62 protein-coding genes and 1 pseudogene are annotated in these 54185 nt (G+C 73.0%); 30 read left to right on the forward strand and 33 right to left on the reverse strand.

Translation table 11 applies throughout. From position 1 onward, the window contains the following. Positions 1 to 103: 103 nt before the first annotated feature. Positions 104 to 1003 carry a class A beta-lactamase gene (gene bla / locus ON36_RS10520; RefSeq protein WP_052313844.1) on the reverse strand — a complete coding sequence of 300 codons (900 nt, stop codon included), beginning with the start codon at positions 1001 to 1003 and terminating at the stop codon, positions 104 to 106. 135 nt (positions 1004 to 1138) lie between these two features. On the opposite strand from bla, the gene ON36_RS10525 reads away from it, so the two are divergent. Next, complete coding sequence (locus ON36_RS10525; protein ID WP_174377558.1) at positions 1139 to 2020, forward strand: LysR family transcriptional regulator; 882 nt, start codon at positions 1139 to 1141, stop codon at positions 2018 to 2020. Continuing rightward, on the forward strand, positions 2017 to 2913 hold the full coding sequence (locus ON36_RS10530) for a serine hydrolase (RefSeq protein WP_043650803.1): 897 nt from the start codon (positions 2017 to 2019) through the stop codon (positions 2911 to 2913). The genes ON36_RS10525 and ON36_RS10530 overlap by 4 nt, the downstream gene beginning before the upstream one ends. 3 nt (positions 2914 to 2916) lie before the next feature. Here the strand turns inward: ON36_RS10530 and ON36_RS10535 are convergent, their stop codons facing one another. Further along, entirely contained in the window at positions 2917 to 4056 is a 1140-nt protein-coding gene (locus ON36_RS10535) for an AI-2E family transporter (RefSeq protein ID WP_245558028.1), read from the reverse strand. A 123-nt stretch (positions 4057 to 4179) separates the two neighbouring features. Here ON36_RS10535 and ON36_RS10540 point away from each other — a divergent pair, with 123 nt between their 5' ends. Together ON36_RS10540 and ON36_RS10545 are read left to right on the forward strand one after the other, a co-directional pair. Next, the gene (locus ON36_RS10540) at positions 4180 to 4515 is read left to right on the forward strand and encodes a hypothetical protein (RefSeq protein WP_052313846.1); all 336 of its coding nucleotides are present in this window, start codon (positions 4180 to 4182) and stop codon (positions 4513 to 4515) included. Between the two features lie 141 nt (positions 4516 to 4656). Next, a complete protein-coding gene (locus ON36_RS10545; RefSeq protein ID WP_043650986.1) occupies positions 4657 to 6510 on the forward strand; it encodes a protein kinase domain-containing protein in 1854 nt (617 codons plus the stop codon). Positions 6511 to 6575: 65 nt separating this feature from the next. Here the strand turns inward: ON36_RS10545 and ON36_RS10550 are convergent, their stop codons facing one another. Beyond that, entirely contained in the window at positions 6576 to 6956 is a 381-nt protein-coding gene (locus ON36_RS10550) for a hypothetical protein (RefSeq protein WP_052313848.1), read from the reverse strand. 93 nt (positions 6957 to 7049) lie between these two features. Continuing rightward, entirely contained in the window at positions 7050 to 7673 is a 624-nt protein-coding gene (gene yczE / locus ON36_RS10555; protein ID WP_043650804.1) for a membrane protein YczE, read from the reverse strand. 141 nt (positions 7674 to 7814) lie between these two features. Between yczE and ON36_RS10560 the strand changes: the two genes are divergently transcribed. Then, a complete protein-coding gene (locus ON36_RS10560; protein WP_043650807.1) occupies positions 7815 to 9185 on the forward strand; it encodes an MFS transporter in 1371 nt (456 codons plus the stop codon). Between the two features lie 2 nt (positions 9186 to 9187). On the opposite strand, the gene ON36_RS10565 is transcribed toward ON36_RS10560, so the two are convergent. The 7 genes from ON36_RS10565 to ON36_RS10595 form a co-directional block, all read right to left on the reverse strand. Next, entirely contained in the window at positions 9188 to 9658 is a 471-nt protein-coding gene (locus ON36_RS10565; protein ID WP_157224836.1) for a hypothetical protein, read from the reverse strand. Positions 9659 to 9797: 139 nt separating this feature from the next. Next, positions 9798 to 10274: a deaminase gene (locus tag ON36_RS10570; protein WP_043650811.1), complete on the reverse strand. Its 477-nt coding sequence runs from the start codon at positions 10272 to 10274 to the stop codon at positions 9798 to 9800. After that, a complete protein-coding gene (locus ON36_RS10575; RefSeq protein ID WP_043650813.1) occupies positions 10271 to 11251 on the reverse strand; it encodes an ornithine cyclodeaminase family protein in 981 nt (326 codons plus the stop codon). The genes ON36_RS10570 and ON36_RS10575 overlap by 4 nt, the downstream gene beginning before the upstream one ends. A 24-nt stretch (positions 11252 to 11275) precedes the next feature. Continuing rightward, a complete protein-coding gene (locus tag ON36_RS10580; RefSeq protein WP_043650815.1) occupies positions 11276 to 12202 on the reverse strand; it encodes an ABC transporter permease in 927 nt (308 codons plus the stop codon). Next, complete coding sequence (locus tag ON36_RS10585; RefSeq protein WP_052313849.1) at positions 12202 to 13290, reverse strand: ABC transporter permease; 1089 nt, start codon at positions 13288 to 13290, stop codon at positions 12202 to 12204. Before ON36_RS10585 ends, ON36_RS10580 begins: the two co-directional genes overlap by 1 nt. After that, positions 13287 to 14882, reverse strand: a complete 1596-nt coding sequence (locus ON36_RS10590; RefSeq protein ID WP_043650817.1) for an ABC transporter ATP-binding protein — start codon at positions 14880 to 14882, stop codon at positions 13287 to 13289. Before ON36_RS10590 ends, ON36_RS10585 begins: the two co-directional genes overlap by 4 nt. A gap of 6 nt (positions 14883 to 14888) precedes the next feature. Further along, a complete protein-coding gene (locus ON36_RS10595) occupies positions 14889 to 15881 on the reverse strand; it encodes a BMP family ABC transporter substrate-binding protein (protein ID WP_043650818.1) in 993 nt (330 codons plus the stop codon). A 137-nt stretch (positions 15882 to 16018) separates the two neighbouring features. On the opposite strand from ON36_RS10595, the gene ON36_RS10600 reads away from it, so the two are divergent. After that, positions 16019 to 16759, forward strand: a complete 741-nt coding sequence (locus ON36_RS10600; protein WP_085999602.1) for a GntR family transcriptional regulator — start codon at positions 16019 to 16021, stop codon at positions 16757 to 16759. A 23-nt stretch (positions 16760 to 16782) separates the two neighbouring features. On the opposite strand, the gene ON36_RS10605 is transcribed toward ON36_RS10600, so the two are convergent. Continuing rightward, positions 16783 to 17022: a hypothetical protein gene (locus ON36_RS10605; protein WP_043650820.1), complete on the reverse strand. Its 240-nt coding sequence runs from the start codon at positions 17020 to 17022 to the stop codon at positions 16783 to 16785. A 224-nt stretch (positions 17023 to 17246) separates the two neighbouring features. Here ON36_RS10605 and ON36_RS10610 point away from each other — a divergent pair, with 224 nt between their 5' ends. Both ON36_RS10610 and ON36_RS10615 read left to right on the forward strand, forming a co-directional pair. Then, positions 17247 to 17735, forward strand: coding sequence for an SLOG cluster 4 domain-containing protein (locus ON36_RS10610; RefSeq protein WP_043650822.1), 489 nt, complete (start codon positions 17247 to 17249; stop codon positions 17733 to 17735). 115 nt (positions 17736 to 17850) lie between these two features. Continuing rightward, positions 17851 to 18468 (forward strand): LysE family translocator, encoded by a 618-nt coding sequence (locus ON36_RS10615; protein WP_043650823.1) that lies wholly within the window; start codon positions 17851 to 17853, stop codon positions 18466 to 18468. A 188-nt stretch (positions 18469 to 18656) separates the two neighbouring features. Here the strand turns inward: ON36_RS10615 and ON36_RS10620 are convergent, their stop codons facing one another. After that, positions 18657 to 18980 (reverse strand): hypothetical protein, encoded by a 324-nt coding sequence (locus ON36_RS10620; protein WP_157224837.1) that lies wholly within the window; start codon positions 18978 to 18980, stop codon positions 18657 to 18659. A gap of 282 nt (positions 18981 to 19262) precedes the next feature. Between ON36_RS10620 and ON36_RS10625 the strand changes: the two genes are divergently transcribed. The 5 genes from ON36_RS10625 (at position 19263) to ON36_RS10645 (ending at position 23277) form a co-directional block, all read left to right on the forward strand. Continuing rightward, positions 19263 to 19679, forward strand: coding sequence for a hypothetical protein (locus tag ON36_RS10625; protein WP_043650827.1), 417 nt, complete (start codon positions 19263 to 19265; stop codon positions 19677 to 19679). A gap of 972 nt (positions 19680 to 20651) precedes the next feature. Continuing rightward, positions 20652 to 21539 carry a hypothetical protein gene (locus ON36_RS10630; RefSeq protein WP_245558029.1) on the forward strand — a complete coding sequence of 296 codons (888 nt, stop codon included), beginning with the start codon at positions 20652 to 20654 and terminating at the stop codon, positions 21537 to 21539. Positions 21540 to 21612: 73 nt separating this feature from the next. Then, positions 21613 to 22236, forward strand: a complete 624-nt coding sequence (locus tag ON36_RS10635; protein WP_052313851.1) for a TetR/AcrR family transcriptional regulator — start codon at positions 21613 to 21615, stop codon at positions 22234 to 22236. A gap of 38 nt (positions 22237 to 22274) precedes the next feature. Continuing rightward, a complete protein-coding gene (locus tag ON36_RS10640; RefSeq protein ID WP_043650829.1) occupies positions 22275 to 22838 on the forward strand; it encodes a dihydrofolate reductase family protein in 564 nt (187 codons plus the stop codon). A gap of 121 nt (positions 22839 to 22959) precedes the next feature. Beyond that, complete coding sequence (locus ON36_RS10645; RefSeq protein WP_043651001.1) at positions 22960 to 23277, forward strand: GYD domain-containing protein; 318 nt, start codon at positions 22960 to 22962, stop codon at positions 23275 to 23277. A 121-nt stretch (positions 23278 to 23398) separates the two neighbouring features. Here the strand turns inward: ON36_RS10645 and ON36_RS10650 are convergent, their stop codons facing one another. From ON36_RS10650 to ON36_RS10670, 5 genes are all read right to left on the reverse strand, one after another. After that, entirely contained in the window at positions 23399 to 24418 is a 1020-nt protein-coding gene (locus ON36_RS10650; protein WP_043651004.1) for an ABC transporter substrate-binding protein, read from the reverse strand. Positions 24419 to 24563: 145 nt separating this feature from the next. Continuing rightward, on the reverse strand, positions 24564 to 25346 hold the full coding sequence (locus ON36_RS10655) for an ABC transporter ATP-binding protein (RefSeq protein ID WP_043650831.1): 783 nt from the start codon (positions 25344 to 25346) through the stop codon (positions 24564 to 24566). Further along, positions 25343 to 26338 carry a FecCD family ABC transporter permease gene (locus tag ON36_RS10660; RefSeq protein WP_245558035.1) on the reverse strand — a complete coding sequence of 332 codons (996 nt, stop codon included), beginning with the start codon at positions 26336 to 26338 and terminating at the stop codon, positions 25343 to 25345. The genes ON36_RS10655 and ON36_RS10660 overlap by 4 nt, the downstream gene beginning before the upstream one ends. Before the next feature lie 38 nt (positions 26339 to 26376). After that, the gene (locus ON36_RS10665; protein WP_043650835.1) at positions 26377 to 27420 is read right to left on the reverse strand and encodes an ABC transporter substrate-binding protein; all 1044 of its coding nucleotides are present in this window, start codon (positions 27418 to 27420) and stop codon (positions 26377 to 26379) included. Positions 27421 to 27601: 181 nt separating this feature from the next. Beyond that, positions 27602 to 29368, reverse strand: coding sequence for a GNAT family N-acetyltransferase (locus tag ON36_RS10670; RefSeq protein WP_043650837.1), 1767 nt, complete (start codon positions 29366 to 29368; stop codon positions 27602 to 27604). Positions 29369 to 29423: 55 nt separating this feature from the next. Here ON36_RS10670 and ON36_RS10675 point away from each other — a divergent pair, with 55 nt between their 5' ends. Together ON36_RS10675 and ON36_RS10680 are read left to right on the forward strand one after the other, a co-directional pair. Beyond that, the gene (locus ON36_RS10675) at positions 29424 to 30203 is read left to right on the forward strand and encodes an alpha/beta fold hydrolase (protein WP_043650839.1); all 780 of its coding nucleotides are present in this window, start codon (positions 29424 to 29426) and stop codon (positions 30201 to 30203) included. 148 nt (positions 30204 to 30351) lie between these two features. Further along, positions 30352 to 30942, forward strand: coding sequence for a PadR family transcriptional regulator (locus ON36_RS10680; RefSeq protein WP_043650841.1), 591 nt, complete (start codon positions 30352 to 30354; stop codon positions 30940 to 30942). Positions 30943 to 30964: 22 nt separating this feature from the next. Here ON36_RS10680 and ON36_RS10685 read toward each other — a convergent pair whose 3' ends face one another. Next, positions 30965 to 31999, reverse strand: a complete 1035-nt coding sequence (locus ON36_RS10685; RefSeq protein WP_043650843.1) for an isopenicillin N synthase family dioxygenase — start codon at positions 31997 to 31999, stop codon at positions 30965 to 30967. A gap of 214 nt (positions 32000 to 32213) precedes the next feature. Between ON36_RS10685 and ON36_RS10690 the strand changes: the two genes are divergently transcribed. Further along, positions 32214 to 33392 (forward strand): hypothetical protein, encoded by a 1179-nt coding sequence (locus ON36_RS10690; protein ID WP_043650845.1) that lies wholly within the window; start codon positions 32214 to 32216, stop codon positions 33390 to 33392. Here the strand turns inward: ON36_RS10690 and ON36_RS10695 are convergent. Then, positions 33373 to 33744 (reverse strand): winged helix-turn-helix transcriptional regulator, encoded by a 372-nt coding sequence (locus ON36_RS10695; RefSeq protein ID WP_052313859.1) that lies wholly within the window; start codon positions 33742 to 33744, stop codon positions 33373 to 33375. The two genes, ON36_RS10690 and ON36_RS10695, sit on opposite strands and share 20 nt — an antisense overlap. Between ON36_RS10695 and ON36_RS10700 the strand changes: the two genes are divergently transcribed. Then, positions 33682 to 34272, forward strand: coding sequence for a nitroreductase family protein (locus ON36_RS10700; RefSeq protein WP_052313860.1), 591 nt, complete (start codon positions 33682 to 33684; stop codon positions 34270 to 34272). The two genes, ON36_RS10695 and ON36_RS10700, sit on opposite strands and share 63 nt — an antisense overlap. A gap of 61 nt (positions 34273 to 34333) precedes the next feature. Here ON36_RS10700 and ON36_RS10705 read toward each other — a convergent pair whose 3' ends face one another. Both ON36_RS10705 and ON36_RS10710 read right to left on the reverse strand, forming a co-directional pair. Beyond that, complete coding sequence (locus ON36_RS10705; RefSeq protein WP_043650847.1) at positions 34334 to 34519, reverse strand: DUF2795 domain-containing protein; 186 nt, start codon at positions 34517 to 34519, stop codon at positions 34334 to 34336. Between the two features lie 66 nt (positions 34520 to 34585). Continuing rightward, on the reverse strand, positions 34586 to 35353 hold the full coding sequence (locus ON36_RS10710; RefSeq protein ID WP_245558030.1) for a catalase family protein: 768 nt from the start codon (positions 35351 to 35353) through the stop codon (positions 34586 to 34588). Between the two features lie 113 nt (positions 35354 to 35466). On the opposite strand from ON36_RS10710, the gene ON36_RS37045 reads away from it, so the two are divergent. The 3 genes from ON36_RS37045 (at position 35467) to ON36_RS10720 (ending at position 37841) form a co-directional block, all read left to right on the forward strand. Further along, on the forward strand, positions 35467 to 36303 hold the full coding sequence (locus ON36_RS37045) for an APC family permease (protein WP_281004846.1): 837 nt from the start codon (positions 35467 to 35469) through the stop codon (positions 36301 to 36303). Then, positions 36300 to 36860: an amino acid permease gene (locus ON36_RS37050; protein ID WP_281004847.1), complete on the forward strand. Its 561-nt coding sequence runs from the start codon at positions 36300 to 36302 to the stop codon at positions 36858 to 36860. The genes ON36_RS37045 and ON36_RS37050 overlap by 4 nt, the downstream gene beginning before the upstream one ends. Positions 36861 to 37013: 153 nt before the next feature. Further along, entirely contained in the window at positions 37014 to 37841 is an 828-nt protein-coding gene (locus tag ON36_RS10720; protein WP_043650849.1) for a SigB/SigF/SigG family RNA polymerase sigma factor, read from the forward strand. A gap of 55 nt (positions 37842 to 37896) precedes the next feature. On the opposite strand, the gene ON36_RS10725 is transcribed toward ON36_RS10720, so the two are convergent. From ON36_RS10725 to ON36_RS10745, 5 genes are all read right to left on the reverse strand, one after another. Then, entirely contained in the window at positions 37897 to 38097 is a 201-nt protein-coding gene (locus ON36_RS10725) for a hypothetical protein (protein ID WP_043651013.1), read from the reverse strand. A gap of 220 nt (positions 38098 to 38317) precedes the next feature. Then, positions 38318 to 39037 (reverse strand): 2OG-Fe(II) oxygenase, encoded by a 720-nt coding sequence (locus tag ON36_RS10730; protein ID WP_043650851.1) that lies wholly within the window; start codon positions 39035 to 39037, stop codon positions 38318 to 38320. Then, complete coding sequence (locus ON36_RS10735; protein WP_083885050.1) at positions 39034 to 39651, reverse strand: methylated-DNA--[protein]-cysteine S-methyltransferase; 618 nt, start codon at positions 39649 to 39651, stop codon at positions 39034 to 39036. The genes ON36_RS10730 and ON36_RS10735 overlap by 4 nt, the downstream gene beginning before the upstream one ends. Beyond that, the gene (locus ON36_RS10740; RefSeq protein WP_043650853.1) at positions 39648 to 40139 is read right to left on the reverse strand and encodes an RNA polymerase sigma factor; all 492 of its coding nucleotides are present in this window, start codon (positions 40137 to 40139) and stop codon (positions 39648 to 39650) included. The genes ON36_RS10735 and ON36_RS10740 overlap by 4 nt, the downstream gene beginning before the upstream one ends. Before the next feature lie 134 nt (positions 40140 to 40273). Continuing rightward, the gene (locus ON36_RS10745) at positions 40274 to 40966 is read right to left on the reverse strand and encodes a DNA-3-methyladenine glycosylase I (protein ID WP_083885051.1); all 693 of its coding nucleotides are present in this window, start codon (positions 40964 to 40966) and stop codon (positions 40274 to 40276) included. A 226-nt stretch (positions 40967 to 41192) separates the two neighbouring features. Here ON36_RS10745 and ON36_RS10750 point away from each other — a divergent pair, with 226 nt between their 5' ends. Together ON36_RS10750 and ON36_RS10755 are read left to right on the forward strand one after the other, a co-directional pair. Continuing rightward, on the forward strand, positions 41193 to 42065 hold the full coding sequence (locus tag ON36_RS10750; RefSeq protein ID WP_043650855.1) for a 3-hydroxyacyl-CoA dehydrogenase family protein: 873 nt from the start codon (positions 41193 to 41195) through the stop codon (positions 42063 to 42065). A gap of 6 nt (positions 42066 to 42071) precedes the next feature. Continuing rightward, complete coding sequence (locus tag ON36_RS10755) at positions 42072 to 42968, forward strand: hypothetical protein (protein ID WP_043650857.1); 897 nt, start codon at positions 42072 to 42074, stop codon at positions 42966 to 42968. 18 nt (positions 42969 to 42986) lie between these two features. Here the strand turns inward: ON36_RS10755 and ON36_RS10760 are convergent, their stop codons facing one another. Beyond that, positions 42987 to 43307, reverse strand: coding sequence for a MerR family transcriptional regulator (locus ON36_RS10760; RefSeq protein ID WP_043650859.1), 321 nt, complete (start codon positions 43305 to 43307; stop codon positions 42987 to 42989). Between the two features lie 156 nt (positions 43308 to 43463). On the opposite strand from ON36_RS10760, the gene ON36_RS10765 reads away from it, so the two are divergent. The 5 genes and pseudogenes from ON36_RS10765 to ON36_RS10780 all read left to right on the forward strand — a co-directional run bounded on the left by ON36_RS10765 (position 43464) and on the right by ON36_RS10780 (position 45349). After that, the gene (locus ON36_RS10765; protein WP_043651021.1) at positions 43464 to 43883 is read left to right on the forward strand and encodes an Hsp20/alpha crystallin family protein; all 420 of its coding nucleotides are present in this window, start codon (positions 43464 to 43466) and stop codon (positions 43881 to 43883) included. Between the two features lie 265 nt (positions 43884 to 44148). Next, positions 44149 to 44361, forward strand: a complete 213-nt coding sequence (locus ON36_RS10770; RefSeq protein ID WP_043650862.1) for an Rv3202a family protein — start codon at positions 44149 to 44151, stop codon at positions 44359 to 44361. Between the two features lie 64 nt (positions 44362 to 44425). Then, a pseudogene (locus ON36_RS36080) lies at positions 44426 to 44608 on the forward strand (cold-shock protein); the annotation flags it as partial. A 128-nt stretch (positions 44609 to 44736) separates the two neighbouring features. Next, entirely contained in the window at positions 44737 to 44910 is a 174-nt protein-coding gene (locus tag ON36_RS34675) for a hypothetical protein (protein WP_157224838.1), read from the forward strand. Between the two features lie 10 nt (positions 44911 to 44920). Next, positions 44921 to 45349 (forward strand): VOC family protein, encoded by a 429-nt coding sequence (locus ON36_RS10780; protein WP_043650865.1) that lies wholly within the window; start codon positions 44921 to 44923, stop codon positions 45347 to 45349. 31 nt (positions 45350 to 45380) lie between these two features. Here ON36_RS10780 and ON36_RS10785 read toward each other — a convergent pair whose 3' ends face one another. Further along, positions 45381 to 46520 carry a response regulator transcription factor gene (locus tag ON36_RS10785; protein WP_043650867.1) on the reverse strand — a complete coding sequence of 380 codons (1140 nt, stop codon included), beginning with the start codon at positions 46518 to 46520 and terminating at the stop codon, positions 45381 to 45383. 167 nt (positions 46521 to 46687) lie between these two features. Here ON36_RS10785 and ON36_RS10790 point away from each other — a divergent pair, with 167 nt between their 5' ends. Then, the gene (locus tag ON36_RS10790) at positions 46688 to 48058 is read left to right on the forward strand and encodes an FAD-binding protein (protein WP_052313852.1); all 1371 of its coding nucleotides are present in this window, start codon (positions 46688 to 46690) and stop codon (positions 48056 to 48058) included. Between the two features lie 49 nt (positions 48059 to 48107). Here the strand turns inward: ON36_RS10790 and ON36_RS10795 are convergent, their stop codons facing one another. Together ON36_RS10795 and ON36_RS10800 are read right to left on the reverse strand one after the other, a co-directional pair. Continuing rightward, positions 48108 to 49082, reverse strand: a complete 975-nt coding sequence (locus tag ON36_RS10795) for a TIGR00341 family protein (protein WP_043650869.1) — start codon at positions 49080 to 49082, stop codon at positions 48108 to 48110. 156 nt (positions 49083 to 49238) lie between these two features. Then, a complete protein-coding gene (locus ON36_RS10800) occupies positions 49239 to 49844 on the reverse strand; it encodes a hypothetical protein (RefSeq protein WP_157224839.1) in 606 nt (201 codons plus the stop codon). A gap of 841 nt (positions 49845 to 50685) precedes the next feature. Here ON36_RS10800 and ON36_RS10805 point away from each other — a divergent pair. After that, positions 50686 to 50889 carry a cold-shock protein gene (locus ON36_RS10805; protein WP_043650873.1) on the forward strand — a complete coding sequence of 68 codons (204 nt, stop codon included), beginning with the start codon at positions 50686 to 50688 and terminating at the stop codon, positions 50887 to 50889. Between the two features lie 622 nt (positions 50890 to 51511). Here ON36_RS10805 and ON36_RS10810 read toward each other — a convergent pair. Together ON36_RS10810 and ON36_RS10815 are read right to left on the reverse strand one after the other, a co-directional pair. Beyond that, complete coding sequence (locus ON36_RS10810; RefSeq protein ID WP_043650875.1) at positions 51512 to 52012, reverse strand: nuclear transport factor 2 family protein; 501 nt, start codon at positions 52010 to 52012, stop codon at positions 51512 to 51514. A 27-nt stretch (positions 52013 to 52039) separates the two neighbouring features. Beyond that, complete coding sequence (locus ON36_RS10815) at positions 52040 to 52894, reverse strand: SDR family NAD(P)-dependent oxidoreductase (RefSeq protein WP_043650877.1); 855 nt, start codon at positions 52892 to 52894, stop codon at positions 52040 to 52042. A 139-nt stretch (positions 52895 to 53033) separates the two neighbouring features. Here ON36_RS10815 and ON36_RS10820 point away from each other — a divergent pair, with 139 nt between their 5' ends. Further along, positions 53034 to 53912 carry a helix-turn-helix domain-containing protein gene (locus ON36_RS10820; RefSeq protein WP_245558031.1) on the forward strand — a complete coding sequence of 293 codons (879 nt, stop codon included), beginning with the start codon at positions 53034 to 53036 and terminating at the stop codon, positions 53910 to 53912. Positions 53913 to 54185: the final 273 nt, after the last annotated feature.

The raw sequence follows: 54185 nt of genomic DNA on the forward strand, positions 1-54185 counted from the left end.
GATGGCGGGCACATGGATGCACGCGCTCGCCGTCGAGTCCGGGCGGCTGGTGCCCGCCGAGCCCGGTGCGGCGGACACCCCGCGCTGGGTGCGGGCCTGACCCTCAGCGCAGCGCGGCCTCGGCCTCGCGGGCGGCGGCCGCGACCAGGGCGTTGTCCGGTTCGGCGTCGGCCTGCGGTTTCGTGGTGAGCACCGCGATCACCAGGGGCGCACGCCCGGGCGGCCAGGCCACCGCGACGTCGAGCGCCGAGCCGTAGGCCGGGGTTCCGGTCTTGTCCCCGACCCGCCAATCCGCGGGCAGCCCGGCCTTGATGCGGGCGGCGCCGGTGGTGCTGGCGAGCAGCCACGAGTTCAATTGCGCGCGTTCGGGTTCGGCCAGGGCGTCGCCGACGGCCAGGGCGCGGTAGTCCGCGGCGAGGGCGGCCGCGGTGGTGGTGTCCCGGTCGTCGCCGGGGATCGCGGTGTTGAGCTCGGTCTCCCAGCGGTCCAGCCGTGTCACCTGATCGCCCAGCGTCCGCAGGCGGGCGGTGAAACCGGCCGGGCCGCCGAGCAATTCGAGGATCTGATTGCCCGCGGTGTTGTCCGAGGCGGTGATCGCGGCGTGGCAGAGTTCGGCGACGGTCATGCCGGTGTCGACGTGCTGGGCGGTGACGGGGGAGTTGGCGACGAGCTCGTCCGCGCCGTAGGTGATCCGCTGGTCGAACCAGCCCGAGGACAGGGGGTGCTCGTCCAGCAGGGCGCCGCAGGCCAGGCCCTTGAACGTCGAGGCGATGGGGAAGCGTTCGTCGGGGCGGTAGGCGACGGTGCGGCCGCTGCCGGTGTCCACGGCGAAGACGCCGAGCCGGGCGCCGTGTTCGGTCTCGAGGCGGGCGAAACCGGGCGTGCCCGCCGCCGGGGCGGCGGTGTCGGGGGCGGCGGGCGCGGCCGGTTCGGCGCAGGCGGTCAGGGCGGCGGCCAGGACGACAACCGGGAGCAGGCGGGCGGGCAGGGGTAGTGAGGTCATCGGCACAGCAGAGCATCCGGGGCGGCGGCGGGGCCAATATGCGGGCGAGGCGTGTCCGGGTCGCATCCGCTATCGCCGCTGGCCGGATCGGGTCGCGATCGCGCGCGACCGGCCGCCGGTCGCCGCGCTGGTTGAATGGCGCGCATGGATCTGCTGCGCCATCTCCGGTTCTTCGTCGCGGTCGCCGAGGAGGGACATTTCGGGCGGGCGGCGTCGGCGCTGCACATGACCCAGCCGCCGCTGTCGCAGGGACTGCGCCGCCTCGAGCAGGACCTCGGCGTCGACCTGGTGCACCGCACGCGTCAGGGCGCGGTCCTCACCGCCGCGGGCGCGCGGCTGCTGCCCCGGGCCCGGCTGCTCGTCGACGACGCCGACCGCTTCCACGCCGAGGCGCGGCGGATCGCGGGCGCCCGCGGCGCCGTCCGCTGGGGCGCCACCACCGCGCTGCCCGACACCCTGGTCGCCGGCTGCGCGGCCGCGCTCGCCGCGAGCGAGCCCGGCACGCGGGTGACCACCCGCTCGGGCGGCACCGCCGAGCTGATCGCCGATGTCCGTGCGGGCCTGTGCGATCTGGCCGTGGTCGAGCATCCCGCGTTGCTCGAGGGGGTCACCGCGGGTCCGGTGATCGCCCTGCCGCGGCGGCTGGTCGTCCCCGCGGGACACCGCATCGCCTCCGCCGAGCAGCCCGCGTTCCGTATGCTGGCCGGGCTGACCCTGGCCACGGCGCCGCGCACCGCCAATCCGCCCGGTCACGACACCCTGATCGACCTGTTGCGGGCCCGTGGCCTCGAGGTCGACACGGTCGCCGCCCCCGACGAGCGGGCCGTGCTGGCCGCCGTCGCCGCGGGCACCAGCTTCGGCTGGAGCGCGAGCCCGCCGACCCCCGTGCCGGGCGTCGCCTGGGTGAGCATCGCGCCCCGCGAGACGGCGCTGCGGGTCCGGATCGTGGCCGGGCCCGGCGCCGAGAGCGAGGCGGCCGTGCTCGACCGGGCCCTGTTGCGCGAGCGCCTGCGATGACCGGCCTCGTCACCGAGCGCATCCGCGCGGTGTTCGCCGACGCGGGCTGCACCGGATGGCTGCACGCGCGCCGCTGCGGCGGGCCGGACGGGGAGGTCGACCTCGGCGGCCGCGAGCGGGTCGTCACGGCCTCGGTCTACAAGCTGCTGGTCTTCACCGCCTACTGCCGCCTGGTCGACCAGGGCGCGCTGGACCCGAGAGCCCGGCTCACCGTCGACCCCGCCCGCTGCACGCCGGGCCCGACCGGCCTCGCGGCCCTGCGCGACCCGGTCACCCTGAGCCTGCGCGACCTGGCCGCCTCGATGATGACCGTCTCCGACAACGCCGCCGCCGACATCCTGCTCGACCTCGTCGGACCCGCCGCCGTCGCGGCGCTGGCCGCCGAACAGGGCCTCACCGCGACCCGCGTGGTCGGCGGGATGGCCCAGGTCCACGAGAGCCTGGTCCGCGACACCGACAGTCACACCACCGCCGAGGCGTTCGCCGCGCTGGCGGGCAACGAGGAGGCGCACACCGTCTCGGCCTACGACCCGGCCTACGCCAGCGCCACCACGCCCGAGGAGATGACCCGCTTCCTGCGCGCCCTCTGGACCGGCGCGGTGCTGTCCCCGGCGGGCACCGCGACCGTGCGCGAGGTGATGGGCGCGCAGGTGTGGCCGCACCGGATCGCGGCGGGGTTCCCGTATCCGGGGGTGCGGGTGGCGGGCAAGACCGGCACCATCGGCGCCATCCGCAACGAGGTCGCGGTGGTGGAGTTCCCGGGCGAGCACCCGGTCGCGGTCGCGGTGTTCACCCGCGCCGCCCGCGCCGAACCGCAGCTGGCGGTGGTGGACGCGGCGATCGCCGAGACCGCCCGGCTCGCGGTCACCGAGTTGCGCAGGCCGAAGGACTGAGGTTCACTCCCGTTCGTCCGTGCGGCCCTTGCGCGGCGCCGTCTGGTCGATGCGCGGATCCTCGGTCACCGCATAGCGTTTCACGTACTCGGAGACGAAGGCCTGCACCGTCGCGGTGGCCGGAATGGCCAGCAGCGCGCCCACCGCGCCGAGCAGCGCGCCGCCGGCCAGCACCGCGAGCAGGGCGATGGCGGCGTTGACGTCCACGGTGCGCGCGGTGATCCGCGGTTGCAGCACATAGTCCTGGAACCACTGGTAGACCACCGCGAACAGGATGATCCACACCGCGTCGAGCGGATCGACCGTCAGCGCCACGAACACCGGCAGGATCGCGGCCAGATAGGTGCCCACCGTCGGGATGAACGAGGCGATCACGCCGAACCAGATGCCGAGGGCGATCGCGTCCGGGATGCCGAGCAGCGCCAGGAACACCCCGTGCGCGACCGCCGACACCACCGCGAGCAGCAGCCGCGAGTAGAGATAGCCGCCGGTCTTGTCGATGGCCAGATCCCAGGCGTGCAGGAAGGTCCGCTGACGCGGGGGTGGCAGCAGCGAGCACACCGTGCGCCGCACCTTCGGCCCACCCGCGGTGAGGTAGATGCTGAAGATGGCGATGGTCAGCACCTGCGCCAGCCCGCCGAGCACGGTCGTCGACACGCCCCAGGCGTTGTCGGCGGCGGTGCGCGCGTACCCCTCGAGCACGCTGGACTCCTGCAGCAGCCGCTGGTTCAGGTCGCGCAGGGTGAAGTGCTGGCCGAAGCTGCGATTGACCCAGCCGATGCCCTCGTCGAGCAGCCGGGGCGTCTCGTGCACCAGATTGGTGGCGGTCTCCACCAGCAGGGTCACCAGCGCGGCCAGGAACGCCAGCACGCACAGGAAGGTCACCAGGAACACCAGGGCCGTGGCCAGGCCGCGCGGCACCCCGCGCCGGGCCAGCGCCGCCACCGCGGGCTCCATGGCCAGGGCGACGAAGAACGCGACGAGCAGCATCGTCGCGATGCCGGTCAACCGGTCGAAGGCCCAGTCCGCCAGCAGGAACAACCCGAAGAACACCAGGGCGAGCGCCATCGCCCTCGGCAGCCACTCCGGCATCCGCGATCGCGCACCCGGCACCGGTGCGGGATCGGGGGATTCGGTGTCCACGCGTCCAGTGTGGACCGCACCCGGCACCGCGCCCGGTAGCGACGCGGCGCCGGCGTCAGACCGTCTCGGCGATCCACGGCGCACACGGAAACCCGCTGTGCCTGCGAGACCGGCGCCGACAGTGTGTTCGCCGAAGCGGTCCTGGCGGCGGGTGGCCGGCTCGAGGTGGTGCTGCCGTCACGGGACTACCGCGAGGCGAAGGTGAAGCCCGAGCACGTCGCTCAGTTCGACGCGCTGATCGCGCGGGCCGCGAAGGTGCGGGTGATGGGCTTCGACAGCGCCGGGCACGAGGCGTACGAGGCCGCCAACGCCGTGCTGGTCGGGGACGTCGATCGGATGATCGCGGTCTGGGACGGGCAGGCCGCCCGGCGCGCGGGCACCGGGACCGTGGTGGAGCTGGCGCGCGCGACCGGCGTTCCGGTGGACATCGTCTGGCCGGAGGGCGCAGCGCGCGGCTGACGGGCCGTCGAACGGCCGGTGGTGGCAGGTCGAGGTCTCGGCCGGCTGCGGGATGAAAGGTCGCGCGGGGCCGGGTAACGTGCCAGTGCGTCCCGGCCACGCGCGGTGGCCGGTAACGGCGCGGGGAACGAGGTGCTCGACATGCGGCCGCTGGGAGTCGGCGACCCGCCGGGCATCGGACCGTACCGGTTGCTCGGCGTGCTGGGCGCCGGGGGCATGGGCAAGGTGTATCTGGGCCGCAGTGCGGGCGGCCGGACGGTCGCGGTGAAGGTGGTGCGGCCCGAGCTGGCCGACGACACCGGGTTCCGGCGGCGTTTCGCGCGCGAGGTCGCCGCGGCGCGCCGTGTCGGTGGGGACCACACCGTGCCGCTGCTCGATGCCGAGACCGAGGGCGAGTTCCCCTGGCTGGCCACGGCCTACGTCGCCGGCCCGTCGCTGCGCGACGCGGTCGACGAGCACGGCCCGCTGCCCGAACCGGCGCTGCGCGTGCTCACCGCCGGGCTGGCGCGTGCCCTGGTCGCGGTCCACGCCGCCGGGGTCGTGCATCGCGACCTCAAGCCCTCGAACGTGCTGCTGACCGTGGACGGTCCGCGCGTCATCGACTTCGGTATCGCCCGCGCCACCGACGACAGCGTGCTCACCGAGACCGGCAACATCATCGGCACGCCCGGTTTCATGAGTCCCGAACAGGTCACCGGCGACGGCCCCGTCGGACCGCCAGGGGACGTGTTCGCCCTGGCGGCGGTCGTCGTCTACGCCGCGACCGGCACCGGCCCCTACGGCGACGGCCCGATGGCGGCCAAGCTGTTCCGTGTCCTGCATCAGCCCGCCGACGTCTCCGGCGTCCCGGAAGCCCTGCGCCCCTTGCTCACCGCCTGTTTCGCCGCCGATCCGGCCGCGCGTCCCGCCCCCGCGGAGATCGTGGCCGCGGTCTCGGCCCTCGGCCCCGTGGCGGCCGCCGGCTGGCTGCCGCCGTCGATCCTCGAACAGGTCAGCCGCGCGGCGGTCTCGCTGCTCGACCTCGACACCGACCCGGCGCTGAATCCGCCCCCCGGACCGACGGTGAGCGCGCGGTGGCCGGGAACCGCTGCGGGACCGGGTGTTCCGGCCGGCGCCGACGGCCGGAGCGGCGGACCGGTCGGCTGGACCACGCCGCCCGCCGGCTACCGCGGCCCGTCCGCGAGCACCGACCCGGACGGCTACCGCTCCGTGCCGGCCACCCCGCGTCCCGGTGCCGCCGGCCCGGCCTCCGGTGCGGTCGAGCGGTTTCCGTCCGCGACCGAAGCCCGGCCGCTCGGCGCCGACGCATCAGCCGGGTTGGCGCCCGCGTCCGCCAGGGAACCGGAACGATCGCACACGACAAGTCACGGCGCGCCCGGCGGGGACCCGGTTCGGCCGCAGACGACCGGCGTCGGGGCGCCCGGCGGGTGGTCGTATCCCCTTGCGGCACAGACCGATCCGGCGGCCGCCACCCCGACCCTCGTCCCCGCCGGGTCCGCGCGGGCGCGCCGGCGGCCCGTCGGCCTGATCGCCGCGGTGGTCGGCGTGCTGGTACTCACGGCCGCGATCGCGGTCGGCGGGGGAGTGTGGCTGTCCCAGCGCGGCAGCGCCGGACCCGCGATGAGCGCGCCGCCGCCGAGCGCGCCCGGCGCGGCGGGCTCGCTGCCCGACGGATACGCGGGCACCTGGACCGGCAACGGCAGCGACGGGCTGGCCACCTTCGCCATCACCGTCACCCTGCGCGCGGGCGAGGTCGGCAGCGAGGTCGGCACCTCGTCCAACACCGGGGCGCTGTCGGGCTCGACCTGCGCGCGGGCCGAGACGCTCACCGCGGTCGCCGACACGAACATCGTGCTCACCGCGCGGCTCACCGGCGGCGCGAACTGCATGGACGACGGCCAGACCTCCACCCTGTCCCTGCGCGCCGACGGCACCCTCGGCTACGTCACGCCGAGCCCGATCGGCTCGATCCGGGCGACCTTGCGCAAGAACTGATCCAGGCGACCTTGCGCAGGAACTGATCCGCGCGACCTTGCGCAGGAACTGAACCGGGCGCGGGGTCAGAACCCGCCCAGCGCCGTCGCGAGGTCGGGGGTGCCGACCGCGGTGATCGTTTTCCGGCGCAGCTCGGGGCACTGCCGGGCGGTGATGTCGTCGACCACGCCCCGGTCGCGGGCGACGTTGGCGGCGTCGTTGCCGTTGCGGGTCCACAGCGTCATGGTTCCGGTGAAGCCGATGCGGGCACTGGTCTGCCCGAGTGCCTGCCAGTCGCCCACCTGGGAGCGCATCATCCCGCAGAGGTCGTCGGCCGAGGCCGTCGTGACCGGTGGCGGGGGTGGCGGGGTCGGGGTCTCCTCGTCGGAGCCGCAGCTGGCCAGGGTCGCGGCCGTCACGGCGGCGAGTGCGGCGGCGCAGGCGGCGCGGCGGTGGGGACTGGTCATCGCGTACCTCCCGGTGGGGTCGCCGAGGTCGGGTCTCCTGCCGATTCTGCGCGCGTGCGGCGCCTTTCGCCAAGGCGTGGTGGCAAGGCGTGATCAGGCCGGTACCGGCTCGCGGCGGGGCCCGGCCGCGGCGAAACCGGGCAATCTGCCCTCGACCAGCGGGATCATCAGGCCGATGAGCGGGCCGATCCCGAAGGCGTAGACCACCGTGGCGATGCCCACACTGCCGCCGAGCAGGAAGCCGACGGCCAGCACGGTCGCCTCGATTCCGGTCCGGACCGACCACACCGGCCACCCGGTCCGGGCGACCAGTCCAGTCATCAGGCCATCGCGGGGTCCGGGGCCCATGCCCGCGCCGATGTAGAGCACGGTGGCGGCCGCGTTGGCGACCACGGCCGCCGCCATCGCCGCGACCTGGACCGGCAGCGACTGGGCGGCGGGCAGCAGGCGCAGGCCGGCGTCGACCGCGACCGCGACGACCACGACGTTGCTGACGGTGCCCAGGCCGGGGCGCTGCCGGAGCGGGATCCAGAACAGCAGGACCAGGGCGCCGGTGATCGCGGTGACCGTGCCGAAGCTCAGGTCGGTGTGCCGGGCGACGCCCTGGTGGAAGACGTCCCACGGGTCGAGCCCGAGCCCGGCCCGGATCATCACCGCCATCGACGTCCCGTACAGCCACAGGCCCGCGTAGAGGGCGAGGAGACGGCGCAACATCATCGCCCCAGCTTCCCCACAACTGGACTTCGTGGAAAGAGCCGGTCGGCCGGAACTGGACCGATCGGCGGATTACGGTTTCGTGGCGAACAGTTTGCCCGGCAAACGATCGGGAAGCCTTCGGGGGACGAACGAGGGGAACACATGTCTGTGAAAACCGAAGCGTCGGACCGCGAGGTGCCGCGCTCCGTCCTGCACCGGGCCATCGGCGCGTCCGCGATCGGCAACGCGGTCGAGTGGTTCGACTACGGCGTCTACGCCTATCTCGCCACCCACATCGCCGCGGCGCTGTTCCCGGGCGGTGACGAGGGCGCCGGGGTGATCTACACCCTGCTCGGCTTCGCCGTGTCCTTCCTGATCCGCCCGATCGGCGGCATCATCTGGGGCCCGCTCGGCGACCGGATCGGCCGCCGCCGGGTGCTGGCCACGACCATCGTGCTGATGGCGTCCTCGACGCTCGCGGTCGGCCTGATCCCCAGCTACGAGACCATCGGCATCGCCGCGCCGATCCTGCTCTACGTGTTGCGCATGGTGCAGGGGCTCTCGGCGGGTGGCGAGTACGGCGGGGCGGCGACCTTCATGGCCGAGTACGCCCCCGACCGCAGGCGCGGGTTCTACGGCAGCTTCCTCGAGGTCGGCACCATCACCGGGTTCACCCTCGGCAACGCCCTGGCGCTGCTGCTGGTCAACGTGCTCGACGATGCGACCATGCAGTCCTGGGGCTGGCGCCTGCCGTTCCTTGTCGCCGCACCGCTCGGCCTGATCGGCATGTACCTGCGCAGCCGGGTGCAGGACACCCCGGTGTTCCGCGAATGCGACGAGCAGGGCGAGACCGAGACCGCGGGCACGGTCTACCGCGACCTGCTGACCAAGTACCTGCGGCCGGTGCTGACACTGTTCGGCCTGGTCATCGCGCTCAACGTGGTCAACTACACGCTGCTGAGCTACACCCCGACCTACCTGGGCAAGACGATCGGCATGACGGAGTCGGACGCGCTGCTGGTCCCGCTGTTCGGCCAGCTCGCGATCCTGGTGCTGCTGCCGTTCTTCGGGGCGCTCTCGGACCGGGTCGGCCGCAGGCCGCTGTGGCTGTTCTCGTGTCTGGCGCTGATGGTCGCCGTGGTGCCGGTCTACCAGCTCATCGGGACCTCGCTCACCGGCGCGATCGCGGGCTTCGCCATTCTCGGTGTGCTCTACGCGCCGCAGCTGGCGACCATCTCGGCGACCTTCCCGGCCATGTTCCCGACCATCGTCCGCTTCGCCGGTGTCGCGATCGGCTACAACGTCGCGACCTCGCTGTTCGGCGGCACGGCGCCGGCGATCAACGAGAGCGTCATCCAGGCGACCGGTAACACCCTGGTGCCCGCGTTCTACATGCTGGGCGCCTGCGCGGTCGGCGTCGTCGCGGCCTGCTTCCTGGTCGAGACCAACGGGGTGTCCCTGCGCGGAACCAAGGTGCCGGGCACGCCCGCGGCGATCGCCGAACAGCGCGATCTCGGCCCCGCCCCCGCCTGAACTCAGCCGCGTGCGTGGGCCTGCCGGGCCACGCACGCAGCCAGCCCGGCCAGGAACTCGTCGTTCGGCGCCGGGTCGGTGACCGCGTCGAGCAGGGTCCGTGGCACCGCGCCGGTGGTGGCCAGCGCGACGAGTACGGATCGGCTGACCGCGCAGCCCTCCGGGGTGTCGTCGAGGGTGAACATGACCGTGGTCGTCATGCCGAGCGCGCCGAGTTCGGCCGGGAGCACGGTGCGCGCGGTGACCGCCCAGCGGTCGGGTGGGCGGTCGCTGTAGCCACGCCAGTTCAGCTCGACCGGGTGCCCCGCGACCAGCATCCGGGTGCGGCACAGCTCGCCGGCGACGGCCGCCGCGCCGACGGCGGTACACAGCGGGTGCAGCAGCCAGGTCCCGGGATCGGTGAGGGTGGCGTAGACGCGCGCGCTCCGCGCGGGAAGCATCGCCCGGGACCGTGTCTGCAACAGTCTCGTCATCGGCCCACCGTTCCCGCCGCGCCCCCCACAGGCCCCCGCTCACCCCATGTCTACCACAGCGGAATGCCTTGGCCGCGTGGGTGATCGGAACCTGTGCCGGGTCACAATCGGAACCGGTGCGCGCCGGTGGTGACCCCGGTCACCGCCGGGCGGCGTACTCCTCGAACACCGCGAGCGCGCCGGGCACCCCGACGGGGCCCGCGACCTCGATCGGCACGCCGGCCGATCCGGCCACTTCGGCGCAGGTCAGAGCGAACAGCGGCCCGTCCGGTGGCAGGATCGCGCCGAATTCGGCGGCGGACACGGCGAAGACGATGCGGGCCACGCCCGCCCACACCATCGCCGCGGCGCACATCGGGCAGGGCTCCCCGCTGGCGTAGACCGTCGACCCGGCCAGCCGCGCGATCTCGCCCGCCGCGGTCGCGGCGGCGACGGCGGCCAGTTCGGCGTGCCGGGTCGGGTCGCCGGTGGCGGCGACGGTGTTCTCGCCCTCGGCGACGACGGCACCGTCGGCGTCGACGACGACGGCGCCGAACGGGCGGTTACCCGCGTCGCCCGCCTGCCCGGCGAGTTCGACGGCACGGACGAGGTGGGTGCGGTCGGTGTCTGCGCTCATCTGCTGAGGTCCACTTCCGTTCCGAGGCCCAGTGCGCGGGCCTTGTCGATGACGAGGCGGGCCGCGGCCAGATCCTGCAGGCCGATGCCCACCGAGTTGTACAGCGTGATGTCGTGCGGGGTGGTGCGTCCGGGCGCCCGCCCGGTGAGCACGTCGCCGAGTTCGACCCGCACGTCGCCGGTGGTGATGGCGCCCTCGGCGACGGCGAGGAGCGTGTCGCCGGATTCGGCCAGGGTAGTCGCCACCGAGTCGACGACGACACGCGCGCGCCGCATGGCCTCGCCGTCGACCTCGCGGTGGTCCGCGCGCGGGGGCGCCCCGACCGCGTTGACGTGCAGCCCGGGCGCGAACCAGGCCCCGTGCACGATCGGCGCGCGCGAGGGTGTCAGCGTGCACAGCACCTCGGCGCCCCGGGTGACCTCCTCCGGCGACCCCGCCTCGCGCACGGTCATCCCCAGCTCGGCCACGGCGGCGCGGTAGCGGTCGAGGGTGGTCGCCGTGCGCGACCAGACCAGGACGCGGTCCAGGCCCGTCACCGCGGCCAGCGCCCGGGTGTGTTCGACGGCGAGGGCGCCCGCGCCGACGAGCCCGAGGACCCGGCTGTCGGCGCGGGCCAGGTGCCGGGTGGCCACCGCGCTGGCTGCCGCGGTGCGGACCGCGGTGATGAGGCGGCCGTCCAGCAGCGCCTCGCATCCGCCGTCCTCGGCCGAGCCGACCAGGATCGCCGAGCGCTGCACGGGCAGGCCGTGCTCGTGGTTGGCGGGCCGGTCGGCGAGGAGCTTGACCGCCGCGGCGCGCGCGGACTCGGCGGCGGCCACCATCGGGACGAAGGCGGCGGCGCCCGCGCGGACCGCCGGGGGCGCGGGCACGGCCGCCGCGCCGTCGGCCAGTTCGGCGTGGGCGCGGGCCACCGCCTCGTACACCTCGCCGCGGTCGAGCACGGCGCGGATGTCGGAGTGGGACAGGATCAGGGTCATGTGGCTCCTTGTCGGGGGCGGCGCTCAGGCCGCGCGGTGGAAGGCCACCGTGAGGTCGCGGGGCGCGCGGCTGCGGCCGACGAGCCCGCTGACCGCGACGATCGCGAGGAGATAGGGCAGCATCACCAGCAGCGCGAACGGCACGGTGACGCCGAGGGCGGGCAGCGCGAACTGCAGCGCCTGGGCCAGCCCGAAGAACACCGAGGCCCACAGCACGCCGAGGGCGCGCCAGCGGCCCGCGATGACCGCGACCACCGCGAGATAGCCGATGCCTCCGGTCATGTTGTCGCTGAACGCGTGGACCTCCGAGAGCGCGAGCTGCGCGCCGCCCAGCCCCGCCGCGCCCGCGGCCACGAGGACCCCTGTGTAGCGGGCGGCGCGGACGGGCAGCCCGGTTCGGTCGGCGGCCACGGCGTCCTCGCCGACGGCGTCGAGCACGAGCCCGGCCTTGGTGCGGCGCGAGCAGGCGAGACCGAGCACCGCCACCACGGCCAGGCACAGGTAACCCAGCGGCGTCTGCGCGAACAGCGCGGGCCCCAGCACCGGGACGCGGTGCAGCAGCGGCACGTCCCAGGTGGCGAAGCCGGGCACGGCGTGGCCCCGGCCGTCGGCCAGCAGCAGGCGGGCGCCGTAGGTGGTGGCGCCCAGCGCCAGCGCGTTGCTCGCGATGCCGACGACGATCTGGTCCGCGCGCAGGGCGATGCTCCAGATCGATTGCAGCGCACCGAAGACCAGCGCGGCCAGCACGGCGGCCACGGTGCCGAGGACCGGGGAGCCGGTGCTCACCGCGCCGAGCACGCCGGCGAAGGCGCCGGTGAGCATCATGGCCTCGAGGCTCAGGTTGAGCACGCCCGCCCGCTCGGAGACCAGCTCACCGCTCGCGGCGACCAGGATCGGCACGGTGAACCCGATGCCGCTGGCGGTGATGTCGGTGACATTGTCGAGGTTCATCACGCGGCTCCCGCGGGGACGGATTCGGGGCCGGCCGGAGCCGGCGGGGGCGGGGCGGGTTTCGGGGCGCGCGGGCGGGTCGTCCAGAACGCGGCGCCGGCGATGAGGACGATGAGCAGCGACTCCACCACCGACACCGTCGAGGCGGGCACGCCCGCGGCCAGCTGGAGGTTGATGCCGCCGGAGACGAGGAATCCCAGCAGCAGCGACACGGCCGCGACCGCGGTCATCGACCCGCGCGCGAGCAGCCCGACCACCAGCCCGGAGAAGCCGAATCCGGAGGAGAAGCCCTCCGCCAGCACGAACGGCGCGGTGCCGACCAGCAACCCGCCCGCGAGCCCGGACAGCGCCCCGGCGGCCGACAGGCTCAGGAAACGCAGCCGGTCCACCGGCAGCCCGAGCCGGGCGGCGGCGTCGGCGTTGCGGCCCACCGCGTCGAGGCGGACCCCGGTGACGCTGCGCCGCAACAGGATCGCCACCGCGACGGCGACACCGAGGGCCAGCCACACCGCGACGGTGGCCGGTGAGCGTTCGAGCCCGAGCAGCGGCAGGCGCGCGGCGGGCGTCAGCGGCGCGGACTGCGGCAGGGTCTCCGAGGAGGTGACCGGCTGGCGCAGCAGCGCGGGCTCGTGCACCACCAGCAGCACCAGGGCCGCGCCGACGAAGTTCAGCAGCAGCGTGGTGATGATCTCGCTCGTGCCGCGGCGCACCCGCAGCCAGGCCGCGATGCCCGCCCAGGCTCCGCCCGCCGCGGCGGCCGCGGCGAGGACCGCGGGCAGGGTGACGGCCGCGGGCGCGCCGGTGAGCGTGGTGCCGACCGCGGTGGCGGCGATGCCGCCCGCGCAGATCTGGCCCTCGCCACCGACATTGACCAGTCCCGCGCGGTGCGCGATGGTGAACCCCGCCGCGACGAGCATGAGGGTGGCCGCGACGTTGAGCGAGGCGCCGACGGCGTAGTTCGTGCCGACCATGCCGTCCCACAGGGCGGTCACGGCGTCGGCCGGTGCCGCGCCCGCCAGCGCGGCCAGGATCAGCCCGATCGTCCCGGCGGTCAGCAGGGCCGCGAGGGCGGTGAGGAAGGCTCTCATGCCGCCACCCCCGTCATCAGCGCGCCGATCCGGTCGGCGGCGCCGGCGTCGGCGGTGGTCACCGGTCCGCGCAGGGTGCCGCGGTAGGCGACGAGGACGCGGTCGCACAGCGCCAGCAGTTCGGGCACCTCGCTGGAGACCACGAGCACCGCGCGGCCCTCGCGCGCGGCGGCCCGCAGGCGGGTGAGCACGAAATCGACGGCACCGATGTCGAGTCCGCGCGTCGGCTGCGCGGCGACCAGGCAGCGCAGCCCGGGCACCGAGAGCTCGCGGGCCAGCACCACCTTCTGCTGGTTGCCGCCCGAGAGCGATCCCATCGGCGCCCACGGGCCCGCGGCGCGCACGTCGAAGCGCTCCAGTTCGGCCCGCGCGGCGCGCCCGAGCGCGGCGCGGTCGAGCAGGCCGAAGCGGCGGAACCGGGCGAGATCGCCGAGGAACAGGTTCTCCGCCACCGACATCCCGGCCACCATGCCGTCGCGGTGCCGGTCCTCGGGGACCACGCCGAGCCCCAGCGCGGTGCGCGCCGCCGGGGTGGCGGTGGTGATGTCGGCGCCCGCGAGGCGCACCGTGCCGCCCTCGGGCCGGGCGCCGCCGGCGAGCAGGGTCACCAGCTCGCTCTGCCCGTTCCCCTCGACGCCGGCGATCCCGACGATCTCGCCCGCGAACACCCGCAGGTCCGCCGCGTCCAGGGCGACGGCGCCGTCGGGCCGGGTGGCCCGGAGCCCCGTGACGTCCAGGATCGGGACCCGGTCGCCGCTCTGGGCGGACGTGGCCGCCGGGTGGCCCGGTGCCGCATCCGATCCGGCATCGGACCCGGTGGGGGTCGCCACCTCGTCCAGTCCCAGCGTGGCGGCCACGCCCGGGGCGAGCAGGTCGACCCCGCGCCCCACCATGGCGGTGAGCAACGCGGGCACGCCGGTGCTCGACAGCGGCCCGCCGCCGGACACCGTCCCGTGCCGCAGCACGGTCGCCGCGTCGGCGACCCGGGCCACCTCGGCGAGCTTGTGGGTGACCAGCACGACCGCCTTGCCGTGGTCGGCCAGCAGGCGGCAGGTGGCGATCAGGGCATCGATCTCGGCGGGATCGAGCACGCCGGTCGGCTCGTCGAGCAGGATCAGGGAGGGATCCCCGAGCAGCGCCTTGACGATCTCGACCTTCTGCCGGGCGCCCACGGGCATCGCGGCGACCGTCCGGTCGGGTTCGATCCGCAGGCCGTAGCGGTCGGCGATCTCGGCGACACGGGCGCGCAACTCCGTGCGCCGCAGGCGGATTCCCGGCCGCGCCAGCAGCAGGTTCTCCTCGGCGGTCATGGTGGTCACCAGGCTGAAGTGCTGATGGACCATCGCCACCCCGGCGGCCATGGCCGCGGCGGGGGAGCCGGGACGGTAGGGCGCGCCGGCCAGCCGCATGCTCCCGGCGCTCGGGGGCATCCCGCCGAACACCAGGTTGCACAGCGTGGACTTGCCCGCGCCGTTCTCGCCCAGGACGCAGTGCACGGTGCCGGGGTCGACGCGCAGGTCGACATCACGCAGCGCGACGACCTCGCCGAACCGCTTCCCCAGCCCGCTCGTTTCCAGTGCGGGGGTAGGCATCGCGACTCAGTAGGGCGCGACGGTGCCGGCGGCCAGGGCGGACTTCGCCCTGGACAGCGCGTCGGCGACGGCGGGATCCCGGCTGCACAGCACGAAGTCGGTGCCGTGGTTGGGCGAGGTCAGCCCGAACCGCACCGCGGCGGCCTGCCAGGTCCCGTCCAGTGCCGCGCGCACGGCGTATTCGACCTCGGCGCCGATGTCGGTGTGCACGTAACCGGCGTAGGCGGGGTCCGCGCAGTCGCCGGGGATCGGCCCGCCGACCATGGCGCCGCCGGCCTGGGTGGCGGCCTGCTGCATGCCCGCCTTGCCGAGATTGACGATCTGGCCGAGCACCCCGGCGCCGGCGCCGTAGTCGGCCAGCGCGGCCTGCTTGGCCTTGGCCGGGTCGTTGAAGTCGCCCAGATACTGGGGCGTCAGCACGGTGACGTCCGGTTTCGCGAAGCGGGCCCCGTTGCCGAATGCCTTGGCGGCGTTGACGATCGCGGGCAGTTCGACCCCGCCGACGAAGGCGACCGCCTTGCCGCCCGCGGCCGACGCGGCGACCGCGCCGCTGAGGAATTCCGCCTCGGCCTGCTGCGGGTCGTAGTAGGCGAGGTTGGCCAGCGGCACCGCGTCGGCAGGGCCGCCGATCTCGACGAACTTCACGTGCGGGAACTGCGGGGCGACCGTGCGCACGTCGGCGTCGGTCTGGCCGCCGAGGGAGATGACCAGGTCGTTGGTGGAGGCGAAGCGGACCAGTGCCTGCTGGTAGTCGGCCGCCGCGACCTGCTCGACCTTGCTGAGTTCCACCTTGTCGCCGAGGGTCTGGGCCACCCGCTGGTAGCCGAGGTAGCCCGACTGCATGAACCCGGTGTCCGACAGCGATCCCGGGAAGAACACGCCGACCCTGAGCGCGCCGCCGCCCGGGCCGCTGTCGGAGGATCCGCAACCGGCCAGCAGGGCGGTGGCGGCGATGACGCTGGTGCCGACGGCGGCGACGCGCCGGAGGGTGATGTTCACGGTTGCTCCTCGATCCCACGAACCGCATTTAGCGGTATACCGTTAAGGGAAGAGCGTGCGGGCAGGCTGTGACGGCGGGATTACCGATTCGTAAGAAACGTGATCGATCAGACGTCGCTACCGTGGAGGGTCATCGCATGCTGGAGAGGGGAAGCGTGAACGCCGAGACCGACCTGCCCAGGCAGTCCCTGCGCGACCGGGCGTGCGCCGAATTGCGGGAGCGCATCGTGGGACTCGACCTGTTGCCCGGCCGGCGCCTCGTCGAGCGCGATCTGGCCGCGGAACTGGAGATCTCGCGCATCCCGCTGCGCGAGGCGCTGCAACTGCTCGCCGCCGAAGGACTGGTGGTGATCGTCCCGCGTCAGGGCGCGATCGTGGCACCGTTCACCACCGCCGACGTCCGCGACCTGTTCGACGTCCGCGAAAGCCTCGAGGTGCTGGCGGCCCGCCTGGCCGCCGAACGCGCGGGCCCCGCCGAACTCGCCGCCCTGCGCGCGCAACTGGACGCCGCCCGCGCCGCCACCGCCCGCCGCGATCAGGCCGCGATCGCCGCCGCCAACGCCGGCTTCCACGCCGTCATCGTCGACATCTGCGGCAACCCGCTGCTGCAATCGATGCTGCGCCCGCTGGAATCCCGTGTCCGCTGGCTCTTCCACCTGACCAAGGAACGCGACCCCGGCGAGCAGTGCGCCGAACACGAGGACCTCTACGCCGCCATCGCCGCGGGCGACGCCGACGCGGCCGCCCACATCGCCTTCCACCACGTGGCGTCGGGCCGCGAGCCGAGCCTGGCACTGGCCCAGCACTGGTCGCTGCCCGAGACCGACCCCGTCACCGCCACCCGCACCCGCCGCCGAGGCACCCGCGCGCGCGAGTGAAGGGGAGTCCGGTGCGGCTCCGGCTAGGCGGCATCGTGGCGGCGCTCGTCGTCGACGACGGCGCGGACCTCGGCGATGAGCCGGGTGATCAGCGGCTGGGGTGCGTGGTCGGCCCAGACGACGGCCAGGTCGAAGGGTTCGCCGTCGGTGAGCGGGACCCAGCGCAGGTCGCCGACGGGCATCGCGGCGCCGAGCGGCCGGGGCGCGATCCAGACACCGCGGTTACGGCCGACCTCGAGCAGGCAGTCCTCGACGGTGGGCACGACCGGGCCACTACGGCCGCGCGACCATCGGCCTCGGTTCGACCGACCAGGACCCTCACCGTCGAAGCGGTGACAGGCCGACCCCTCGGACCTCTCGCCGATGGGCGGTGGCCCACGCGGACGAGTTCCGCTGACCCCGGCGTGTCACGCGAGGCCCTCGGGAGTCGCACGGCGCAGTAGCCTGATCACCACCTGCACGGTCCGACGTCGAAGGAGTCGCACGAGTGGTAGCCACGCAGGTCGCGGTCTGCGGACCCCGCCACGGCACCGAGCTCGACACGGCCAACGCCCATGCGATCGGGCGACTGCTCGCCGAGGCCGGCGCCACGGTGCTCTGCGGCGGCGGCACGGGGGTCATGGCCGCGGTCACCGAGGGGGCGTCCGCCTCCGGCGGGCTGGTGATCGGCGTGCGTCCCGATACCGACCGCGCCGGCGTCTGTGACGGGCTGTCCGCGGTGCTGTACACCAACATGGGCGAAGCCCGGAACGCCGTCCTCGTCTCCTCCGCCGACGTGGTCATCGTGGTCGGCGGGTCCTGGGGAACCCTCTCCGAACTGGCTCTCGCCAACCACCGTGGCGTGCCGGTGGTTTCGATCGGCGGCTGGCGAGTCACCACCGCCGACGGCGCCGCGATCACGGACTCGGTACGCACCCGCACCCCGCGCGAGGCCGTCGACACCGCCCTCGCGCTCGCCGCCGGGCGAGCCGGATGATCCTGGGCCGACCCGCGCCACCGCGGCATCATCCGGTCCGTGCCCCCCCGGACCCGTCGTCGTGGTGGCGCGTGATCGGGTTCGTGGCGGCTCGGATCCGGTTACCCTGCGGGAGATGAGCATCGAGTTCGCCCTCACCGCGCTGGTCATCGTCGCCACGCCGGGCACCGGGGTCCTGTTCACCCTCGCCGCCGGCCTCGCCCGGGGAGCACGCGCGGGTCTCGTCGCGTCCTTCGGCTGCACGCTGGGCATCGTGCCGCACGTGCTCGCCGCGGTCACCGGACTCGCCGCCCTGCTGAACACGAGCGCGGTCGCCTTCCAGACGTTGAAGTACCTCGGCGTCGCCTACCTGCTGTACATGGCGTGGAACACCTTCCGCGACAAGGGCACGCTGACGATCCCGGACGACCGCGCGACCGCCGCCCCCTCGGCGCGCAGGGTGATCACCTCGGCGATTCTGCTCAACGTGCTCAATCCGAAGCTGACGATCTTCTTCTTCGCGTTCCTGCCGCAGTTCGTCCCGGCGGGTGCCCCGGACGCCGTGGCGCGGATGCTCGAGCTGAGCGGGGTCTTCATGGCGGCGACGTTCGTCGTGTTCGCCGGCTACGGTGCCGCCGCGGCGGCGGTACGCGCGCACCTGCTGGCCCGGCCGGTGGTGGCGGCGTGGATGCGGCGGGTGTTCGGCGCGTCGTTCCTGGCCCTCGCCGGGCGGCTGGCGGTCCAGGATCGCTGACCGATCTGCGGTGCCGCCGCGCGTGGACGTCTGCTCAGGGAAGCCGGGTGTCGCGACGCGTGGCGACGTCGCGGGGTCACGGACGGGGCAAGGGCAGGGGAGTGTGGAGTCCGGCCGATGCCGGTATCGAGGCTACGCGGGTTCGTGCGGGACGGTCGCCGCAGGTATCGGTGGGAGTCCGGCGCGCGTCACGCGCCGCGCGGAGCCCGGGGCCGGGTCAGTTCGCCGGTGCGCCGACGCCATCCGGCGCCGGCCAGGGCCGCCGAGCCGAGGAGGCAGATCGTGACCGCGCCGCCCGTCAGCGCGAGCGGCACCGTGCTCGCGGCCTGTTCCGCCGCGCCCGCGCGATGCATGAGCACCGCGGCCAGCAGCGGGCCCGCCAGACCGAAGCCGGCCGCTGCCAGCAGGATAGCGCCGGTGAGCAGCCGTACCGCGGGCAGCGGCCGCCGCTCGTTCCCGCGCGCCTCCGCGCTGTTCGACAGCCGATCCCGCGTACTCACGATCGAAGCCACGGCCTCTCCTTTCGTCCGGCACGGAAAACGCGTCGAAATCGTTGAACCCTATGAGTTCTGAGTAACCAGTCGACGGCGCCGCAATCAGGCCCGGCGTCCGCCCGCCCGCGCGGCGGCGCCGGGATCCTCCGGAGCGTGGGGCGCGGGCACCCTGTTTATCTCGGGTCTGCCGGGTACTACCTCCCCCGATGCCAGGGCAGGCTCGCCTGCGCGTGACCCCGGAGACGAGGGCGCGGAGGCCGAGCCGGCAGGCAGACCGTACGGCGAGAAGAGGAGCAGGCGATGAGCACACCCGAGGACTCCACGACCGCGAACGCAGGCCGTGCCCGCAACGGCGAGCGCCCGGACACGTCCGGCGCGGCCGAGGCGGCCGCACGCACGAAGAAGGCCGTGCAGGCCGGGACCGACACCGCGAAGCAGCAGCTGCACAACGCCAAGGACGAGGCGGTCCATGCCGCGGAGGTGGCCAAGGAGAAGGCCGACGACGCGCAGGTCGCCGCCCGGGTGAAGGCGAGCGAGGTGGCCGACCAGGCGCGCCGGGTCGCGGATCAGCTCGCCTCCTCGGTGCCCGATCCGGTCGCCGAGCGCAGCAAGCAGCTGACCTCGGCGGCCGCCCGGGGCCCGCTGGTGCCTGCTCTCGCCGCGGGTGCGGTTGCGGCGGTGGTGATCTGGTTGATCGTCCGGCAGCGCCGGGGATGAATCGTGAACCGTGGGCGCGGAGGCGAGTCGGTCGCGCCGCCGCGACGGCGGTGACCGGGACGCCGTTCGCGGCGGTACCCGCCGCCCGGAGACCACAGGTGCAGGCGGCCGGGTGCCGGCCGATCGCGCGCAGTCAGGTCGGCGGTCCGGCGACGGCCGAATAGGCGACACCGCGGCCGCCCGCCGCGGCGCCGAAGCGGTCGAGCGCGGCGACGGCCTCCCGGAAACGACAGGCCCTGGCCCATCAAGCAGAAGATGACGCCCACGATCATGTGCGCGCCCTACTGCTGGTGGCCGGGGCCGTCGTCATGATCGGCCCGCCCGCCAGGGCGAGGCCGCGCCCAGTCGTCGTCGGCCGCCGCGCCCAGTCGTCGTCGGCCGCCGCGCCCAGTCGTCGTCGGCTTGCCGGGTGCCGAGGAGAGCGGCGCGCCTGCGGGATGAACCCGGCACTGCTGCCGAGAAGCGCTGTGCCGCAGAATGATTCGCCGAACTAGCCGCGCGGGAGGAGATCGGCGACGGTGTCGACGGGCAACCGGCGAATTCGCCGGGAACATGAGGCCGCCGAAGTGCTCGGGGGAGAGCGCCCCAGGGGTGGCCGCGGGGCGCTCGGCACCTGCCCGCTCGAGCGGCGTGTCAGCGACAACACGGTCGTCCGCGTCGGGAAGGGCGCACGGACCAGTGCCCGTTCCGAGAGTCGCGAGCGGGAACGCGCCCGTGCCAGAGTGTCCCCGCTGAGCTGCCACTTCGCGAGAACGGGCTGACCTCGCCGCGATGCCTGGTCGGGTCCGTCGTCGCACGACCCTCGGGTTGGCCGCGTGAAGGTTTTCGGTCGAGGCATTTGGTCATGCGCAACCCATTGACAGCATGATCCGGCTAACCCATGCTGTCTTAACGCTGGAAAAACTTGCGTTAAGTCGGCTAGTCGGCGCGACGGTCGATCGCGCGCAGCCCATGCCCGAGAGGAAGTGGTCGATGCTGACCAGGAGAAGCTTCATGATCCGTGCCGCAGGCGCGACGGCCGCGGCGACCGTTGCCGCGGCCGGGTTGCGCGCCGGGACCGCGGCCGCGTCACCGGCGGACACGGCCGCGGTCGGCGGTCTGCGCACCGTCATCGACGGGTCGGCCGTCGACCAGGCGCGGGTCGTGGAGTGGGAGCGGCGGAGGCTCTCGGTGGCGGCCGCGCGCCTGCGCGAGGACTACGCCGGGGTACTCGTCGGCGAACTCGACTCGCTGCTCGCCCGCCTGGCGGTCACCGTCGACGACATCCCGGCCGCGCGCTCGGCGCTGGCCCGGGCCCGGGTCCTGATCGGCCCGGACGGGCTGCGCGAGCTGCTGGCAGGCGAACTCGTCGCCTCGGCGGCCGCCGCCCGCGCCGGCGTCGCCGCCTCGGGCGGGCGCTGGCAGTACGCGATCACCGAGATCGCCAGCGACCGGGGCACCGCCCAGGGCTTCCTCGACTGGTTCGACCGCGCCCGCGTCACCGACGACCGCGCGGTGTGGACCGACGCGTGCCCCGACCACTACGTCATCGCCACGCTCCCGGACGGACGGCAGGAGGTCGTCGAGGTGACCGGCGGCGCCGTGCTGGCCAGCCAGTTCTTCGTCGACTACGCCGACAGGGCCGGGGTGATGGTGCCCGCCGATCCGGCCTACCCGCTCACGGTCGCCGGCGTGGCGTCCCTGTCCGACGGGTTCGTGATCGGCGGGGTGCGCCACCAGTTCCGTGACGAGCCGGGCGGCGGATTCCGTGCCCGGCTCCAGGTCGCCTTCCCCGCGGCGCTGCCCGAGTTCTCCATCGCCGAGCACCGTTGGCACCTGGCCTGCGAATTCGGCAACTGGATCTCGGCCTACCTGCGCTGACCCACCGCGCGTTTCCGCGCGCCACGGCCCGAGTGCTGGGCAGGCGGCCACCCGGTCGAGTAGAACTTGGACCATGGAGCAGGGCCGCGAGACCGACGACGGGACGCCACCGCCCCCGGGCCCGCGCAAGCGGACCGGGGGACGCTCGGCGCGGGTGCGCGCGGCGGTACTGGCCGCGACCCTGGACCAGGTCATCGAACACGGCATCGAGGGATTGACCGTCGGCGACGTCGCCGCCCGCGCCGGGGTCGCCGAGACCACGATCTACCGCCGGTGGGGCACCCGCACCGCCCTGATCGCCGACGCGGTCACCGAACTGGCCGCGGCGGGCAACCCCCTGCCCGACACCGGCGCCCTGCGCACCGACCTACGGGTCCTGGCCGAGCAGGTGTCGCACCTGATCGAGCAGCCCGGCATCGCCCGCCTGGTCGGCACCACGATCGCGCTGTCGGCCGACCCCGAGGTCGACGCCGCGCGGCGCCGGTTCTGGACCGACCGGTTCGACCTGAGTTCGCCGGTGATCACCAGGGCCGTCGAACGCGGCGAACTCCCCGCGGGCACCGATCCGCGATCGGTCCTCGAAACCCTCTCCGCACCACTGTATTTCCGGGTCCTGGTCGGCATGGAAGCGATCGACGACGCCTTCATCACCCGCTGTATCGACGACACGCTCACCCTGCACGGCCGCACGAACTGACACCGGCTCGCCGTGCGACGACAGAAAGGCCCGGCTCGATGCGGACACTGATCTACGGCATGAACCTGTCCCTCGACGGCTACATCGCCGACCCGGGCGGCGACATCGACTGGAGCGAACCGAGCGACGAACTGTTCCAGTGGTGGCTCGACCGCGAGCGGGCGGTCGGGCTGTTCCTCTACGGCCGCGGACTGTGGGAGACCATGAGTTCCTACTGGCCCACCGGCGACCAGCAGCCCGGCGCCACCCCGGCGCAGATCGAATTCGCGCGGAACTGGCGGGACACGCCGAAGGTGGTGTTCTCCTCGACGATCGAGCGGGTCGACGGGAACGCCCGGCTGTTCGCCGGGGACGCGGTCGCCGAGATCGCCCGGCTCCGGGCCGGGGACGGCGAGCCCCTGCGGGTCGGCGGCGCGCGGCTCGGGCACGCGGCCCTGCGCGCCGGGCTGGTCGACGAGCTCGAGATCGTGACCCATCCGGTGCTGGTCGGCGGCGGCGCGCCGTTCTTCACCACGCTCGACGGCTGGGTGAACCTCGACCTGGTGGAGACGCGCACCTTCCCCGGCGGTGTGGTGCTGAGCCGATACCTGACGAGGCGGTGAGCCCGGTCGGGCCGCGCCGCCGCGACATCCGGCGACACCGGCGCGCGATACCCGGCCCGGGCGCGAACGCCGCCTAGGCTCGGTGCGTCGGGATCGTGTCGGACTGCGAAGGACGGTGGAGATGCCCAAGTACTTGTGGCGGGTCAGCTATTTCCAGGACGGGGCCCAGGGGCTGCTCGCCCAGGGCGGCAGCGCGCGGGCGGCGGCGATCGCCGAGATGGTCGAGAGCGTCGGCGGCACCGTGGAGTCCTGCTATTTCGCCTTCGGCGAGGACGACCTGTTCGTCATCGGCGAGGTGCCCGACGATGTCGCGGCCGCCGCGCTCGCGATTCGCACGGCGGCGGTCGGGGCCGCGGTCTCCCACACGGCGCACCTGTTGACGCCCGCCCAGGTCGACGCGGCGGTCGCCCTGGAGGTCACCTACCGCCCGCCCGCCTGACACCGGGGACAGCCAGGTCGCGGCGCCGCGCCCGGGCCGGGCTCCGGCTCGACCGCGCGGGTGACCTCGACGGGGCGCGGCTGTGCCGGACGACCGATCGCCGGGGCACCCGCGACGCGCGCTAGCGCCCCGCCAGGCCCGCCGCCAGCTTCTCGATGGCGTCGATCTCCCGGATGCCCGGGTCGAGCTCGGATCCGGTCATGACCACGTAGCGCCCGGCCCGCACGGCGCGCATCCCGGCGGTGGCCGGATTCGTCTCCAGGAACCGGGTCTTGGTGGCGAGGGCGTCGCCGTCGACCCGGGTGCGGCTCAGGTCGGCGAGGACCAGGACCTCGGGATCGGCGGCGACGACGGCCTCCCACCCGATTTGGGGCCAGTCCTCGCGCGCGTCGGCGAAGACGTTGCGCGCCCCGACCATCCGGGCGTAGAGGCCCGGGGCCGAGCAGCATCCGGCCAGGTACGGGGTCTCGATGCCCGAGAACCAGAACGCCACGGTCGGCTGCGCGGTGCCGGTGGCGGCCCGGGCGGTGGCGGCCGCCAGCCGGGTCTTCAGCTGGTCGACCAGGCGGGCGCCGCGGTCCTGGACGTCGAAGATCCGGGCGAGTTCGGTGATCTCCTGGAACAGGGTCTCGATGCCCAAGGGCGCGGTGCGGGTGACGGTCTCGCCCGCGACGGTCGCGCCCGCGCACACCGAGGGCGACTGGTAGGTGGGGACGCCGAGCTGGGCGAAGCGGGACCGCTCGGCGACGACGGCGGGGGTGAAGGTGTGCGCGCTGGCCGAGGTGACCAGGTCGGGCTCGGTGTCGAGCACCGTCTCGAGCGACGGGTCGTTGTCGGCGAGACGCCGGACCTTCGCGTTGTCGGCGGCGAGGGCCGGCAGCACCGGGTCGAACCAGGTGGAGGTGCCCACCATGCGGTCGGCCAGGCCGAGGGACAGCAGGATCTCGGTGGAGGCCTGATACAGCGACACCGCCCGGGTCGGTGCGGTGTCGAAGGTGACACGGACGCCGCAATTGTCCAGGGTGAGTGGGTAGTTCGTGCGGCCGGGCGTCTCGGGCGCGGCGCCGTGGCCCGCGGAGGTGCCGCCGGTGGCGCAGGCGGCGACGGTGAGCAGGACGCCGACGAGACCGGCCACGCGCAGGGCGCGGGCGGGGCGGGGCGTGTGTGTGACGGGCACGGGGAACCTCGGAATCGCTGGTGGGCCGAACCGGGTGAGGGTGGGAGAGCGTCCGCCGGGCCCGGGTTCGGGATCGCGCGCGGGGGACGGTGGGTCGGCCGGGATCGGCTCACGCCCCGGCGCCCGGCGGACCGGGCCGGAAGGTCACGACCGGGCGGCCGTGCTCGGGATCGGTGCCGATCCGGGCACGCACCCGGTAGACCCGTTCGACCAGGTCGGCGGTGATCACCTCGCCGGGTGGACCGAAGGCCACGACGCGGCCCCGGTCGAGGACCAGCAGCCGGTCGCAGAACAGCGCGGCCAGGTTGAGGTCGTGCAGGGCGATGTAGCAGGTCACCGGCAGGGCGGTGACCAGCGTGAGCAGGTCGAGCTGGTGCCGGATGTCGAGGTGGTTGGTCGGTTCGTCCAACAGCAGTTCCCGCGGCCGCTGGGCCAGGGCGCGTGCGATCTGGGCGCGCTGGCGTTCGCCACCGGAGAGCGTGTGCCAGCGATCCCCGGCCTTCTCGGTCATCGCGGTGTGCGCGAGCGCCTCGCGCACCGCCTCGGCGTCGGCGGCGGCGTCCCCGCCGAACACGCCGCGGTGCGGGATACGGCCCAGCGACACCACGTCCTCGACGGTGATGTCGATGCCGGTGTCGGCGTGCTGATCGACCACCGCCACCCGCCGCGCGATCCGGGCGCGCCGCAGGCCGGCGAGGTCGGTGCCGTCGAGCAGGACCCGGCCGCTGTCGGGCCGGGCGACGCCGCTGAGCAGGCGCAGCAGCGAGGACTTGCCCGATCCGTTGGGGCCGAGCAGGCCGATGGTCTCGCCCTCGACCGGCGCGACGGTGATCCCGTCGACGACCGGGTGCCCGCCCCGCGTCCAGCGCAGTCGTTCCGCGGCCAGGGTCATGCCGTCGCCCGATTCCGGAAGAGCAGCGCGACGAACGCCGGGACGCCGATCAGCGCGGTCGCGACGCCGACCGGGATCTCGGTCGGCGCGAACACCGTTCGCGCGGCGACGTCGACCCAGACGGTGAAGATCGCGCCCGCGAGCACGGTCACCGGCAGCAGGCGGCGGTGGCGCGGGCCGACCACGAGGCGCGCGGCATGCGGCAGCACGAGACCGACGAACCCGATCGCGCCCGCGGCGCTGACCAGGGCCGCGGTGATCAGGGCGGTCACCGCCAGCAGCAGCGCCCGGGTGGCGCGGACCGGGACGCCGAGGGCCGCGGCCGCGGAGGCGCCGAAGGTGAACGCGTCCAGCGCGTCCGCGCGGCTCAGGCAGATCACCAGGCCGGCCGCCGTGATCGACCCGCACACCGCGACATCGGGCCAGTCCGCGCCCGAGAGCGACCCCAGCAGCCAGAACAGCACGCCCCGTGTCTGTTCGGCGTCGGCACCCGCCACCACGATGAACGAGGTGAGGGCCGAGAACAGCTGCGTCGCCGCGACTCCGGCCAGCAGGATGCGGGCGGTGCCGCCGCCGACCGCGGCGGCAAGGACGAGCACGAGCGCGAACGCGGCGATCGCGCCGCCGAAGGCGCCCGCCGCCAGCGAGATCGCGCCACCGCCGACCCCGAGCACCGCCACCAGCACCGCGCCGGTCGACGCCCCGGAGGAGATGCCGAGCACGAACGGGTCGGCGAGGGGATTGCGCAGCACCGACTGCATGATCGCCCCGCACAGCGCCAGCCCGGCCCCGCAGATCGCGGCGAGCAGGGTGCGGGGCAGGCGCAGCTCCCAGACGATGCCGTCCTTGATCCGGCTCACGCCCGCGTCCCCGAACCCGAGGTGCGCGCCGACGACCGCGTACACCTCACCGACGGTCAGGTTCGCCGGCCCGATGGTCAGCGCGATCGCCAGGGAGGCGGCCAGCGCCACCAGCCCGCCCGCGAGCGTCAGCGCGACGGCGGGCCCGCCGCGCCGCGCGAGGACGGCGGTCAGCGGACCGGTCCCCACTGCGCGAGGGCGGCGGCGACCTTCTCGACCCCGTCCACGGTGCGCAGCGAGGGATTCAGGTCGGCGCCGTTGACCACGACGAAGCGGTTCTCGCGCACCGCGGTCATGCGCCGGGTGACCGGATGCGTACGGAGGAAGGCGATCTTGCTGTCGAGGGCGTCGCCGTCGATCCTGCGCCTGCTCAGGTCGGCGAGCACCAGCGCGGAGGGGTCGCGGTCCGCGACGCTCTCCCAGCTGACCTGCGGCCACTCGTCGGTCGTGTCGGCGAAGACGTTGCGTGCCCCGGTCGCGCCCGCGATGATCCCCGAGGCGCCGCAGCATCCGGCCATGTAGGGGGTGCGGATGTCGGAGAACCAGAAGGCCAGCCGCACCTCCGCCGCGCCGGCGGAAGCGGTGGCGGCGTCCAGGCGCGAGCGCAGGGAGTCGATCAGCGCCTCGCCGCGCTCGCGGACGCCGAACACGGCCGCCAGGTCACGGATCTCGGTGTAGACGGTGTCGATCCGCAGCGGTTCGACCCGCCCGCCGTCGGCGTTCACGCTGCCGGTCCGGCCCGCGCAATCGGTGGGCGACAGGTAGTTCGGGACCCCGAGCTGATCGAAACGGTTCCGGTCGGCCACGCCGCCCGCGCCGAGGGTGCCGCCGAACGAGGCGGAGACGAAATCGGGTTCGGCGTCGAGCACGACCTCGAGGGAGGGCTTGTCGTCGGCCAGGCGCGGCACCGTCGCGTTCGCCGCGGCCAGGTCGGCGCGCACCGGATCGGTCCAGGTGGCGGTGCCCACCATCCGATCGGCCAGGCCGAGCGCCAGCAGGATCTCGGTGGAGCCCTGGTTGAGCGAGACCGCCCGCCGCGGCGGCGCGTCGACGGTGACGGCGCGCCCGCAGTTCTGGATGGTGAGGGGGAACCCGGACACGGACACGGACCCGGCAGCGGGGTCGTCGGGGCCGTTCGGCCCGCCGCATCCGGTGAGGCCGACCGCGAGGGGCAGCGCGAACAGGGCGGCCACAGGCCGGAGAGCCGAACGCATCGGGGTGGAACTCCTTGATCAGGGCTCAGCCGCGGAGCCGTGAAAAGCGGTACCACGATCGCCGAGTAATCGGGCTCCGGCTCGCGTCGAGCCGTTACCGTTGCGCGTCAGCCCCGGATTCCCACCGGTGTTCCCTCCGCGATCGCAGCGCAGATGCTACCGGGTGATCCGTCGTGCCCCGTCAGAGCGTCCGTTTGAGCCCGACGTGACTGTTGTCGTAGCCGAGGCGCTCGTAGAAGGCGTGGGCCCGCTCCCTGACACGGTCGGTGGCGATCTGGGCGAGGGTCGCGCCCCGGTGTCTGCCGTGATCGTGGGCCCATTCGAGCATGGCGGTGCCGATGCCGCGGGAGCGCTGGGAGGCCGCGACGCGCACGCCCTCGATCTGCAGACGGGTGGTGCCGCCGCGGGAGAGTCCCGGAATGATGGTGAGCTGCATGGTGCCCACGATCCGGTCGCCCTCGTCGCGGACGACGGCCAGGTAGTGCGAGGAGTCGCGGGTGATCGCGTCGTAGGCCTCCTCGTACCGGGCGATCTCGGAAACCTCACGGGGACGGCTGATCTCGTCGTCGGACAGCAACGCGACGAGCGCGGGCACGTCGGAGCGCGCGGCGCGCTGCACCCGGTAGGTGCGCCCGCCCAGGCGCAGCAGGCCCCCGACCGAAGCCCGTGCCCGTGACTGCAACCGGGCGATCAGGGTGTCCAGCCAGGCGCCGACGTGCCGACGCGCCTCGGGGGTGTCGGGGTAGCGGCAGCGCAGGTGCAGGCCCGCCTCGTCGAGGACGAACCACAGCATGACGCCGTCGGTGCGGATCGTAGCGCCGACGTAGTGCGCTTCCAGCCCCGTGGCGTCGACCCGCACCGGCAGCCTGCGCAGGTCCAGCCACGAGATCGCGAACATCCCCGGCGCCTCGGGCATCCCGCCCCACGGGCGCAGGATCTCCTCGAGCGGCCAGGAACCCATCCGGACGGCCTCCTTGACCGCCTCGGCGCTGGCGCGCGGGTCGGGGCTCGCGGACTCGAGCACCGAGTTGGTGATGAACCAGCCGACCGAGTCGTGCCAGGTGGCGTCGTAGCGGCTGTGGACCGGGAACACCGCGCGCAGGGCGGTGCCGGCCAGCTCCCTGGTCACCTCGGTCATGGCGCCGACCACCAGGGCGAGGGTGGAGACGCCGTCCTCGCGGGCCTGCGCGGCGAAGGCGGCGCTGTCGTCGACGTCGAGGACGTCGCGCACCTCCACGCGTTCCTCCTGCAACGCCGCCTCGCCGAGGGAGAGCGGGAAGCGCGGCATCACCTCGCCGCTGCCCGCCAGCACCTCGGCCCAGCGTCGCCGCACCTCCTCCGGCGCCGAAGGCCGCTCGCGCAGCGCACTGGTGTGTTCGGCGAAGGCGGGCACGGGCGGCAGCGCGGCGGGGCGGCCCTGGCGCACCGCGCCGAGCGCGGCCAGCAGGTCCCGGGCGATGACCAGCATGGACCACATGTCGACGTGCGAATGGTCGGCCGCGACCACGACCGTCGGGCCCACCGCGGTCTCGAGTACGCACAGCCGGTGCGAGGGCCGGGCGTAGGGCGAACAGGCCCGGTCGAGGACCGCTCGCAGCGCGTCGTTGACCGCCTGTCCCGGGGCGATCGCGTGCTCGACCCAGCCGCCGGGGGACAGCTCGACCTCGTGCAGCGTCGGTTCGCCGTCCGCGCCCGGGACGAACACCGAGCGCAGGGTGCCGTGCCGGGCGATCACGGCCAGCCACGCGGCGGCCAGGTCGTCGGTGGCGACGGGCCCGGAGAGCTTGAAGGACAACGCCATCCACGATCCGGCCCGATCGCCGGCGCCCACGTGGCGGCGCTGATCGAACGACACGGGCAGGGATCGGCCGGGCGGACCGGCGATCACGTCGAAACCCAGCAGACGGCCGAAGGGGAGGCGCAGATGCGCGACATTGGTCAGCCGCATCCCGCTATCCTAGGCTCCTTCCGCAGCGACCGCCGTCCCACCGACTGGAGCCACCGTGCCGACCTTCCGCGTTCCCGGCGCCGATCTCGATGTGGAACTGAGCGACGAGGGCGGCCACCCCGTCGTCCAGCTCCACGGTCTCACCTCGAGCAGGCACCGCGACCGCCTCATGGACCTCGACCTGGGTCGTGGCCTCAGCGGCACCCGCCTGCTGCGCTACGACGCGCGGGGTCACGGGCACTCGACGGGCCGCCCGGTGCCCGAGGACTACCGCTGGCCGGCGCTGGCGGCCGACCTGCTCGCGCTGCTCGACCACTGGTTCCCCGGGGAGAAGGTGCACGGTGTCGGCCCCTCGATGGGCACGGGCACCCTGCTGCACGCCGCCGTCCGCGATCCCGGGCGCTTCGCCGGGCTGACCCTGCTGGTGCCCGCGACCGCCTGGGACACCCGCGCGGCGAAGGCCGAGATCTACCGCAAGAACGCCCGCCTCATCGAGGAGCAGGGCCTGGCGGCCTTCCTCGCCGCCGATCTGGGGGCGCCCCGCCCGCCCGCCACCGCTGGAACCCCGGAGACCGGGCCCGACGTGGCCGAACACCTGCTGCCCTCGCTGTTCCGCGGCGCGGCGCTGAGCGACCTGCCCGCGCCCTCCGAGATCGCGGCCATCGACGTGCCGACCACGGTGCTGGCCTGGATCGATGACCCCGCCCATCCCGTGTCGACCGCCGAGGCGCTGGTCGCGTTGCTGCCGCACGCGACACTCGAGGTGGCACGTACCCCGGCGGACCTGGCCCGCTGGCCGGGCATCCTGTGCGCGGACGTGGCCCGGCACGGGTGACGTCCGCGCGGGTCGGCGCTCGGCTGTTCGGCGCCAGATAAACACCTAGTTGATTATCCGGTGACCCGAATCCTGGCGCTTGCCGGAGATCCGCGATCCGGGATTCGGGTGCGGAATTGAATAGTCGCCAGCCTGATAAGCTGGGCCGATGGCGTTACGGGACGCGGTGTTGGCCGCGCTGATGGAAGGCGAGGCCTCCGGCTACGACCTGGCGAAGGTCTTCGACGCGGCGGTCGCCAACTACTGGATGGCGACCCCGCAGCAGCTCTACAAGGAACTCGAGCGGATGACCGCCGACGGTCTGATCGAGGCGCGGGTCGTCGAGCAGGAGAAGCGCCCCAACAAGCGTCTGCACTCGATCACCGAGGCGGGCAGGCGCACGCTGCACGAGTTCATCGCCGACGCCACCAAACCGACCGTCATCCGTGACGACATGCTGGTCAAGATCCAGGGCATGGACGGCGACGACGCCGAGGCCGTCGAGGCCGTGCTGACCGAGCGGAGGGGCTGGGCGCAGGCCAAACTCGCCCGCTACGAGCGTCGTCGCGCGCGCATGCTCGACGGGCGCAGCGAGCAGGCCTACCTGACCGAATCCGAGCGCGTCGGGCCGTATCTGACCCTGCTGCGTGGAATCGCGTTCGAGCAGGAGAACATTCGCTGGGTCGAGTTCGCCCTCGGCGTCGTCCGTCGCCGCCGCGACGCCCCGGCCGAGGCGCCGGCCGAACACGGACAGGACTGAATCCGGCCGGGCCCGTGCGGATTCAGCGCGCGGACAGCACCCGCGCGGCCTCGCGGTCGGCGGTGCCGGCGGGCGCGACACCGGATTTCATGCCGGCCAGCTTCGCGTTGATGTTGCCCGCGATGGTGATCGGCGGGTAGCCGGGGTGGTCGGCGCGCGCGCACCCGGGCAGGGTCTCGATGACGGCGTCGTGGTTGCCGTCGAAGAAGAACGCGGCCGAGCGGCGACGCAGGATGCGTCCGTCGATCACCGGCGGAGCGACCCGGTGCACCGTCGAGCGCCAGCGATCGTTGGTCCAGCGCGCCATCGCGTCGCCGAGGTTGACCAGCAGCGCGCCGTCGGCGGGCTCGACGTCGTGCCAGCCGCCGTCCTGGTCGAGGACCTGCAGGCCGGGCACCTGGTCGGCCCACAGCACCGTCAGGATGCCGAAGTCGGTGTGCGCGCCCATGCCCGTGAGCTCGTCCGCGAGGGCGACCTCGCTCTCGGGCAGGGCGTAGTTGTTCATCTTGAGCGCGTCGATCGAGTGATCGGTCAGGGCGTCGAAGTGGCCAGGCGGTAGACCGAGGGCGTCGCAGCAGGCGGTGAGCAGGGCCCGCGACACCGTCCGGGCCGCGGCGAACCAGGCCTCGACCGCGGGACGGAATCCCGGTACGGCGTCGGGCCAGGTGTTGGTGGGATAGCTGGCCTCGGGCAGCTCGTGTCCGGGGAACCAGGATCGCTCGGAGCCGACGGTGAAGGCCTCGTAGAAGTCGTTCATGCGGTTGGCGGCGGGCACCCCCAGGCTCATGCTCAGCGATTCGCTCTTCGGCGGGCTGTATCCGCGGTTCTCGCCGGGGCGCGAGTAGCCCTTCTTCACCGCGAGCGGCAGCGCGAAGAAGGCGTCGATGGCGTCGATCAGCCCGGTGACGACCGAGGGATCTATGCCGTGGCCGCGGACCTGCACGAAACCGACGCCGCTGCAAGCCGCGTCGAGCTCGCGAGCGATCCTGCGCCGCTCGGCCGCGGGGGCGTGGGGGTCGAGGTAACCGCACAGATCGATGACGGGCACAGAGAACAAGGTTGGCTCCTTTCGCCTGCGTCGGACCGTGGTCGAGGCGGCGGACGCTCGTCCCATCTTGCGTTGCATGTATTGCGCGGCAGCGTTTCTGTGTAAACAGTGGATCACTGATTCGTTTACATGCCATGCGTGGAAACAAGCCCGATGGGGACGTAATTTTGCATGCAGTAGCCGGGCGAAGAAGCGTCCTCGGCTGTCGTGGTCAGGAGTTCCCATGGTCCCCAGTCTCTTTCCGGCCGTCCGCCGTGCCCGGCCCTTGCTCGCGTTCCTGACCGCCGGCGTGCTGCTCGCGTCCGCGGGCTGCGGGGACCTCGGCGACGACGGCACGTCCGCGACGCGCCTCGAGCCCGCCCCGGCGGAGTTCACCCTGTCCGGCGTGTGCCCGAACGAACTCGTGGTGCAACTGCAATGGCAACCGCAGTCCGACATGGCGGGGGTGATCGGGCTCCTCGGCCCCGGCTACCGGGTCGACACCGACACCAAGTCGGTCACCGGGCCGCTGGCCTTCGACGGGAAGGACACCGGCATCGACCTCACCCTGCGGGCGGGCGGGCCTGCCGTCGGATTCCAGTCCGTGCCGTCGAAGATGTACGCCGACACCGGGATCCATCTCGGGCTGGTGCACGGGGACCAGCTCATCGCCGCCGCGGCGAAACAGCGGGTCGTCGGGGTGACCCCGCTGCTGCGGTACAACCCCGCCGTCATCATGTGGGATCCGGCCGCGCATCCCGGCGCGTCGACCATCGCCGACCTCGGCCGCACCGACACGACCGTCGTGGTCTCCAAGGATCAGATCTTCCCGCAGTGGCTCGTCGCCAAGGGGCAGCTGAAGCAATCGCAACTCGACACCGGTTACGACGGTGCCCCGGCCCGGTTCGTCGGCGACCCGACGATCGCCCAGCAGGGTTTCGCCAACTCCGAGCCCTACACCTACGAGCACGAGACGCCCCACTGGAACAAGCCGGTGGCCTACGCGATGGTCAAGGACGCCGGGTACGACGTGACCGCCTCGAACGTCACGGTGCGCGCGGACGCCCTCGACCAGCTCGCTCCCTGTCTGAGCAAGCTCGTCCCGATGATCCAGCGGACCGGCAAGAACTATGTCGACGCACCGGAGGCGATCAACGCCACCATCGTGGACTGGATCTCGCGCGACCTGTCCTTCACGCCCTACAGCAGCGGCGAGGCCGCCTACTCCGCGCGCCTGCTCGCCGACCGGAAGGTGATCGCGCCCGGTGCCGACGGCGTCTACGGCAGCTACGACCTCGCCGGGACCCGGGCGGTCAGCGAGGACATCGCGGCGATCCTGGAGGCGGGCGGCGCCCGGTTGCCGCGCCCGCTCCCGCTCGAGGGCCTGTTCACCAACCGGTTCGTCAGCCCCGAGGTGCGGTAGCGGCACGCAGGCGGGCCGCCTCGACGTCGTCGATGTGGGCTTCGATCCACTCCCGCAGCGCGGCAATGGGTTCGCGCAGGCTGTGGCCGAGTTCGGTGAGGGTGTACTCGACCCGGGGCGGAATGGTCGGGTAGGCCGTGCGCTCCACGAAGCCGTCGTGTTCGAGGGCGCGCAGGGTCTGGGTGAGCATCTTCTGCGAGATGCCCTCGATCCGGGCGCGCAGGTCGGTGTAGCGCAGCGTGCCGTCGGCGAGGGCGTCGACGATCAGGACGGTCCACTTGCCCGCGATGTGATCGAGCACAACCCCGTCGCTCCCGCACTCCTCGACGACGTGCTCGATCTGGCCGTGCAGGCGCCCAGCGCCTGGAACATGCAGGACCGTTCGATCGTTGTGGTCACCGACGAGCGGCGGCGCGCCGCATTGTCGGACGCCGCCTTCGGCCAGCCCCAGCCGCGTGAGGCCCCGGTGGTGCTGGTGTTCGTGGCCGACCCGGGCGCCTGGGAGGCGCCCAACGCCGACATCGCCGAGGCCGCCGCGCGCAGCGGCGCCTGGAACGCCGAGTTCACCGCGATGTTCGAGACCCGCGCAGAATACCACGCGCTGCGCGAGCGGGGTCTGCTGCGCGAGAACGCGGTGAAGAACGCCATGATCGCCGCGACCTACGTCATGCTCGCCGCGGCCGGGCACGGCCTGGCCTCGGCCCCGATGAACGGCTGGGACCCGGATCTGGTGAAGAGCGCGGTGGGGATCACCGACCCCGACCTGGCGATCGCGGTGCTGGTGACGCTGGGCTACGCGAAGGACCCCGTGCCCCACCCGGGCAGGCGTCCGCGCGCGCGGACGGTTTATGCCGAGGAGTACGGACGGGTCCCGGCGTAGCGGCGCGGGCACCGCCGCGCGGTCGGCTGGGCGTGGAAGGTGACGGTCGCGACCTCGGCGCTCAGCGCAGCGCGGCGCCGAGGTCGTCGGGGCCCTCGAAGGTCCTGGCGGGCAGGGCCTCGAGCGTGTCGACGATGTCGTTGCCCGCGCCGTTGCTGAGCGCGGCCGCGACCAGCCCGTCGCGGTCACAGGGATAGTCGACGGCGCCCAGGCAGCGCTGGATCTCGATCGGGGTGGGGGTGGGCATGAGCGGTCCTCTCCGCCGGCGGGTTCTCCGGGGCGCACTACCACCGCGGGCCCGGACGAAACAGCGTCACGCGCGCGGCTCGGCCGCGGGTACCGCGCGTTCCAGCGGCCCGGCGCCGCGCCCGCGCCTGCTGCCCGCGTAGGCGTTCGCGCGCACCCGGGTCAGCGAGCTCGGCGCCAGGCGGATACCCGCGGGGCTGTTCCGCACCGGGTCGAACGCGCGGGGCGGCTCGCTCGCCTCGGCGTCGAGAGACAGCTCGCCCAGTACCCGCTCGTGCTGTCCCGAGCAGGTCAGGCGGAAACGCAGCGTGCCGCGGCGCGCGCAGGCGCGCAGGTCGCTCACCGACGCGTCCCGGGGCAGCGCGTCGGCCGCGACCGGCTCGGCGGACAACCACAGCGGTGCGCCGGCATCGACGCGGTAGGGCTGCAGGCTGCCGAACCGCGCCGAGGCCCAGCCCCGGGCCGGAGTCGGCAGGCACCGGCCCACCGCGCCCCGCCCGGACGTGGCCAGCGCGACGTCCCAGGCGCCGCCGTCGCGACCGGGCAGCCGGAACGCCAGACCAAGGACATCGGGCAGGCCGCCCGGAGCGCCCAGCCCCTTCGACAGCCGCGCGACCACCGGTCGCTCACCCGCCCCGAGCAGGACGTCGTCGTCCTCGGGACGGAATCGCCCGGTCAGGACGATGCCGCGCGGATGGAAGACGCGGGCGCCGCGCAGCCGGGCGCCGGCCCGGAAGGCCGCGCGGACCGGCCGGTCGAGCAGGGCCGCGCGCGCGGCGTCCAGCGATCCGGCGGTTCTCCTCGGGCCGCGCGGGTCCTCGGCATGGATGAACATGGTGCTCCTCGGATCGTCGGGCCTCTCGCTGATCCGCGTACCCGGGACGGCGAGCCGGAAACAGGCTGCGCCACGGGTCGGTTCGCGGCGGGGCGGATGGGTATGCCGGCGTCATGACGGTGGCCTTGAAACGGGCGGTGACGACCCCGCTGCTGTTCTTCTTCATCCTCGGCGACATCCTCGGCGCGGGCGTGTACGTGCTGGTCGGCTCGATCGCGGGGGAGTCCGGCGGTGCGGTCTGGCTGCCGCTGGTCGTCGCGCTGGCGCTGGCCGCCCTGACCGCGGGGTCCTATGCCGAGCTGGCGACGAAGTACCCGCGCGCGGGCGGGTCCGCGCACTACGTGACCGCCGCGTTCGGTCCGGCGGCCGGCTCGTTCGTCGGCTTCTGCATGCTGGGCGCGGGCATGGTGTCGGTGGGCGCGCTGACCGCCGCGTTCGCGGGGGACTATCTGCAGACGCTCGTGTCATGGCCCGCGGCGGCCGTGGTGGTGGTGTTCTCGATCCTGCTGGCCGCGGTGAACATCCGCGGTATTCGGGAGTCGCTCGGCGTCAACGTGGCGGCGACCGTGGTGGAGCTGGGCGGTCTGCTGCTCATCGTCGGGCTCGGTGCCTGGGTGATGGCACGCGGCGACGCCGACGTCCAGCGGTTGACCGAGATCGGCGGCCCGGACCGTGGCCCGGCCGGAGCGGTGCTGGCCGGCACGGTCCTCGCGTTCTATTCCTTCGTCGGCTTCGAGACCTCGGTGAACCTCGCCGAGGAGGTCGAGGACCCCCGCCGGTCCTATCCGCGAGCCCTCTTCGGCGCGCTGCTGACCGCGGGGCTGGTCTACGTGCTGCTCGGCGTGGTCGCCTCGGCGAGCGTGCCGGTCGAGCGGCTGGCGGGGTCGAGCGGTCCGCTGCTGGAGGTGGTGCGCGTCGCCGGGGAGTGCCCGATCGGCTGTTCAGCGTGATCGCGCTCGTGGCGGTGGCCAACGGCGCGCTGCTCACCGGGATCATGTCGTCGCGGCTGGCCTACGGCATGGCGCGCGACGGGCTGCTGCCGGGAGTCTTCGGGCGGGTGCTGCCGGGCAGGCGCACGCCGTGGGTGGCGGTCGTGGCGACGGCGGCGGTGTCGCTGGTACTGGCGCTGACCGGCGGGGTGGACGCGCTGGCCGCGACGCTGGTGCTGTTGCTGCTGTTCGTCTTCGCCGGGGTGGACGCCGCGGTGCTGGCGCTGCGCCGCGATCCCGGCCGCGCGGGGCACTTCCGGGTACCCACCGCCGTCCCGGTCGCGGGCCTGCTGTCGTGCCTGTTCCTGTTCACGCGCATCGAGCGGGAGGTGTGGTTGCGCGGGCTCGTCCTGGTGGTCCCGGCCGCCGCGCTGGCGTTGCTCAACGCGCGCCGCGCGCGGGGCGAGCCCGGGGCGGACGGCCGTTTCGCGAAGGACGGATACCGAACAGTTCGCCGCCGCACCCATCCGGCCGAACAGCCCTCCGGACAGGCGCGCCCGGCGGGAGACCGCAGGTAGACCGGCGACCGGCCCGCCCGCCGCCGGGCGGCGCCCACGCGGCACGGGACGGACGCGCTCCGGAAAAGTTGTTTCGACTCCGTCCCCCGGTGCATCCAGCAGACAGCGATTCAAGCCTGCGAGTCGACCGATCGGCCAACGAGGGGTGAGCACATGCCCGCACAGCACACCGGCACCGAACAGAGCGAGACCGCGATCGAGGGCTACGAGCGGCTCGAACCGGCCTTCACCCGCCTGGCCGGCCTGCGGCCCGGCAGTCGCGAACACGCCCGCATGCGTGAGCGCATCATCGAAGCCTGCCTGCCGCTCGCCGAGCACATCGCGATGCGCTACTCCGGACGCGGTGAACCGTTCGAGGACCTGATGCAGGTCGCCTCGCTCGGTGTCGTGCTGGCCGTCGACCGCTACGACGTGGAGCGCGGCGTGCAGTTCCTCGGATTCGCCGTGCCCACCGTGATGGGCGAGGTCCGCAGGCACTTCCGCGACACCACGTGGGCGTTGCGGGTGACGCGGGCCGACAAGGAACTGCACGCGCGGATCGCGCAGGTGATCTCCGAGCTGACCCAGCGCCTGCAGCATTCGCCGACCACCGCCGACATCGCCGAGGCCGCCGGGGTGACCGTCGAGGACGTGGTGCGCGCCCGGATCGCGGGCGACGCCTACAACACCAACAGTCTCGACGTCCCGGCGGTGACCGGTGATGCCGAGCAGGGCGCGTCCTCGGCCGTCGGCGACAAGCTCGGCTACGCCGATCCCTGCTACGACCTGATCGAGCGGGCCGTCACCGCGGCGCCGGCCGTCGCCGCGCTGGACGACGACGAACGCCGGTTGCTGCACTGGCGGTTCTTCGTCGGCCTGTCGCAGGAGGAGATCAGCGGTCGCCTCGGCGTCTCGCAGATGACGGTGTCGCGGCACCTCAAGCGCGTGCTCGATCGCCTGCGTGAGCAGGTCACCGACCCGCCGGATCTCGCAGCGGCCTGAGCGGGAGCCGGGGGCGAGGGACGGTGTGAGCACCGCCCCTCGCCCGCGCGAGGCGTCAGCCGCCGCTGTGGCTGTGCTGGCCGCCGCGCTGCTTGGCCTCGGTCGGCTGGGCCTGGGCGCCCTTGCGTCCGGCCGTTGACGGGTCGGCGGCGTTCTCGCTGCCGAAGCTCCCGGTGCTGGCCTGCCCGCCCTTGCGGGCCTGGTCGGCGGTGTCGCTGCGGTTACCGAACTGTCCCGGGTTGTTCTGGTCTGCCATGATCGGCACTCCTTTCCATCGGAATCAGTGTCGAGGCCGTGTCCGGCCTCGCCTGCCGCTCTACCCGTCACCGCGCGACCTACTCGAGATCTCTCGCCGGCGTACCGGCGAAAAGGATTGCTGATCAGCGCTTTTCGCTGTCAGAAATTCTGTGACCATGGCCGGGTGGCCGGTTCCCGGGAGAGGATGGGCAGGGCGCGGATCGGCGCGTGCCGCACGATCAGGCGGCGTCGTGGAACACCAGCGCGAGAGTGCGCCGCAGGCCCGAGCGAATCGTGGACACCCCGTGGCGCGTCGGCGCCGCCGACCAGCCGCGTGCCGAGCGCACCGGCCGGTCCCGGGTGGTGAACAGGAAGCCGTCGCCCCGGGGAATCACCGTTGCGCTGCCCCGGGATTGGGCGCGGGCGCGCTGTTCGACGAGCAGGAACTCCCCGCCGGTGTGGTCGATGCCGGGACGGTCCAGGCCGATCACGACCTGCAGGTGGAACACCAGGTCGCCGTAGAGGTCCCGGTGCAGGGCGTTCCAGTCGCCCGCGGCGTAGCGCAGCAGGATCGCCGTCGGCTTCGTCTGTCCGGCGCGGTGACACAGGCGCAGCCATTCGTCGAAGGTGTCGGGCCAGGGTGCCGGGCGGCCCAGGCGTGCCCACCACTGCCGGGCGATCGGCAGCAGCCGGGGGTAGAGCGCCTGTTTGAGCTGCTCGACCGGCTCGGGATACGGCGTGGCGAAATAGCGGTATTCGCCGGACCCGAAGCGGTGCCGGTTCATGTCGACGGTGCTGCGGAACCGCGCGTCGTCGTCGTAGAGATCGGCGAGCGCCGTCGCTTCGGCCGGGGTGAGCAGGCCGGGCAGGGCGGCGCCGCCGGCCGCATCGATCTCGGCGGTGATGTGCGGCCAGTCCAGCCGGTCCACGCGGTCCCGCCAGCCGGGCGCGGCGGTCATGCGGCGGCCTCCAATTCCAGCAGCAGGTGTTTGGCCTCGGCGCCGCCGATGTATCCGCCCAGGCTGCCGTCGGCGCGCAGGACCCGGTGGCAGGGAACGACGACGGGTAGCGGGTTGGTCGCGCACGCGGTACCCACGGCCCGTACCGCTTTCGGGTTGCCGACCGATCTGGCGACCTCGGCGTAGCTGGCGGTGTGCCCGTAGGCGATCTCGGGCAGGTGCTGCTGGACGAGCTGACGGAATCCGCGCGAGAGCGACAGGTCCAGGGGCAGGTCGAAGGCGGTGCGGCGCCGCGCGAAGTACTCGTCGAGCTCGCGCACGGCGGTGTCGAGGCGGTGGGGCGCGTGCAGTACGCGGGGGCTCAGCGTGGTCGCGAGGGTCGCCAGGACCTGATCGTGGTCCTCCCGGGCGTAGGCCACCCGCACCAGGCCCCGGGGCGTGGCGGCCAGCAGCAACCGGCCGACCGGTGTATCGGTGGTGGTGTAGGCGATGTCGAGCAGTCCGGACCGGTCGGCCTCGTGTTCGAGCCGCTGATGCAGCCGCGCCAGCGTGGCCTCGTCGACGAGTGCCGTCAGGGTGGCGAGCACGTCGTGTTCGTGGTGGTTCTCGGTCATCGGTTCTCTCCTTCCGGCGTCGTGCCCGGATAGGTTCTGCGCAGGGTCTTCATGCCGTCGGCGGCCGCTCGGCGTGCCGCGTCGGCGGTTCCGCCGAGGATCCGCGCGATCTCGGCGTAGGGGAGCCCGGCCACGTAGTGGTAGGCGATGGCCTGGCGCTGCTTGTCGGGCAGGTTCGCGACCGCGGCCCATACGCCCGCGTCGTCGGATCCGGCGACGCCGTCGCCGCGTGCCTCCTCGGGCACGTACCCCACGGGCACCGGCCTGCGCCGGTCCGCCCGCACGACATCGATCGCCTTGCGGTGGGCGATGGTGACCAGCCAGGCCTCGACGTTCGCCGACGCGGGCAGCTCCGGGTAGGCGCGCATCGCGGCGAGAAAGGTCTCCGACCAGGCGTCCTCGGCGTCGTGCGGGCTGAGGACGACGCGGCAGACCCGCAGCACGGTCGGTCCGTGCTGGGTCACGTTCGTCTCGAACGGTGGCTTCACGACCTCGTCCCGCCGCCCTCGACCGTGCCGGATTCGAGCGTCACCGTGTGACCGGTGTGCATCGGGTTTCCCCTCTCTCTCGTTCTCGCCACGTAGACGCGCCCGCCGCGCGGGACGTGAGATGCCCGCGGGACTCACGGGCGCCAGACGCCGGAGCTGCCCCGGCGATGCGAACCGAGGAGGTGCGTGTCGACGATGCCGATGGCCTCCATGAGCGCGTAGAGGGTGGTGGGACCGACGAAACCGAAGCCGCGGCGCCGCAACTCCTTCGACAGGGCGACGGATTCGGCGGACGTGGTCGGGATCTCCGCGAACGTCCGCGGCCGTGGCGTGTCCCGCGGCCGGAACGACCACACCAGCGCGGCCAGGCCGCCCTCCGCGCGCAGCGCGACGGTGGCACGGGCGTTGGTGATCGTGGCGACGATCTTGCGGCGGTTGCGCACGATCGCCGCCTCGGCCATCAGGCGTTCGACGTCGGCGTCGGTGTAGCCGGCGACGAGGTCGGGGGCGAAGCCGTCGAAGGCGGCACGGAACGCCGGGCGCTTGCGCAGGATCGTCGCCCAGGACAGCCCGGCCTGGAACCCTTCGAGGCTCAGGCGCTCGAAGACGCCCTGTTCGTCGGTGACCGGCATGCCCCATTCGGTGTCGTAGTAATCGCGCAGCAACGGATCCGCCGCCGCCCACGCGGGCCGGGCCAGGCCGTCCTCGCCCACGACGACCGACGGGTCGGCGGCGCCGGCGCGGTCGGCGGGGTCGGCGGTCCCGGCGGCGCCGGTGGGAGGTTTCGCGCGCGACGACTCCGGAAGCGTCCCGGCCGGACCGGTCATGTCGGTTCTCCTGTCGATTCGTCGAGGGTCGGTAGTGGGTAGACGTCGGCGTGGACGACATCGTGAGACCGGCGCCGATCCCCGCCGATCCCCGCCGATCCCATCGTCCCCCGGGCGGGTGACCGGTTCGCGGTGGTTGCCGGGCATCCGTGCGGGGAGCGGCTAGGGTGGGGGACGAACGATCTCGAGTCTGTCCGCCGAAGTTCTTCCTGCCGAGGGAGTCGTCGTGAGCCAGATCCCGCACGATCACAGCAATCGCCCGGTCGCGGTCGTCGGCGCGGGCACCCTGGGCAGGCGCATCGCGCTGATGTTCGCCACCCGGGGCGGCACGGTCCACATCACCGACCCGAACGCCGAACAGGGGCGCGCCGCCGTGGAGTACGCCACCGGCACGCTGCCCGAGGTACTCGGCGCGATCGACGGCGGCGCCCCCGGCACCATCTCCTACGTGCCCGCGCAGGCCGACGCGGTGCGCGACGCCTGGCTGGTGGTCGAGGCCGTCCCGGAGAACCTCGAGCTCAAGAAGAAGATCTTCGCCCAGCTCGAGAGCGACAGCCCCGCCGACGCGATCCTGGCCTCGAACTCCTCCTCCTACGCGAGCAGGCTGTTCACCGAGGGCCTGCGCACCCGAGACCGCATGCTCAACACCCACTTCTACATGCCGCCGCAGTCGACCACGCTCGATGTCATGTCCGACGGGGACACCGCCCCCGAGATCATCGACTTCGTGTTGCGGACTTTCCCGCAGTTCGGCCTGCACCCGTTCCTGTGCCGCAAGGAGAGCACCGGTTTCGTGTTCAACCGGATCTGGGCGGCCATCAAGCGCGAGGCACTCGAGGTGGTCTACGAGGGTGTCTCGGTGCCCGCCGACGTGGACGCCATGTTCGCGCTGAACTTCGGCACGAAGGCGGGCCCGTTCCGGATGATGGATCAGGTCGGCCTCGACGTGGTCCTCGACATCGAGGAGCACTACGCCGCCGAGAACCCGCACCTGCCCGAAGGTCCCCGCATCCTGCTGAAGAAGTACGTCGACGCCGGGAAACTGGGCATCAAGACGGGCGAGGGCTTCTACGACGACTATGCCGCGCCGAAGGGCTGAGCGGTCGTGACCGAGCTGCTCGCCCTCGATCTCGCCGGCCGGTGCATGCACGCGATCGCCCTCGACGGCAGCGGCGTGCGCACCGTCGTCGAGGGCCTCACCGACATGCCCGACGGTATCGTGGTCGATCAGCTGCGCGGCCATATCTACTGGACCAACATGGGCCGACCGGATCCCGGCTTCACGCCGGGCACGGAGCCGGATTTCTTCTCCCGCAACGGTTCCGTCGAACGGGTCGACCTCGATGGCGGCAACCGGCGCTACGTGGTCGAGCCCGGTGGGTTCACCACCGGCAAGCAGATCACCGCCGACTTCGAGGCAGGCCGCCTGTACTGGTGCGACCGCGAGGGCATGCAGGTGCTGACGTGTGACCTCGACGGCGGCGATCTGCACCCGCTGATCGTGACGGGCGAGGGCCCGGAAGACGCCGGGACGGTACGCAACTGGTGCGTCGGCATCTGCGTCGACCTCGATCGCCGCCTGCTCTACTGGACCCAGAAGGGCCCCGCCAAGGGCGGCGACGGCCGCATCCTGCGCGCGCCGCTCGACCTGCCCGCCGGTGTGTCCGCCCGCGACCGCGTCGACGTGACGACCCTGTTCGAGAACCTGCCCGAACCCATCGACCTCGAGCTGCGCGGCGCCACCCTGCTCTGGACCGATCGCGGCGCGCCCCCGGACGGCAACTCCCTCAACCGTGCCACGGTCGTCCCCGAACCCGGCCCCGCGCAGGTCCTCTCGCGTGGTTACCGCGAGGCCATCGGCCTGGCCTCGATCGGATCCCGCTTCTACGTCAGCGACCTGGGCGGCACCGTCCGCGCCGTCGACCTCGACACCGGCACCGAATCGGTGCTGGCCCGCCTCGGCTCACCGCTCACCGGCCTGGCCGTCGCCGATCTGGCCTGAGCACGGAGGTCGCCGGTCTCAGCGCGGATTGCGGTGGAGGTCGGCGCGGAGCTGGTCGCGTTCGGCGGTGAGGCGGGCGACGGTGTCCTCGAGTTCGAGGATGCGGGCCACCGCGGCCAGGTTGATGCCCTGCCCGGTCAGGGTGCTGATGCGGGACAGCCGCGTCATGTCCTGGGTGCTGTAGCGGCGGGTGCCACCCGTGCTGCGGGCGGGATTGATGAGTCCGTGCTGCTCGTACAGGCGCAGGGTCTGGATGCCGATCCCGGCCAGTTCCGCGGCCACCGAGATGGCGTATACGCCCTGGCCCGCGGTGGGGAGCGCGCCTCCTTGGGGGTCCATGTGTGTCCTCACCTCGTGTTCTGTCTCTGTCTCCAGATTATCTGATCCAACTTCTTGCACTCTCCTGTGGTGAGTGCTAAATAATATCTATGTCAGATGACAGAGGTTATCTGATGATCAGCCTACCGAGATGGGAGTGAGTTGGAGGTGGCGACCATGCTGATGCGTACCGATCCGTTCCGTGATCTGGACCGTCTGACGCAGCAGGTGTTCGGCACGGCGGCCCGGCCCGCGGCCATGCCGATGGATGCCTGGCGCGACGGCGACGATTTCGTCGTCGAGTTCGATCTGCCGGGTATCGATCCCGATTCCCTCGACCTGGATGTCGAGCGCAACGTGGTCACCGTGCGCGCCGCGCGCCCGGAACTCGACACCGACCGGTCGATGATCGCCGCGGAGCGCCCCCGCGGGGTGTTCAGCAGGCAGCTGTTCCTGGGGGAGAGCCTGGACACCGACCGCATCCGCGCGGACTACCGCGACGGTGTGCTGCGGCTGTCGATTCCGGTGGCGGAGAAGGCCAAGCCGCGCAAGATCGAGATCTCCCGCGAGCCCGAACGTCAGGCCATCAGCGCCTGAATCCCGTGGGAGGCCACGATGTCTTCCCCGACCATGCCCCCGCGGCGCGCGCCGCCCGCGAGGCCACACCGCGGAGTTCCGTGGCGGCGGAGCCCGCGCGACCGTCCCGTGATCCGCGTCGACACGAGGAGGTGATGTATCGAAGGAACCGCGAATCATGCGTCACATGAGCTGAAGTACGTCTTCCCTGCCGGTTCGGGGCCGGCGCTGTCCGGCCCCGAACCGGTTCATCCGTCCGACAACGCGTTTCGAGGAGGATCCAGCGATGAACGTCCTGCCGAACGTCCCCGAGGCCGACCTGATCGAGCAGCAGACCTTCGTCCGCGACGACGACCGTGACCTCGGCCTCGACCCGGGCGCCGTGCGCGTGGCCGCCGACCACGGCATCGAATCCGCCGACCTCGCCGATCGCATCGAACAAGCCTGGAGCACACCCTATGCCGACGATGACGACGACTTCTCCTGCCTCGCCTGCTGAGCGTGCCGCGGACGACACGCACACCCACCCCGACGGCACCTACCCGTCGTGGCAGCCCGGCCGTGTGGCCTGGTTCGACGCCGAGAAGGGCTTCGGGTTCCTCAATCCCGACCGTGGCGGCTACACCGTGTTCTGCGACTACACCGCCATCGACGCCCCCGGCTACCGGACCCTGCGCCCCGGGCAGCGCGTCGTGTTCACCGTCCGCGACACCCCACGAGGCCCCGAAGCCGAACGCGTCCTGACCTACGCCGAGCCGGGCACGGCCGCCCCCGCCCCTCGATCACGGGTGGCGGTCGCGTCCCGGTTCCGGGGGGCGCGTTGCCGTCGACTCCGCGCCGCCGCCTGACCCTCCAGCCGTCACCGAGGATTGCCATGCTGACCGACGACCGCGGCCCCGTCACCGGCCGCGCACCCCAGCCCGCCGAACCCGTCGTACGGTGGCCCGACCCCAGTCCCCTCGACTACTGGTGGACCGAGATCATGGACGGGGTACCGCCCGCCGCCGTCGAGGCGCGAAGTGCCTCGGCGCGCGCGTGCGGTGGCTAGGCTGCGGTGCATGCCAACCCGACTCGACAATGTCGGCATCGCCGTCCGTGACATCGATGCCGCGATCGCGTTCTTCACCGACCTCGGCCTGACGTTGCTGGGCCGTGACCGCGTCAGCGGGGAGTGGGCCGACACCGCCGTCGGGCTCGACGGCAACACCGCCGACATCGCGATGCTGGCGGCGCCCGACGGCGGCAGCCGGGTCGAACTCTTCCAGTACGTGCACCCCGACGCGATCGACACCGATCCCGTCCAGCCGAACCACATCGGCATGCACCGCATCGCCCTGGCCGTCGACGACATCGACGCCGCGGTCGAGGTCGTGCGCAGACACGGCGGCGACGTCCTGCGCGGGATCGCCCGCTACCAGGACGTCTACCGGCTCACCTACGTCCGCGGACCCAGCGACATCCTGGTCATGCTCGCCCAGGAGCTCTAGACCCTCGCTTCAACGTCCTCGAACCGGACGATCACGCGTCCTCGGTCGCGAACCACCCGGAGGGGGAGAGCTCGGTGCCCATGCGGGGCACGTACTGGTCGAAGTACACGCGGGAGACGAGTTCGCGGCGGGAGCGGACGCCGGCCTTGTCGAAGACCGACTTCAGGTGGTCCTGGACGGTGTAGGCCGACAGGTGCAGGGTGGTGGCGATCTCCTTGGTGTCGATGCCCTGCAGCACGAGCTGGGTGACGTCGCGTTCGCGCGGGGTCAGCCCGAACGCGGCGACGACCAGGGCCACGATCTCCGGCGGTCGCGCCTCCTCGATGGTGACCACGACGTCGCCCTCGCGGTCGCGGAAGGCGCTCAGCGGCCCGGCCTGCAGGACCAGCCACATGCCGTGCGTGGTGCGCAGCCGGCAGCGCGGCGGCACGGGCGTCTCGCCGCGGGCGTAGCGGCGGGCGGCGCCGACGAGCGCGGCGACCGGGCACAGCGGGTCACCGTGCGCGGGGCTGTCGGCCAGTTCGGCGATCCACTGCTCGGCCGCGGGCGTCATCTGGGTGATCTCGTCGTCGGGGCCCACGATGATCACCGCCGGGCCTGCCCCCGGCACCGGGGCGACGACGTCGGCGATGCGGGTCAGCAGGCCCGCCCGCACGCCGCGGGCGAACGGCGCCGCCAGCGAGGCGAGGAACTCGGTCTCGGCGGCGTCGAACGGGCGGTCGTCGGGGCCGCGGAACAGCGCCATCGCGCCCCAGATCTCGCGGCCGTCGCGGAACACCAGGCGCGCCTCGTCGCCGAAACCGAAGCGCGGCATCATGAATCGCGCCATCCGGGTGGACCGGTGCACTTCCCCGTCGGTGACCAGGTGCACGCCCGCCGCGGGGGTCGCGGCGCGGGCCAGCTCGGTGAAGGCGGTCTGCTCGACCGTGCCGTATTCGATGAGCCCGAACTCGTGGTCGTGGGCGTCGCGCCCCTGCAGGTGCCCGTATTTGCGGGCGCTGGTCAGCATGTGGGTGGTGGGGTCGTGGGTGCCGACGCACGCGCTGACCCACGGCACGGCCCGCCGCACCGACTCGGTGGCCTCGGCCAGGAACGTCTCGAGTTCCAGCCCGGCCCGGGCGACGACGTCGACATCCTGTCGCACCCGTTCCGCGGTCAGTCCTGCAGCCATCCTCCCAGTGTGGCCGACGCGGGGCGCGGGCGACATCCCAGGTTTCTGGGTGGCCGCGCTCCCAGACGCACCGGCGGGCGAATACCCGGCGAACGGGGATGGGCGTGGCCCGGCCGGAGCCCGCAGGATCCGGTGGTCGGACCGACGAGCAGATCACGAGGTATCCCATGTCCACCGCCCCCGCCACCGCACTGCCCGCCCTGCTGCGCACCGGCTGCGCGCTCCACCTGCCGGGCGACCCCGGCTACGACGCGGCACGCATGCCCTGGAACGTCGCCGTCGATCAGCGTCCGGCCGCGGTCGCGGTGCCCCGCACGGTCGAGGAGGTCCGCGACGTCGTGCTGGCGGCCGCCGCGGCGGGGCTGCGGGTCGCGCCGCAGAGCAGCGGGCACGGCGCCGCGCCGTTGGGCGAGGTCGGCCTCGACGACGTCGTGCTGCTGCGGATGAACGAACTCACCGGGGTGCGCGTCGACGCGGAGACCCGGACCGCGCACGTCGCCGGGGGAACGCTGTGGCAGGAGATCGTCACCGCCGCGGCCGCCCACGGCCTGGCCGCATTGCACGGATCGGCCCCCGACGTGGCCGTGGCGGGGTATCTGCTCGGCGGCGGCCTGTCCTTCTACGGCCGCGCCCACGGCCTGGCCGCGGACACGGTGCGCGCGGTCGACATCGTCACCGCCGACGGCGTCCTGCGCCGGGCCTCCGCGCAGGAGAACCCGCAGCTGTTCTGGGCGTTGCGGGGCGGCGGCGGCGCCTTCGGTGTGGTCGTCGGGTTCGAGATCGCGCTGCTGCCGCTGGCCGATGTCTTCGCCGGGATGCTGCTGTGGGACCGGGACCGCGCCCCCGAGGTGGTGCCTGCGTGGGTCGAGTGGAGCCGCACCGCGCCCGAGAGCGCGACGACCGCGCTGCGGGTGATGAGCTTCCCCGCGCTGCCGCACCTGCCGCCCTTCCTGTCCGGCCGCGACCTCGTCGTCGTCGACGGCGCGATCCTCGAGACCGACGAGCGCGCGGCCGAGATCCTGGCCCCGCTGCGGGCGCTGGAACCCGAACTGGACACCTTCGCCCGCATTCCCGCCGCTGCGCTGCTGCAGGTGCACATGGACCCGCCGGGACCGACCCCGACCGTCGCCGAACACAGCGTGCTCGGTCCGCTCGGCGCGGAGGCGATCGCGGCCTTCCTCGACCGGGTCGGCCCGGGAACCGGCAGCGGCCTGATGTTCGCCGAACTGCGTCATCTCGGTGGCGCGCTCGCGCGTCGTACTCCCGGCGGCGGCGCGCTGTCCGCGCTGGCCGGTGACTACGCCCTGTTCTGTGTGGCGGTGGCGCCGACCCCCCAGGCGGCCGTGGCCGGTCGGGCGGCGGCGTTCGGTGTGGTCCGGGCACTGTCGCGCTGGTCGCTGCCGACCCTGCTGCCGACCTTCACCGAGACGCGGGTCGAGGGCGGCCGCTTCTACGACGGCGAGGACTGGTCGGCACTGTGTCATCTCCGCGCCGAACTCGACCCGCACCGGCTGTTCGTGGCCAACCACGACCTCTGATCCCCGCCGGCCGGGGCGATGAGGGGTGCCCCGGCCCGGCGGTCCCGTCTCAGTCCCCGCGGTCGATCCGCCCGCCGACGTTGTGCACGAGGACCACGCTCGGGTGCCAGGGCACGACATCGTCCACGGCGGACTGCAGCAGCGACAGCGGCGGCAGGTCTGCCCCCGAGAGCACCGTGACGGTCGCGACGTCGCCGTGCAGGGTGACATCGAGGACCTCGGCGTGCGGATCGTCGCCGAGCCAGGCCCGGGTGGCGTCGGCGATCTGGCCGGCCCACAGCGTGGACAGCGAGTTCACCACCAGCGGCACCGCCACCAGCACCGCCGCGGCGGCGAGGACGAGATAGGCCCGGGTCCGGCGGGTGCCGTCCTGCCGGTAGCCGGTGAGCAGCAGCACCACGGTCGCCGTCACCACCATCGCCACGACATTCGACGCGAACAGCACGAACGCCCCCAGCGCGAGCGCGGGCGCCCCCGATCCCAGGCACACGCCGACCACGCCGAGCGGCGGCACCAGCGAGATCGCGATCGCCACTCCCGGCAACACGTCGCCGACGTCGCGGCGCACCACGGCCACGGCCGCGACCAGCCCGGTGGCGACCGCCGCGGTCAGATCCACCAGCTTCGGCGACGTCCGGCCGAGCACCTGGCCGTTGGACAGCACGTTGACCGGATTGGGCAGCAGTTGCGCGAACACGAATCCCAGCACGACCACGATCACCACCCCGGCGGCCACGAACACCAGGCTGCGCCCCAGCAGCCCGCCCCGCCCGGTCACGATGCCCAGCGCGACACCCAGGATCGGCACCGACAGCGGGGCGACGATCATGGCGCCGATCACGGTGGCCGTCGAGTCCCCGATGACCCCCGAGATCGCGATCACACCCGACAGGACGAGCATGATCCAGAACGCCGACTGCTTGGCACGGATGTCGCCGTCCCCCAGGTCGAGCCGGTCGACGAGTTCGTCGGGAGTGCGCCGCTGGGACTGCGGTATGAGGTACTCGACGACGGTTCCGGCCACGGGGATCCCTCCTGATCGGCGGTGTGGCCGCCACCGTAGGGACCGGCAGCGGTCCGGCACGTCACCCGTTGGGGATGAAATCGATCCGGACACGGAGGGCTCGGGCGGGCCGGCGTTGCCTGCCGCTTCAGGCGGCCGGCGGGCGCAGATCCGTCGTCACCGCCGCAACCGGTCGAGAATGCGCTGCACCTGGGAGCGGGCGACCGCCGCGAATTCCGCCCTGTCGACCCGGTTCTCGGCGGCACTGCCGTGGTCGATCAGGACCAGTACCGAGAGGTCACCGTCGAGGACGTCCAAGAGGTAGCGGTCGTCGAAGATCGCGCCGGTGCGGTCCGCCGCGTGGATCCAGTGGCCGTAGGCGAGATCGTCGACATCGCCGGAGGTCACGTCGGACAGGCTGTCGCCGACGAGGCGGTGGTCGACGACCTTCCTGGCGGCGAACGCCTCCGGGGTGGCGCCGTCGGTCGGCTTCACGCGGATCCAGATCGCCGCGCGCGCCGACGAATCGGCACCCGGATCCCCGTGGTAGACGCGGCATTCCAGTTCGCCCCCGCGGGGCGGCGTCCTGTCCTCGGTGTGCTTCGGCGCCTCGCGAGGCGGGCCGGCCCAGCGCACCAGCGGCGCGGGATCGACCAGGTCGCAGGCGTTGTCGACCTTCTCCGTCGCATAGCTCGCGGGCCCCGTCGCGGTCGACGGCGCGGTTTCCGCCGTCCCCCGGTCACCGACGACGACACCGATCGCGATGCCGACTCCCAGGGTCACCAGCAGCGCCACCACGCCCGCGATGACCGTTCCCGGCCCGACTCCGCGGCGGAAAGGTGCGGCAGGTCCCGTCGGGGTCGTGGCGTCCGGCCTGCGGGGGTGGGCTGCTCGAGCGGCCGGTTGCGGCGCGCCCGGACCCCCGGGTCGACCCGACTGCGGGCGGCCGCCGGTCGTGCTGGGCGCAGTGTCGGGCATCGCGGTCCTGACGGCCTTTCTCCACTGTTCCGGGATGTCGTGCGAATTGTATTGTGCGGCACCGTAGCTTGTATTGTGCGGCACCGTTGGCGATCGTTCGGCGCGCGCCGGTGACGTCGCGACCGCGGCCCGCGCGTTCCGGCGGTCCGTGGCCGAACCCAGGGGAGCGGTGCACCCTGTCTCGGCGCCCGCGGAAGCGGCGGCGTCCGCCGATCACCGCTGCGCCGCGCCGTACCCGAAGCGCCGTCGGTCGCCGCGCGACGCGCACGCGCACGATCTCGCCGATGGCGACGACGCGCAACGCGGCGAGCACGGGGGCCCGGCGCAGGCGAGCCGGCCGCTGATCCCGGCGCGAGAAGCTGCTGGACGCGCCGACGGTCCGGCCCACCGCGGCCCCCGACAAGCCCGACAGGTCGTGTCGGCCGTGGACAGGCGATGGAGCAGCCGTGTCCACACCCTGGCGGCGGCCGTCCTCGCTGAAAACCGAAGGCGTATCGGACATTCCCCGTCACGCGGCTGCCGGTGGAAAGCGGGCCGAGAAGTCCGGTGTGGCGCCCGCCGGGAAACCTTCCGCTGTGGCATGCTGGCGGACGAGGACGGGTTGTTGCACTGATCGCCCGCCTCGCAACAGGAAGTCGGACAAAATATGTCGCAAGGCAGTGTGAAGTGGTTCAACGGCGAAAAGGGCTTTGGTTTCATCGCCCAGGACGCGGGCGGACCGGACCTGTTCGTGCATTATTCCGAGATCTCCGGCTCCGGGTTCAAGTCCCTGGACGAGGGGCAGCGCGTCGAGTTCGAGATCGGCCAGGGCCCCAAGGGGCCGCAGGCGCAGAGCGTCCGCGCGATCTAGAATCGCCGCGCCATCCGGCATCGCAGGAAACGGAACCCGTGCCGCGCCGGCGCGGGTTCCGCGCTTTCCGCTGCCGAAACCGCCTGGTCCGGGACGGGCCGCGTGCCGTGCGGCCGGTGACGTCCTCGCTACCTGGACAGATGTGGCCTGCTCGCGTACCGTCGACAGGGCACCCGGTGTATTCGAGGGCCGGACGATATCCGCCGCCCGCCTGGTACGAGACGAAACCCGGAACACGTCCAGGCCTTTCTCCCGTCGAATTCCCCGCGCCGGTCACCACCGTTCTTTCCGCCGCCTGTTCGGCGCCGCCTCACGGCGTGAGCGGCCGACCCGGACACCGGTCACCCCGCGTGGAAAAGCCGAGACATCGAACCGGCATTCGTGCACCACGGGCGATTTCGCCCCACCGACAAAGAACCGGAGAACACCTCTGATGAGCCCTACAGAATCCAGCGGACCCCGACTGTTCAGCCACCAGGATCCTGCCGTCGACTGCGTGCAGGCATCCGCGACCACCGATCTTCGACCGATATTCCTGGCCGCCCACGCGGACGGTGACGAAGGACGCGCACGATCGGGTCGGGTCGGCAACCCGACCTGACCCGTCGGCGTCTCCCGTCGCTCAGGAACGCACCTGCGCGAAGGTGCCCTCCGTGATCACCGCCTCCGCGGGCAGCGGCCGGGTCAGCGACCACGTGGTGGTGAAGCGGCACACCGCCATCCGCCACCGGCCGTCCTCGATCCGGTATTCGTCGTCGTACTCGCCGGTCCGGAGAGTCTCGGTGCGATCGAGCAGGTTGAGCTGGCGGAAGCGCAGTGTCCAGCGGCCGGTCGCGGTGTCCGGACCGGTGAGCGTGATGTCGGGGTGCATGCCGTGATGCATGTCGAGGACGGCGTGCTCGCCGTCGACGGTGTGCAGCGCGATCCGGGTGAAGATCCGCACCATCGGCTCGACGTCGTCGAACGCGCCGAGCTCGCCGTAGTCGATGCGGGCGCCGGAGCGGACGAAACACTCGCGGAAGGCCGCCGGGTCCTTGGCGTCGCAGGCCCGCCAGTAGCGGTATTTGAGGCGTTCGATCTCACGGATGTTCTCCAGGGCGCTGATGCGCTCGGCGAGGTCCACGCGTGCTCCTTCGGTCGTGCGATGCTGTCAGTCGATCACGGCGGCGGAGAACACCGGCGGATTCCCGAGAAACTGCCGATGCGAGGGCGGCTGCCGCCCGTCGGTGTCGGTCACGCCGAGCTCGGCGGCGACCTCGGCGGCGATGAGCACCGTGCCGGTGCGCGCCGCGAGACCAGGATCGCGGGACAGCGCGTCGATGACCCGGCCGACGAATTCCGGCGACTCCGCGGTCGCGGCCAGTCCGTCATAGGCGCCCGGGTTCGCGGCGAGGGTGCGCTCGGTGGTGAGCAGCCCCATCCACAGCGAGACGACCGAGACGCCGGCGGGCCGGAAGTCGACCGCCATGTCGTGGGCCATCTTGTCCACGGCCGCCTTACCCGCTCCGTAGGCGGGGCCGTGCATGTAGCAGGCGCCGCCGAAGGACGACGTGTTCACCACCAGCGCGCCGTCGGCGGCGACCAGCAGCGGCGCCGCGAAGTAGGTCGAGACGTAGCTCGACCGCATCCCGACATCCAGCAGGTCGAGCAGTCCCAGCGGCTTCTCCCAGAACGGTCCCTTGTCGGTGAGCCCGTCCGGCAGCGCCAGCGCGTTGTTGACCAGGATGTCGACCCGCCCGTGCTCGGCCCGCACCCGCTCGAACAGCGCCTCGACCTGCTCGTCGTCGCCGTGATCCAGCACCACCGGCACCCCCGTGCCACCCCGGCGGGTGACCTCCGCCGCCGTGGCGAACACGGTGCCGGGCAGGGCAGCGTCACCCTCCTCGCGTGTGCGCCCGGTGACATACACCGTCGCCCCCGTCGCCCCGAGCGCGGTGGCGATGCCCTTGCCCGCGCCCCGGCTGGCGCCGGTCACCACGACGATCCGGTCCGAACTCGCGCCCATCCTCGGCTCCCCTCGTCCTCCGGGACCCCGGCAGGGTCCGTCGGCACCGAGACAACCGCCGCCGCACCGCCCGCGGAACCGGACAGGTCCACTCAGCGGGAACCTGCCGCTGTCCGGCCGGGACAGTAACCTCGAAGACGTGGGAACTGTGGACCCCGCCCGCGAGTCCGCGCGCCGCTGGGATCTCGCGGTGTCGACCGGCGACCCGTCGGGGGGCATCGCGATGATCGGCTACCGCGACCTGACCGGCGCCGGGGTCGACCTGCGCGTTGCGGGAGCCCCGGTGATCACCGCGCTGATCGAATTCGGTGGCGGCGGCGCCCTGGTCGACGATACCGAGGGTCAGCGCCGCCTCGGCGGCTTCGTCGTCGGACTCCCAGCCCGAGCCATGCGCGTGCGCGGCACGCGGGCGCAGTGCGTGGAGGTCCGGCTCGCGCCGGCCCGCGCGTATTCGATGGTCGGCATCACCCGGGGCGAGCTCGGCCCGGGCGCGGTCGACCTCGACGACCTCTGGGGCGCGCCGGCGCAGCGGCTGCGGGAACGCCTGGCGCAGAACCGGACCTGGGAGGACCGCTTCGCCACCACCGCCGCGTTCCTGACACAGCGCGAACGGACCCGGTGGTCGCCGGACCCGGAAGTCCTCGCCGGCTGGCACCACCTGCTCACCTCCGGCGGCCGGCTGCGCATCGGGGACCTCGCCGAGACGCTCGGCTGGAGCCAGAAGCGGCTGCGCTCCCGCTTCGAGTCCCAGATCGGACTGACACCCAAACGGGCGGCCATGCTGGTCCGCTTCCGCCGCGCGGTCGACGGTCTGCTGGCCGGACACGCGGCAGCCGACGTCGCGATCGAGTGCGGGTACACCGACCAGGCCCATCTGTGCCGCGACGTGGCGCTGTTCGCCGGTCGGACACCGGGGGAGGTGCAGCGGAGCCGTCTGATCCCCCTCGCCCGCCATCGGTACGGAGCATGGAGTCGGTCGGACGAAAAGGTTTCGGCACCACCGTATTCGACGAGGTAGTCGAGGGCTGCGCCCCGCGGGCCTCAACAGAAGCCTTCGGACACACAGCGCGGAGATACGGCACGGAGGGTGAGGACGATGCCGAACGCCGTCACCGAAGATGAAGCTGGAGTGGGCTGCTCATCATGGATGAGGCGGTACCACGGCGGCCCTCGACAAGCTCCTCGGTGGTTACCTGACAGAGCAGCCGCGACCGGGCAGCAGCGCGGGTCACCACCGCAAGGCTGCGCTGAGCCGTCCCGTGTTCGGGCTCGAGCGCCTTGTTTATTCCGA

Origin of the sequence: Nocardia thailandica NBRC 100428 (assembly GCF_000308795.1) — a bacterium.
GTDB classification, from domain to species: Bacteria; Actinomycetota; Actinomycetes; order Mycobacteriales; family Mycobacteriaceae; genus Nocardia; species Nocardia thailandica.

What these genes read in the sequence shown, in the direction of transcription:
- bla (WP_052313844.1), bottom strand. Translation starts at nt 1,003, where the DNA reads ATGACCTCACTACCCCTGCCCGCCCGCCTGCTCCCGGTTGTCGTCCTG.
- ON36_RS10525 (WP_174377558.1), top strand. Translation starts at nt 1,139, where the DNA reads ATGGCGCGCATGGATCTGCTGCGCCATCTCCGGTTCTTCGTCGCGGTC.
- ON36_RS10530 (WP_043650803.1), top strand. Translation starts at nt 2,017, where the DNA reads ATGACCGGCCTCGTCACCGAGCGCATCCGCGCGGTGTTCGCCGACGCG.
- ON36_RS10545 (WP_043650986.1), top strand. Translation starts at nt 4,657, where the DNA reads ATGCGGCCGCTGGGAGTCGGCGACCCGCCGGGCATCGGACCGTACCGG.
- ON36_RS10550 (WP_052313848.1), bottom strand. Translation starts at nt 6,956, where the DNA reads ATGACCAGTCCCCACCGCCGCGCCGCCTGCGCCGCCGCACTCGCCGCC.
- yczE (WP_043650804.1), bottom strand. Translation starts at nt 7,673, where the DNA reads ATGATGTTGCGCCGTCTCCTCGCCCTCTACGCGGGCCTGTGGCTGTAC.
- ON36_RS10560 (WP_043650807.1), top strand. Translation starts at nt 7,815, where the DNA reads ATGTCTGTGAAAACCGAAGCGTCGGACCGCGAGGTGCCGCGCTCCGTC.
- ON36_RS10565 (WP_157224836.1), bottom strand. Translation starts at nt 9,658, where the DNA reads ATGACGAGACTGTTGCAGACACGGTCCCGGGCGATGCTTCCCGCGCGG.
- ON36_RS10570 (WP_043650811.1), bottom strand. Translation starts at nt 10,274, where the DNA reads ATGAGCGCAGACACCGACCGCACCCACCTCGTCCGTGCCGTCGAACTC.
- ON36_RS10575 (WP_043650813.1), bottom strand. Translation starts at nt 11,251, where the DNA reads ATGACCCTGATCCTGTCCCACTCCGACATCCGCGCCGTGCTCGACCGC.
- ON36_RS10580 (WP_043650815.1), bottom strand. Translation starts at nt 12,202, where the DNA reads ATGAACCTCGACAATGTCACCGACATCACCGCCAGCGGCATCGGGTTC.
- ON36_RS10585 (WP_052313849.1), bottom strand. Translation starts at nt 13,290, where the DNA reads ATGAGAGCCTTCCTCACCGCCCTCGCGGCCCTGCTGACCGCCGGGACG.
- ON36_RS10590 (WP_043650817.1), bottom strand. Translation starts at nt 14,882, where the DNA reads ATGCCTACCCCCGCACTGGAAACGAGCGGGCTGGGGAAGCGGTTCGGC.
- ON36_RS10600 (WP_085999602.1), top strand. Translation starts at nt 16,019, where the DNA reads ATGCTGGAGAGGGGAAGCGTGAACGCCGAGACCGACCTGCCCAGGCAG.
- ON36_RS10615 (WP_043650823.1), top strand. Translation starts at nt 17,851, where the DNA reads ATGAGCATCGAGTTCGCCCTCACCGCGCTGGTCATCGTCGCCACGCCG.
- ON36_RS10625 (WP_043650827.1), top strand. Translation starts at nt 19,263, where the DNA reads ATGAGCACACCCGAGGACTCCACGACCGCGAACGCAGGCCGTGCCCGC.
- ON36_RS10630 (WP_245558029.1), top strand. Translation starts at nt 20,652, where the DNA reads ATGCTGACCAGGAGAAGCTTCATGATCCGTGCCGCAGGCGCGACGGCC.
- ON36_RS10635 (WP_052313851.1), top strand. Translation starts at nt 21,613, where the DNA reads ATGGAGCAGGGCCGCGAGACCGACGACGGGACGCCACCGCCCCCGGGC.
- ON36_RS10640 (WP_043650829.1), top strand. Translation starts at nt 22,275, where the DNA reads ATGCGGACACTGATCTACGGCATGAACCTGTCCCTCGACGGCTACATC.
- ON36_RS10645 (WP_043651001.1), top strand. Translation starts at nt 22,960, where the DNA reads ATGCCCAAGTACTTGTGGCGGGTCAGCTATTTCCAGGACGGGGCCCAG.
- ON36_RS10655 (WP_043650831.1), bottom strand. Translation starts at nt 25,346, where the DNA reads ATGACCCTGGCCGCGGAACGACTGCGCTGGACGCGGGGCGGGCACCCG.
- ON36_RS10665 (WP_043650835.1), bottom strand. Translation starts at nt 27,420, where the DNA reads ATGCGTTCGGCTCTCCGGCCTGTGGCCGCCCTGTTCGCGCTGCCCCTC.
- ON36_RS10670 (WP_043650837.1), bottom strand. Translation starts at nt 29,368, where the DNA reads ATGCGGCTGACCAATGTCGCGCATCTGCGCCTCCCCTTCGGCCGTCTG.
- ON36_RS10680 (WP_043650841.1), top strand. Translation starts at nt 30,352, where the DNA reads ATGGCGTTACGGGACGCGGTGTTGGCCGCGCTGATGGAAGGCGAGGCC.
- ON36_RS10690 (WP_043650845.1), top strand. Translation starts at nt 32,214, where the DNA reads ATGGTCCCCAGTCTCTTTCCGGCCGTCCGCCGTGCCCGGCCCTTGCTC.
- ON36_RS10705 (WP_043650847.1), bottom strand. Translation starts at nt 34,519, where the DNA reads ATGCCCACCCCCACCCCGATCGAGATCCAGCGCTGCCTGGGCGCCGTC.
- ON36_RS10710 (WP_245558030.1), bottom strand. Translation starts at nt 35,353, where the DNA reads ATGTTCATCCATGCCGAGGACCCGCGCGGCCCGAGGAGAACCGCCGGA.
- ON36_RS37045 (WP_281004846.1), top strand. Translation starts at nt 35,467, where the DNA reads ATGACGGTGGCCTTGAAACGGGCGGTGACGACCCCGCTGCTGTTCTTC.
- ON36_RS10720 (WP_043650849.1), top strand. Translation starts at nt 37,014, where the DNA reads ATGCCCGCACAGCACACCGGCACCGAACAGAGCGAGACCGCGATCGAG.
- ON36_RS10725 (WP_043651013.1), bottom strand. Translation starts at nt 38,097, where the DNA reads ATGGCAGACCAGAACAACCCGGGACAGTTCGGTAACCGCAGCGACACC.
- ON36_RS10730 (WP_043650851.1), bottom strand. Translation starts at nt 39,037, where the DNA reads ATGACCGCCGCGCCCGGCTGGCGGGACCGCGTGGACCGGCTGGACTGG.
- ON36_RS10735 (WP_083885050.1), bottom strand. Translation starts at nt 39,651, where the DNA reads ATGACCGAGAACCACCACGAACACGACGTGCTCGCCACCCTGACGGCA.
- ON36_RS10745 (WP_083885051.1), bottom strand. Translation starts at nt 40,966, where the DNA reads ATGACCGGTCCGGCCGGGACGCTTCCGGAGTCGTCGCGCGCGAAACCT.
- ON36_RS10760 (WP_043650859.1), bottom strand. Translation starts at nt 43,307, where the DNA reads ATGGACCCCCAAGGAGGCGCGCTCCCCACCGCGGGCCAGGGCGTATAC.
- ON36_RS10765 (WP_043651021.1), top strand. Translation starts at nt 43,464, where the DNA reads ATGCTGATGCGTACCGATCCGTTCCGTGATCTGGACCGTCTGACGCAG.
- ON36_RS10770 (WP_043650862.1), top strand. Translation starts at nt 44,149, where the DNA reads ATGAACGTCCTGCCGAACGTCCCCGAGGCCGACCTGATCGAGCAGCAG.
- ON36_RS34675 (WP_157224838.1), top strand. Translation starts at nt 44,737, where the DNA reads ATGCTGACCGACGACCGCGGCCCCGTCACCGGCCGCGCACCCCAGCCC.
- ON36_RS10780 (WP_043650865.1), top strand. Translation starts at nt 44,921, where the DNA reads ATGCCAACCCGACTCGACAATGTCGGCATCGCCGTCCGTGACATCGAT.
- ON36_RS10785 (WP_043650867.1), bottom strand. Translation starts at nt 46,520, where the DNA reads ATGGCTGCAGGACTGACCGCGGAACGGGTGCGACAGGATGTCGACGTC.
- ON36_RS10790 (WP_052313852.1), top strand. Translation starts at nt 46,688, where the DNA reads ATGTCCACCGCCCCCGCCACCGCACTGCCCGCCCTGCTGCGCACCGGC.
- ON36_RS10805 (WP_043650873.1), top strand. Translation starts at nt 50,686, where the DNA reads ATGTCGCAAGGCAGTGTGAAGTGGTTCAACGGCGAAAAGGGCTTTGGT.
- ON36_RS10815 (WP_043650877.1), bottom strand. Translation starts at nt 52,894, where the DNA reads ATGGGCGCGAGTTCGGACCGGATCGTCGTGGTGACCGGCGCCAGCCGG.